General features: G+C 38.2%; 46 protein-coding genes. 9 read left to right on the top strand and 37 right to left on the bottom strand.

Going from position 1 to position 48,982, the window contains the following annotated elements; all coding sequences use genetic code 11:
• From ACO6FI_RS07350 to tkt, 4 genes are all read right to left on the bottom strand, one after another.
• On the bottom strand, nucleotides 1-881 hold an 881-nt coding region (locus ACO6FI_RS07350; RefSeq protein WP_485456779.1), incomplete at its 3' end, for a class I tRNA ligase family protein.
• 65 nt (nucleotides 882-946) lie between these two features.
• Nucleotides 947-1,405 carry a MarR family winged helix-turn-helix transcriptional regulator gene (locus tag ACO6FI_RS07345; RefSeq protein ID WP_485456778.1) on the bottom strand — a complete coding sequence of 153 codons (459 nt, stop codon included), beginning with the start codon at nucleotides 1,403-1,405 and terminating at the stop codon, nucleotides 947-949.
• 88 nt (nucleotides 1,406-1,493) lie between these two features.
• A complete protein-coding gene (locus ACO6FI_RS07340; protein WP_485456777.1) occupies nucleotides 1,494-2,900 on the bottom strand; it encodes an amidophosphoribosyltransferase in 1,407 nt (468 codons plus the stop codon).
• Nucleotides 2,901-2,957: 57 nt separating this feature from the next.
• On the bottom strand, nucleotides 2,958-4,949 hold the full coding sequence (tkt, locus tag ACO6FI_RS07335; protein ID WP_485456776.1) for a transketolase: 1,992 nt from the start codon (nucleotides 4,947-4,949) through the stop codon (nucleotides 2,958-2,960).
• Nucleotides 4,950-5,189: 240 nt separating this feature from the next.
• On the opposite strand from tkt, the gene rpmB reads away from it, so the two are divergent.
• Nucleotides 5,190-5,375: a 50S ribosomal protein L28 gene (rpmB, locus tag ACO6FI_RS07330; RefSeq protein WP_007592637.1), complete on the top strand. Its 186-nt coding sequence runs from the start codon at nucleotides 5,190-5,192 to the stop codon at nucleotides 5,373-5,375.
• Between the two features lie 64 nt (nucleotides 5,376-5,439).
• On the opposite strand, the gene fsa is transcribed toward rpmB, so the two are convergent.
• From fsa to ACO6FI_RS07285, 9 genes are all read right to left on the bottom strand, one after another.
• Entirely contained in the window at nucleotides 5,440-6,090 is a 651-nt protein-coding gene (gene fsa, locus ACO6FI_RS07325) for a fructose-6-phosphate aldolase (RefSeq protein ID WP_314767127.1), read from the bottom strand.
• A 117-nt stretch (nucleotides 6,091-6,207) separates the two neighbouring features.
• Nucleotides 6,208-6,750 carry an HdeD family acid-resistance protein gene (locus ACO6FI_RS07320; RefSeq protein WP_485456775.1) on the bottom strand — a complete coding sequence of 181 codons (543 nt, stop codon included), beginning with the start codon at nucleotides 6,748-6,750 and terminating at the stop codon, nucleotides 6,208-6,210.
• Nucleotides 6,750-8,096: a tetratricopeptide repeat protein gene (locus ACO6FI_RS07315; RefSeq protein ID WP_485456774.1), complete on the bottom strand. Its 1,347-nt coding sequence runs from the start codon at nucleotides 8,094-8,096 to the stop codon at nucleotides 6,750-6,752. The genes ACO6FI_RS07320 and ACO6FI_RS07315 overlap by 1 nt, the downstream gene beginning before the upstream one ends.
• A 2-nt stretch (nucleotides 8,097-8,098) precedes the next feature.
• Nucleotides 8,099-8,239 (bottom strand): hypothetical protein, encoded by a 141-nt coding sequence (locus ACO6FI_RS07310; RefSeq protein ID WP_009445583.1) that lies wholly within the window; start codon nucleotides 8,237-8,239, stop codon nucleotides 8,099-8,101.
• Nucleotides 8,226-9,431: a bifunctional folylpolyglutamate synthase/dihydrofolate synthase gene (locus ACO6FI_RS07305; protein ID WP_485456783.1), complete on the bottom strand. Its 1,206-nt coding sequence runs from the start codon at nucleotides 9,429-9,431 to the stop codon at nucleotides 8,226-8,228. The genes ACO6FI_RS07310 and ACO6FI_RS07305 overlap by 14 nt, the downstream gene beginning before the upstream one ends.
• 1 nt (nucleotide 9,432) lies before the next feature.
• Nucleotides 9,433-12,075, bottom strand: coding sequence for a valine--tRNA ligase (locus tag ACO6FI_RS07300; protein WP_485456773.1), 2,643 nt, complete (start codon nucleotides 12,073-12,075; stop codon nucleotides 9,433-9,435).
• A gap of 9 nt (nucleotides 12,076-12,084) precedes the next feature.
• Nucleotides 12,085-12,903, bottom strand: coding sequence for a tetratricopeptide repeat protein (locus tag ACO6FI_RS07295; RefSeq protein WP_485456772.1), 819 nt, complete (start codon nucleotides 12,901-12,903; stop codon nucleotides 12,085-12,087).
• A complete protein-coding gene (locus ACO6FI_RS07290; RefSeq protein WP_314610031.1) occupies nucleotides 12,894-14,123 on the bottom strand; it encodes a DUF5716 family protein in 1,230 nt (409 codons plus the stop codon). The genes ACO6FI_RS07295 and ACO6FI_RS07290 overlap by 10 nt, the downstream gene beginning before the upstream one ends.
• 56 nt (nucleotides 14,124-14,179) lie before the next feature.
• On the bottom strand, nucleotides 14,180-17,737 hold the full coding sequence (locus ACO6FI_RS07285) for a DUF5717 family protein (protein WP_485456771.1): 3,558 nt from the start codon (nucleotides 17,735-17,737) through the stop codon (nucleotides 14,180-14,182).
• A 142-nt stretch (nucleotides 17,738-17,879) separates the two neighbouring features.
• On the opposite strand from ACO6FI_RS07285, the gene ACO6FI_RS07280 reads away from it, so the two are divergent.
• A complete protein-coding gene (locus ACO6FI_RS07280; protein ID WP_485456782.1) occupies nucleotides 17,880-18,407 on the top strand; it encodes a DUF4364 family protein in 528 nt (175 codons plus the stop codon).
• 26 nt (nucleotides 18,408-18,433) lie between these two features.
• On the opposite strand, the gene ACO6FI_RS07275 is transcribed toward ACO6FI_RS07280, so the two are convergent.
• The 14 genes from ACO6FI_RS07275 to ruvA form a co-directional block, all read right to left on the bottom strand.
• Nucleotides 18,434-19,144: an ABC transporter ATP-binding protein gene (locus ACO6FI_RS07275; RefSeq protein WP_485456770.1), complete on the bottom strand. Its 711-nt coding sequence runs from the start codon at nucleotides 19,142-19,144 to the stop codon at nucleotides 18,434-18,436.
• Between the two features lie 8 nt (nucleotides 19,145-19,152).
• Nucleotides 19,153-19,905, bottom strand: coding sequence for an ABC transporter ATP-binding protein (locus ACO6FI_RS07270; protein WP_485456769.1), 753 nt, complete (start codon nucleotides 19,903-19,905; stop codon nucleotides 19,153-19,155).
• Nucleotides 19,905-20,864 carry a branched-chain amino acid ABC transporter permease gene (locus tag ACO6FI_RS07265; RefSeq protein WP_485456768.1) on the bottom strand — a complete coding sequence of 320 codons (960 nt, stop codon included), beginning with the start codon at nucleotides 20,862-20,864 and terminating at the stop codon, nucleotides 19,905-19,907. The genes ACO6FI_RS07270 and ACO6FI_RS07265 overlap by 1 nt, the downstream gene beginning before the upstream one ends.
• 7 nt (nucleotides 20,865-20,871) lie before the next feature.
• Nucleotides 20,872-21,753 carry a branched-chain amino acid ABC transporter permease gene (locus ACO6FI_RS07260; RefSeq protein ID WP_485456767.1) on the bottom strand — a complete coding sequence of 294 codons (882 nt, stop codon included), beginning with the start codon at nucleotides 21,751-21,753 and terminating at the stop codon, nucleotides 20,872-20,874.
• A 112-nt stretch (nucleotides 21,754-21,865) separates the two neighbouring features.
• Nucleotides 21,866-23,050 (bottom strand): ABC transporter substrate-binding protein, encoded by a 1,185-nt coding sequence (locus tag ACO6FI_RS07255; RefSeq protein ID WP_485456766.1) that lies wholly within the window; start codon nucleotides 23,048-23,050, stop codon nucleotides 21,866-21,868.
• Between the two features lie 202 nt (nucleotides 23,051-23,252).
• A complete protein-coding gene (gene gltA / locus ACO6FI_RS07250) occupies nucleotides 23,253-24,644 on the bottom strand; it encodes an NADPH-dependent glutamate synthase (RefSeq protein WP_485456765.1) in 1,392 nt (463 codons plus the stop codon).
• Entirely contained in the window at nucleotides 24,644-25,537 is an 894-nt protein-coding gene (locus ACO6FI_RS07245; RefSeq protein ID WP_485456764.1) for a sulfide/dihydroorotate dehydrogenase-like FAD/NAD-binding protein, read from the bottom strand. The genes gltA and ACO6FI_RS07245 overlap by 1 nt, the downstream gene beginning before the upstream one ends.
• A 139-nt stretch (nucleotides 25,538-25,676) precedes the next feature.
• Nucleotides 25,677-26,702, bottom strand: coding sequence for a sugar kinase (locus ACO6FI_RS07240; protein ID WP_485456763.1), 1,026 nt, complete (start codon nucleotides 26,700-26,702; stop codon nucleotides 25,677-25,679).
• Nucleotides 26,703-26,759: 57 nt separating this feature from the next.
• Entirely contained in the window at nucleotides 26,760-27,254 is a 495-nt protein-coding gene (locus ACO6FI_RS07235) for a dihydrofolate reductase (protein WP_485456762.1), read from the bottom strand.
• A gap of 1 nt (nucleotide 27,255) precedes the next feature.
• Nucleotides 27,256-27,879 carry a hypothetical protein gene (locus tag ACO6FI_RS07230; protein WP_485456761.1) on the bottom strand — a complete coding sequence of 208 codons (624 nt, stop codon included), beginning with the start codon at nucleotides 27,877-27,879 and terminating at the stop codon, nucleotides 27,256-27,258.
• A complete protein-coding gene (locus tag ACO6FI_RS07225; RefSeq protein ID WP_009445605.1) occupies nucleotides 27,866-28,312 on the bottom strand; it encodes an NUDIX hydrolase in 447 nt (148 codons plus the stop codon). Before ACO6FI_RS07225 ends, ACO6FI_RS07230 begins: the two co-directional genes overlap by 14 nt.
• 68 nt (nucleotides 28,313-28,380) lie before the next feature.
• The gene (locus tag ACO6FI_RS07220; RefSeq protein ID WP_485456781.1) at nucleotides 28,381-30,627 is read right to left on the bottom strand and encodes a peptidase U32 family protein; all 2,247 of its coding nucleotides are present in this window, start codon (nucleotides 30,625-30,627) and stop codon (nucleotides 28,381-28,383) included.
• 2 nt (nucleotides 30,628-30,629) lie between these two features.
• Entirely contained in the window at nucleotides 30,630-31,628 is a 999-nt protein-coding gene (gene ruvB, locus ACO6FI_RS07215) for a Holliday junction branch migration DNA helicase RuvB (protein WP_485456760.1), read from the bottom strand.
• A gap of 17 nt (nucleotides 31,629-31,645) precedes the next feature.
• Complete coding sequence (gene ruvA / locus ACO6FI_RS07210; protein WP_485456759.1) at nucleotides 31,646-32,236, bottom strand: Holliday junction branch migration protein RuvA; 591 nt, start codon at nucleotides 32,234-32,236, stop codon at nucleotides 31,646-31,648.
• Between the two features lie 131 nt (nucleotides 32,237-32,367).
• Here ruvA and ACO6FI_RS07205 point away from each other — a divergent pair, with 131 nt between their 5' ends.
• Nucleotides 32,368-33,444: a ribonuclease H-like domain-containing protein gene (locus ACO6FI_RS07205; RefSeq protein WP_485456758.1), complete on the top strand. Its 1,077-nt coding sequence runs from the start codon at nucleotides 32,368-32,370 to the stop codon at nucleotides 33,442-33,444.
• 141 nt (nucleotides 33,445-33,585) lie between these two features.
• Here ACO6FI_RS07205 and ACO6FI_RS07200 read toward each other — a convergent pair whose 3' ends face one another.
• Nucleotides 33,586-34,134: a DUF5662 family protein gene (locus ACO6FI_RS07200; RefSeq protein WP_485456757.1), complete on the bottom strand. Its 549-nt coding sequence runs from the start codon at nucleotides 34,132-34,134 to the stop codon at nucleotides 33,586-33,588.
• Between the two features lie 226 nt (nucleotides 34,135-34,360).
• On the opposite strand from ACO6FI_RS07200, the gene ACO6FI_RS07195 reads away from it, so the two are divergent.
• Nucleotides 34,361-34,564, top strand: coding sequence for a cold-shock protein (locus ACO6FI_RS07195; RefSeq protein ID WP_008751743.1), 204 nt, complete (start codon nucleotides 34,361-34,363; stop codon nucleotides 34,562-34,564).
• A gap of 60 nt (nucleotides 34,565-34,624) precedes the next feature.
• On the opposite strand, the gene hslO is transcribed toward ACO6FI_RS07195, so the two are convergent.
• The 3 genes from hslO to ACO6FI_RS07180 are packed head-to-tail and all read right to left on the bottom strand — an operon-like array spanning nucleotide 34,625 to nucleotide 36,824.
• Complete coding sequence (hslO, locus tag ACO6FI_RS07190; RefSeq protein WP_485456756.1) at nucleotides 34,625-35,509, bottom strand: Hsp33 family molecular chaperone HslO; 885 nt, start codon at nucleotides 35,507-35,509, stop codon at nucleotides 34,625-34,627.
• Nucleotides 35,510-36,262, bottom strand: a complete 753-nt coding sequence (locus ACO6FI_RS07185; protein WP_485456755.1) for a class I SAM-dependent DNA methyltransferase — start codon at nucleotides 36,260-36,262, stop codon at nucleotides 35,510-35,512.
• A 58-nt stretch (nucleotides 36,263-36,320) separates the two neighbouring features.
• Nucleotides 36,321-36,824, bottom strand: coding sequence for an SEC-C metal-binding domain-containing protein (locus tag ACO6FI_RS07180; protein ID WP_485456754.1), 504 nt, complete (start codon nucleotides 36,822-36,824; stop codon nucleotides 36,321-36,323).
• Between the two features lie 240 nt (nucleotides 36,825-37,064).
• Here ACO6FI_RS07180 and ACO6FI_RS07175 point away from each other — a divergent pair, with 240 nt between their 5' ends.
• Nucleotides 37,065-37,232 (top strand): DUF362 domain-containing protein, encoded by a 168-nt coding sequence (locus ACO6FI_RS07175; protein WP_009444459.1) that lies wholly within the window; start codon nucleotides 37,065-37,067, stop codon nucleotides 37,230-37,232.
• 98 nt (nucleotides 37,233-37,330) lie between these two features.
• Here the strand turns inward: ACO6FI_RS07175 and dnaB are convergent, their stop codons facing one another.
• The 6 genes from dnaB to ACO6FI_RS07145 form a co-directional block, all read right to left on the bottom strand.
• Nucleotides 37,331-38,662: a replicative DNA helicase gene (dnaB, locus tag ACO6FI_RS07170; RefSeq protein WP_485456753.1), complete on the bottom strand. Its 1,332-nt coding sequence runs from the start codon at nucleotides 38,660-38,662 to the stop codon at nucleotides 37,331-37,333.
• The gene (rplI, locus tag ACO6FI_RS07165; protein ID WP_485456752.1) at nucleotides 38,662-39,108 is read right to left on the bottom strand and encodes a 50S ribosomal protein L9; all 447 of its coding nucleotides are present in this window, start codon (nucleotides 39,106-39,108) and stop codon (nucleotides 38,662-38,664) included. Before rplI ends, dnaB begins: the two co-directional genes overlap by 1 nt.
• Nucleotides 39,108-41,102, bottom strand: a complete 1,995-nt coding sequence (locus ACO6FI_RS07160) for a DHH family phosphoesterase (protein ID WP_485456751.1) — start codon at nucleotides 41,100-41,102, stop codon at nucleotides 39,108-39,110. Before ACO6FI_RS07160 ends, rplI begins: the two co-directional genes overlap by 1 nt.
• A gap of 194 nt (nucleotides 41,103-41,296) precedes the next feature.
• Entirely contained in the window at nucleotides 41,297-41,578 is a 282-nt protein-coding gene (gene spoVG / locus ACO6FI_RS07155; protein ID WP_008751752.1) for a septation regulator SpoVG, read from the bottom strand.
• Nucleotides 41,579-41,602: 24 nt separating this feature from the next.
• Nucleotides 41,603-42,724 (bottom strand): glucose-1-phosphate adenylyltransferase subunit GlgD, encoded by a 1,122-nt coding sequence (glgD, locus tag ACO6FI_RS07150; protein ID WP_485456750.1) that lies wholly within the window; start codon nucleotides 42,722-42,724, stop codon nucleotides 41,603-41,605.
• On the bottom strand, nucleotides 42,721-43,995 hold the full coding sequence (locus tag ACO6FI_RS07145; RefSeq protein WP_485456749.1) for a glucose-1-phosphate adenylyltransferase: 1,275 nt from the start codon (nucleotides 43,993-43,995) through the stop codon (nucleotides 42,721-42,723). The genes glgD and ACO6FI_RS07145 overlap by 4 nt, the downstream gene beginning before the upstream one ends.
• 344 nt (nucleotides 43,996-44,339) lie before the next feature.
• Between ACO6FI_RS07145 and asnS the strand changes: the two genes are divergently transcribed.
• The 4 genes from asnS to ACO6FI_RS07125 all read left to right on the top strand — a co-directional run.
• Nucleotides 44,340-45,731: an asparagine--tRNA ligase gene (gene asnS / locus ACO6FI_RS07140; RefSeq protein ID WP_485456748.1), complete on the top strand. Its 1,392-nt coding sequence runs from the start codon at nucleotides 44,340-44,342 to the stop codon at nucleotides 45,729-45,731.
• Nucleotides 45,732-45,753: 22 nt separating this feature from the next.
• Entirely contained in the window at nucleotides 45,754-46,830 is a 1,077-nt protein-coding gene (locus ACO6FI_RS07135) for a metallophosphoesterase family protein (RefSeq protein ID WP_485456747.1), read from the top strand.
• Entirely contained in the window at nucleotides 46,827-48,692 is a 1,866-nt protein-coding gene (locus ACO6FI_RS07130; protein WP_485456746.1) for an ATP-binding protein, read from the top strand. Before ACO6FI_RS07135 ends, ACO6FI_RS07130 begins: the two co-directional genes overlap by 4 nt.
• Nucleotides 48,693-48,700: 8 nt before the next feature.
• The coding region (locus ACO6FI_RS07125; RefSeq protein WP_485456745.1) for a CidA/LrgA family protein at nucleotides 48,701-48,982 on the top strand (282 nt) is incomplete at its 3' end.

The raw sequence follows: 48,982 nt of genomic DNA, 5'->3' as shown, positions 1-48,982 counted from the left end.
AGCCAAGGATGTCCGAATACCTGCTTTGGCAGCGGCAAATCAAGTGCCATAAGGAATATCGGCCAGTAGATTGTATGGAATCTTATGATATCCTTTCCTATAAGGTGAAGATCGGCAGGCCAGAACTTTTTGAATCTCTCACTGCTGTCTCCGTCCACATCGTATCCTATACCTGTAATATAGTTTGAAAGTGCGTCAAGCCAAACATATGTTACATGCTTAGGGTCAAACTCCACCGGAATACCCCATGTAAAGCTTGTTCTGCTTACACAAAGGTCTTGAAGTCCCGGCAAGAGGAAGTTGTTCATCATCTCATTCTTTCTTGATACAGGCTGAATAAACTCAGGATGCTCATTGATATACTTAATAAGTCTGTCGGCATATTTGCTCATCTTAAAGAAGTATGCTTCTTCCTTTGCAGGGTATACCTCGCCTCCGCAGTCCGGACATTTGCCGTCTACAAGCTGTGAATCGGTAAAGAAGGATTCACAGGCCGTACAGTACATTCCCTCATAGCATCCCTTATATATATCGCCTTGATCATAGAATTTTTTAAAAATCTTTTGAACCTGCTTTTTGTGGTCCTCATCTGTAGTTCTGATAAACTTGTCATATGATGTGTTCATCAAATCCCAGATCTTTCTTATCTGTCCGGCAGCATTGTCCACATACTCCTTTGGAGTAATTCCGGCATCTTTTGCCTTATTCTCAATCTTTTGTCCATGTTCGTCGGTTCCGGTCTGGAAGAACACTTCCAATCCTTCTTCTCTTCGAAACCTTGCAATCGCGTCTGCGAGTACTATCTCGTAAGTATTACCTATATGCGGCTTTCCTGAAGCATAGGCAATGGCAGTTGTTATATAATATGGTTTCTTGCTCATCTGTTATTCCACCTTTTTATGTATTTATGGTGCTTAGTCTATGCTAAAACACCTTGATATTGATTTCACTTGTCTTTAGTTTTTTCCAGTCTAATCCAAGAATTTATTTTTTGCAAAGCACTCATCAGTGTATCACTCTCTATATCATCTAAGTTTTCAATCATTGACCTGACCATCTCATCATGGAACTCCTCATACTTAAGGAATGCATTCTTTCCTCTTTCGGAAAGCCTCACAAGGACCACTCTTTTATCCTTTTCGGACCTTTCTTTTATTACATACCCCTTTCTTACAAGGCTGTTTATAGAAATGGTCAATGTTCCTATAGTGACTGCAAGTTCTTTTGCAATCATAGACATGTTCTTCTTGCGATTCATTCCTATCGCACTTATTACATGTATATCATTATTGGTCAAATCCTTAAATTCAGAGGTACAAAGAGCACTCTCCTGATATTCAAGTATATCATTAAATAACTTTACAAGGATTACTTTAAATTCACTTGAACTTTTCAAAATACTCATCCTTTTTTGCATTGGACATAAAAATCCCATGCTTAATTTATCAAGCAAGTATTATACTAAATTTAGTGAATAATATCAAGCACACTAATTATTCCCTGCCGTTCCAGCAGTAGGTACAAAGCTTACAAGGCGAAATGCCGATTGATTCTATAAGGTCGTCAAGTCTGTGGAATCTAAGACTTGAGAAGTTTTGTATCTTTCTTATCTCCTCCACCATCTCGTTATAGTTTTTACTGTCAGGGTCCGCATAGTCAAAAAGCACTTCTTTACTTACATTCTCGCCCTCTCTCTCTCTTATAATTCTTCTGGTAATCAGATCGTAATCCGACTTTGACCTTGAAAAATTGAGATATTTGCATCCGAAAAGCAGTGGCGGACAGGCAGGTCTTACATGAACCTTTTTTGCACCCGAGTTATATAAAAATTCGGTGGTCTCTCTTAACTGTGTACCTCTTACTATGGAATCATCTATAAGCAGTATATCGTTGCCGCTTATAAGCTCCTGTACAGGGATAAGTTTCATCTTCGCTATCAGATTTCTTTGGCTCTGCTTGGTCGGCATAAATGACCTCGGCCATGTAGGAGTATACTTTATAAAAGGTCTTGCAAAAGGTATCCTCGATTCGTTCGCATATCCTATTGCATGTGCCGTACCCGAATCAGGAACACCCGCTACGATATCGGCATCTATATCATCCCTCCTTGCAAGAAGTTTTCCGCAGTTGTATCTCATGGTCTCTACATTCACGCCTTCGTAAGATGCCGTAGGATAGCCGTAGTAAACCCACAAAAACGAGCATATCTTCATCTCTTCTTTGGCAGGTGACACTTCTTTTACTTCATCCGCAGTAATAAATACAATCTCCGAAGGCCCCAGTTCCTTATAAAAGCTGTAACCCAGATTCAAATACGCGTGATTTTCAAATGTAATACAGAAGGTATCTTTCTTATGCCCTATTACAAGAGGGGTTCTTCCAAGTCTGTCTCTGGCGGCATATATTCCCTCCTTTGTCAAAAGTACCACACTTATAGAACCTTTTACAGTATCCTGTACATACTCAAGTCCTTCCTTAAATGACTGCTTTGAGGATATCAATGTGGCAATCAGCTCATTGTCATTGATGCGACCGCCGCTCTGCTCCTGAAAATGTACTCTTCCCTCGGTATAAAGCCTATTGACTATATCGTCATGATTGTCCACCTTACCTACAGTAGTGATTGCATAACTTCCAAGGCTTGACTGTATAAGTAAAGGCTGAGGGTCCTCATCCGAAATACAGCCTATTCCGATAGGTCCGTGCAAATCGTCAACATCTCTTTCAAACTTTGTTCTGAAAGGTGAGTTCTCAATATTGTGGATCACTCTGTTGAAATACTCACCGTCAAATACCGCCATTCCTCCTCGTCTTGTGCCCAGATGTGAATGATAGTCCACTCCGAAAAACAAATCCATTACACAGTCGTTTTTACCTACTACACCGAAAATACCGCCCATTTTTATCTCCTTATAACTACAAAAAGCAGATATAGAAATTCTATATCTGCCGGAATTTTATTGATTCAATACTTTCTTAGCTGCCGCTACTACATTTTCCTTTGTGAATCCGAACTTTTTGAAAAGCAAATCCTGTGGCGCACTTGCCCCGAAAGAATTCATAGATATAACTCTTCCGTCAAGTCCTGTATATTTATCCCATCCGAAGCCTGAAAGTGCCTCTATTGCAACTCTGTTTCTTACAGTCTTAGGTAAAACCTCTTCCTTGTATTCCTTGCTCTGGTTTTCAAATACATCCATACAAGGCATACTTACAACTCTTGTGGCAATACCTTCGCTTTCAAGCTCTGTTGCCGCATCTATTGCAAGTGAAACCTCCGAACCAGAAGCTATCAAAATCATATCAGGAACCGCCTTTGATGCCTCCTTTATGACATATCCGCCCTTAAGCGCCTTCTTTCCGCTTCCGTCAAGCTGAGGCAAATTCTGTCTTGTAAGCACAATTGCGGTAGGAGTTTTCTTTGATACAAGAGCCGCATACCAAGCCGCAATAGTCTCTCTTGCATCCGCCGGTCTGAATGTGTTGAAGTTCGGCAATGATCTGAGCATTGCAAGTTGCTCTATAGGCTCATGTGTAGGTCCGTCCTCACCTACTCCTATAGAGTCATGTGTAAATACAAATATTGTAGGAATATTCATAAGTGCTGACAGTCTTGCCATAGGCTTTGTATAGTCACTGAATACAAAGAATGTGGCACAGTATGCTCTAAGTCCGCCGTGAAGAAGTATACCGTTTGTAATTGCGGTCATTGCAAGCTCTCTTACACCGAAATGTATATTTCTGCCTGAGTAATCTCCCTTTGCAATATATCCCTCATTATTCATTACTGTCTTGTTGGATGGAGATAGGTCAGCCGAACCGCCTATAATATTCGGGTATATGTCCTTTAATCTGTTGATTATACCTCCCGATATATTTCTGGTAGCGGCAGACGCTTCATCCCAGCTCCAGAACTCGTCGGTATCTATCAAAGACTCATCTATATCATTGTAGTATTTTCCCCAAAGCTTTGCTTTATCACGATACTTGGCTGCATACTCTTTAAAGAGCTTATTCCACTCATCCTCCGCCTTTGCATTCTTCTCATTTACAGACTTGAAGTTTGCATAAACATCGTCATCCACCTTAAAGCTCTCATCAGGATTGAATCCGAAACCTGACTTAAGTGCTGCAAGTGCCTCACTTCCAAGCGGCTCACCGTGTGATGACGCGCTTCCGGCCTTCTTTCCCGCACCGTAGCCTATTATGGTATTAACCTTTATAAATGACGGTCTTTCTTTGTCCGCCTTAGCCTCTTCTATCGCTTTTCCTATAGCTTCAATATCATTTCCGTCTTCCACCTCTATAGTTTGGAATCCGAATGCTTTCATTCTCTCAACTACATTCTCTGTAAATGCAATATCTGTACTTCCTTCTATAGAGATGCCGTTTGAATCATAGAATACAATAAGTTTTGACAGTCCGAGTGTGCCTGCAAGTGAAAACGCCTCAGATGAAATACCCTCCATCATACATCCGTCTCCACCTAAAACATAGGTGTAGTGATCCACTATATCAAATCCGTCTTCATTGAACACACTTGCCATATGTGCCTCTGCCATAGCCATTCCTACAGCCATGCCCATTCCGGCTCCCAGAGGTCCTGTAGTTGCCTCAACTCCTACGGTATGTCCGTACTCAGGATGTCCCGGAGTCTTTGAATCAAGCTGTCTGAACTGTTTCAAATCCTCTAAGCTAAGGTCGCCATACTCAAAGAGATGGAATAATGAATACAAAAGCATGGAACCGTGTCCTGCAGATAAGATAAATCTGTCTCTGTTTGCCCAAGTCGGGTTCTTCGGATTGTGCTTCATATGATGTGCAAAAAGCTCATATGCAATCGGAGCCGACCCTAACGGTAACCCCGGATGGCCTGATTTTGCTTTTTCAATACCGTCTGCACTCAATACTCTTATGGTATTTATGGACTTAATGTCAATATTACTCATTTAAATACTCCTTTTATATATGTATCTTGGCATAAAGATTACATTATTCAGAACTTAGCCTGAACTCTAATCCGTTATATTGTACCACAATATAATAAATTATAAAATGTCTTGCAAATAGTATTTTTCTTTGGTAAAATATAGCCGTTATGGATTTTGCACGGGTTTTTCCCGATTGTGATGAAGTCCAATCCAAAATAATTATAAATATTTATAATTAATGTCAAAGGAGGTGTAACCGTGGCAAAATGTTCAATATGCGAAAAAGCTGCTCATTTTGGTAATGCAGTAAGCCATTCTCATAGAAGATCCAACAAAATATGGAAGGCTAATGTTAAGTCCGTTAAGGTCAAGACTGAAGGTGGATCTAAGAAGATGTATGTATGTACTTCATGCCTTCGCTCAGGTTTTGTAGAGCGCGCTTAATTATATCTGAGAATGCGTATTTAAACACAATAAAAGAGCCGTTTATCGGCTCTTTTTTGTTTGATTATTTTATTGATTTTTCGTAATCTGCTACGAACTTTTTGATACCTGCATCTGTCAGCGGATGGCTAAGCATAGACTTGAATACCGAATACGGTACTGTAGCGATATCGGCTCCGGCCTTTGCACACTCAAGCACATGCATATTGTTGCGCACCGAAGCGGCTATTATCTGTGTACCGATACCGTGTATATCAAAGATCTCCACAATATCTTCTATCAAAGATACTCCTCTGGTTCCCACATCATCAAGTCTTCCAAGGAAAGGTGATACATAGGTAGCACCTGCTCTTGCAGCCAAGAGTGCCTGCAAAGGTGTAAAAATCAGCGTACAGTTGGTAGCAATGCCCTCTTTGCTGAGTGCGGCAATTGCCTTAAGTCCTTCATCAGTCATAGGAATCTTAACGACCATATTCTTATGAATCTTTGCAATCTCTTTGCCTTCAGCTATCATATCCTCAGCCTTTGTAGTGGTTGCCTTCACTTCACCGCTTATAGCACCGTCTACAATATCCGTAATCTCTTTGATAACATCCTCAAATTTCTTTCCCGACTTTGCTACCAATGAAGGATTGGTGGTCACACCTGAGAGCACTCCCCATGATGCGACCTCTCTGATTTCATCCACGTTCGCAGTATCAATAAAAAATTTCATACGCCCACCTCACATATACTTTTTATTCTATTTTACCACTTTTGTATGTTATTTCAACAACAACACTATTGATAATATATTTTTACACAGTATATTGTAAGGTCTTTATATGCGATATTATTTCATCTTTCTTTGCATTCTGTTCAATCTGAAGAATCTGAAGATATCTACAATTGCCTGTATTATAAGAGCAATTGCAATCAGATATGCTATATAATTTGATATCACCACAGGCCTTGCTACAGCTATTATTCCGAATATTATCTCTACAATACCTACAACAATAAGTCTCTGACCGATATTTCTTTCAAATTCCATAACTCTTCTTGCCATCATAAGTCTGCTTATACCGATAATAATAAGCCATATGCCTATAACCGTTATAAATGCAAGAGGCAGTCCGATTGAATCACCTATCAAAAAGTATATTCCTATAGCTATGGAAATAATACCCTCTATCAGTCTCCATATACTTCTGCTCTCATGTTTTTCATAAAAATATGCGCTAAGCTGTGAAACTCCCTCTATAATAAGCAATATACAGAATATTATATTCATTGTATATGCTATAAATAAGGGATTGTATATCATATAAATTCCGGCTATAAGAAATAATAACCCGGAAAAAAGTGAAATATACTTTGCCTTTGATATATTCATCAGTACCCTCTCTCTCTTTGTGCTTCTTTGGCAAATTTATCCTCAGGTGCTGCCGTGATAATCTCTGTAAAGAGATTGTTTGCAGTCTCCACATCTCCTGAAGTCTTATATGCCAATGCCTTCTTATACTTTGCTTCAAGATAGTCCGGTGCTATCCTAAGTGCCGCATCATAGTAACCTATAGCACCTGCATAGTCTCCCGATTTTACAAGTCCGTCAGCTACCGCAGTTAAAAGCTTCGGACCGTCAGCCCTCATCTTAGGTGCAATCTCTCCGAATGTACCTGTTATTGAAATGCCCGGACCGTTGTCCACATCGGTAAGCTGATTTGTGTCAATATTTGAAAAAATCTCCGCCGCCTTGGTATAATTTTTTGCATTGTACTCTTTCACAACGCCTACAAGATAAACATACTGCAAAAGCTTATAGTTCATATTCTCGGTGGATGTATTATTCACCTCATTGAGCTTATTTACCTGATCGTTTAAGGACTCGTTTTCACTCTTTAACGATTCCATGGAAAGGTTTGCATCGTTTAACTTCTGTGAAATCTCGACCATCTCTTTATTGTGTGCATTATTAAGTGATACTTTCATAGTAGGCATATATAAAAATACCATGGCACAGGCACCTACAATAAGTCCGATACCTACATTGATGGCTGTAAACATTCCCGAATAATTCTTATATATCTCGGTTACAGGCATATTTGTGCTTGTATTTTCCACAGGCTTTTCTTTTTTTACAGGACTTCCTATGACGGACAGCCTTCCATTTCTTGGCTTTTTTTCAACCATAGGCTTCATCTCATCCAGATAGGTGATAGCCTTTGTATTGAATCTGTCGATTGAAAGCACTGAATCCAAAAGCTTTTTTGCCTCACCTGCCTTGCCTTCTTTTATATCCAAAAGTGCAAGTGCAAGCATTGCCTTTATAAAGTGCGGCCTTATATCCACTGCCTGCTTCAGATTCATCCTTGCCATATCGTAGTTTACGGTTCTTATCTGTGAGATTGCCTTATTATATTTTGAAATAGCATCCTGTGACTTTTCAAGATATGCGGACTTGTTTCTGATTTTCTGCAGATAGTTCTGTGCCGGATTCCCTATTTGGCTGATATTTATACTGATCACCCAAGAAATAAGTGCTTTCGTCTCTTCTCCCATCTCAAAACAGATAAGTCCGTAGAGATTTCTTGCATCCGTATTTTTCTTATTCAGTCCCAAAGCTATACTCAGTGCATTAAGTGACGAAGATAAATTTCTTTCCTTTGCTAAAGACAGACCCAAATTGTAGTAACCGTTTGACATCTGCTCCAGTTTTCTTCTTCTGTTTATACCGGTCATTTTCAGCCCTTTACCTGTTCTTTCAACAGTTCCATCAAGATATCGTTCAAATCCGAAATATCACTCTTTGCAATGATATCCTCCACTGACGAAATATCCGGTGACGGCTTAAACTTACTTAATTCTTCTTCAAAATCTATCATCTTTTAATATCTCTCCCATCAGGTACAATGAGCCTACGCAAAATAAAATCTCATCGTCCCTTTTCTCAAACTCAGCCTCAGATAAAGCTTCCTTCGTATTATTATAGCAGGCAACCTCTGCGACTTTTTTATTTTTTTCTAAAAGTATATTTAAGCTGTTATAAAGCTTTTTTATATCATTGCTTCTGTATGAATCAAGTGAAGTCAAATAATACTTTTTTACATCCAAACCTGATGTAATTATATCAAACATCTCTTCAATTTCTTTATCCTTTACTATTGATATCAAAAGCTTTATATTTTTGTTTCTGTTTTTTGAAACGGCAAGAGCATTATCTACAAACTCTTTAATTGCAGGTACATTATGGGCACCGTCTATAATAATATCTCTTCCAACCTCTTCCATTCTGCCGTGCCAAACGGTAGATTTTATACTTTTCGTATCTATATCCGATCTGTTAAGAATCACTCCTGCCGCCAATACGGCAAGTGCCGCAGCCTTTTTTTTGTAGTTTACATATGTAAAGTCAAAGCTCTCATAGTCTATACTTGAGAGTGCAAAAGTCTTTGCATTTTTTATCTTTGCTGTCTCTTTTATAACCTCATTTGACTCTTCATCACAGTCATCAAAGATTATAACAGAATCATTTTTTATAATACCGGCTTTCTCAAACGCGATCTCTTTTACAGTATTTCCAAGATACATCATGTGATCCATACCTATACTTGTAATAATACCAATAGTTTCATCAAATATATTAGTCACATCAAGTCTGCCGCCCATACCGGTTTCAAGTATGACAATATCAAGATTTGACCTTGAAAAACAGACCGCCGCCATATAGAAAAGATATTCAAAGTATGTGGGATGATTCAATGCGCCCTTAAGCTTTTCTCTTACATACTTTGAAATATCCTCCAACTCATAATCAGATATAGGTTTCATATCAAGCAATATTCTCTCATTAACCTCTATCAAATGCGGCGAAATGAAGGTTCCCACCTTCATTCCCGCATCAATCAGGATATTGCCAAGATATGCACATACAGAGCCTTTCCCGTTGGTACCTGCTACATGAACAATCTTCGGAAGCTTAACCCCTAAAGTTTCTATATTTTTCTTTACTTCCGAAAGTGAGTTCTTTTTCTTTGCCCACATGGGTATACTCTCTATATATTCTTTTTCATTCATATCAATCGGATAATCTTGCAAGCTGCTCTCTTACCTGTGAAAGTATCTGCTCGTAGTTTTCAAGCTTTTTCTTTTCTTCATCTATCTTAGCCTGTGGCGCCTTACTTACAAACTTCTCGTTTGAAAGCATTCCGGTTGATCTTGCCACCTCACCGATAAGCTTTTTCTCTTCTTTTTTCAGTCTTTCAACTTCTTTTTCAATATCTACAAGCTCTCTGAGAGGTAAATAAACAGATGCATTCGGAATTGCAACTCTTACAGAGTCTTTTTCCACTGTAGAATCATCGGAGTCTATGATGAGCTTGTCCATTCCGGCCAGCTGCTTAAAGAAATCTCCGGCACTCTCAAATGTATCTCTGATTTTCTCATCCTCACTGACTACTATACCCTTTGCCTTATGTGAAGGCGGTACATTCATAGAAGATCTTACATTTCTGACAGCTCTTACGGCCTCCTTTATAAGCTCCGCCTTATTCTCATCCTCTGTAAAATTATAATCGGTATTTTCTACAGGCCAAGGCTCAATCATTATAGTCTTTACACCTTCATTGACAGTGCAATATATTTCCTCTGTAATAAAAGGCATGAAAGGATGCAAAAGCTTAAGTATGTTGTTAAGAACATATATAAGTACCGCAAGTGCTGTATCCCCGGTTTCGTCTTCCTTATTCCAGAGTCTTACCTTTACCATCTCTATATACCAGTCACAGAACTCTTCCCATGCAAAGTCATATATCTTTGAAAGTGCGATACCAAGCTCATACTTGTCAAGGTTTGCAGTTACCTCATTTATAAGCTTATTTGTCTTTGAAAGAATCCACTTGTCAGAGAGCATAAGCTTTGACTTATCTATGTCACCTACTTTTTCATCTCCGACATTCATCATTATAAGTCTGGCGGCATTCCAAATCTTGTTGGCGAAGTTTCTGGCACTTTCCACTCTCTCATAGTAGAATCGCATATCATTTCCCGGTGCATTTCCGGTGATAAGCATCATTCTTAGTGCGTCGGCACCGTACTTATCTATTACTTCAAGCGGATCTATACCGTTTCCGAGGGATTTGCTCATCTTTCTTCCCTCTGAATCTCTTACAAGTCCGTGTATAAGTACCGTATGGAAAGGTGATTTACCGGTCTGTTCATATCCTGAGAATACCATTCTTACTACCCAGAAGAATATAATGTCATATCCCGTTACAAGTACATCTGTAGGATAAAAATATTCCATCTCAGGTGTATCGTCAGGCCATCCCAGTGTTGAGAAAGGCCAAAGTGCAGATGAGAACCATGTATCAAGTGTATCCTCATCCTGTACAAGCTCATGACATCCGCATTTCGGACAGGCATCCGGTTTCTCCTTTGCAACTGTTATCTCACCGCATTTACTGCAGGTATATGCCGGTATCTGATGTCCCCACCAAAGCTGTCTTGATATACACCAGTCTTTGATATTTTCAAGCCAATGCAAGTATGTCTTTGAGTAACTCTCAGGTACAAACTTAAGCTCACCTGTCTCTATCGCCTTTATAGCAGGTTTTGCCAGTTCGCTCATAGATACAAACCACTGAGGCTTGATAAGAGGCTCCACTACAGTCTTACATCTGTCATGTCTTCCTACATTGTGACTGTGCGGTACAACCTTTACCAAAAGTCCCTCATTCTTAAGGTCTTCTACTATAAGTTTTCTTGCCTCATATCTGTCAAGTCCGTCATACTTACTTCCCGGACAGTCGATTGTGGCATCGTCATGCATTATATTGATTTCAGGCAGATTATGTCTTTTACCTACCTCAAAATCGTTAGGGTCATGTGCAGGTGTTATCTTAACACAACCTGTACCGAACTCCTTATCTACATATTCATCCGCTACTACAGGAATCTCTCTGCCTACAAGCGGAAGTATAAGCTTCTTTCCTACTATATCCTTATATCTCTCGTCCAAAGGATTTACAGCTACGGCGCTGTCACCTAAAAGTGTCTCAGGTCTTGTGGTCGCAATCTCCACAAACTTGCCCTCTTCACCTTTTATAGGATACTTGATATGCCAGAAGTTGCCCTCCATCTCGATATGCTCAACTTCCGCATCCGAAATGGATGTCTTACATTCAGGGCACCAGTTTATAATTCTGTTGCCTTTGTAGATATAACCCTTTTCATAAAGCTTTAAAAATACTTCCTTTACAGCCTTTTGACCATGCTCATCCATGGTAAATCTTTCTCTGTCCCAGTCTGCAGACGATCCGAGTCTTTGGAGCTGATTGATTATTCTTGTGCCGTAGTCATTTCTCCATGCCCACGCCTCTTCAAGGAATTTTTCTCTGCCAAGCTCATATTTGTTCTTGCCCTCGGCCTTTAACTTATCAATGACCTTTACCTCTGTAGCTATGGCCGCATGGTCTGTTCCCGGCTGCCAAAGTGCCTCATATCCGGCCATTCTCTTATATCTGATAAGTATGTCCTGCATTGTGTTGTCAAGTGCATGTCCCATATGCAGCTGTCCTGTAATATTTGGCGGCGGCATGATGATGGTAAAAGGCTTCTTATCCTTATTTACCTCTGCATGAAAATATTTTCCTTCCAACCACTTTCTGTATATCCTGCCCTCTATCTTTTCTGGGCTGTATGTTTTTTCCAATTCTTTCATAAATACCTCTTACTTCATGTTTCTGTAATCTGATTTGAGTCTTTTGATATACTCAGTTATCATTTTTTTCTTTTCTTCTTTATCTTCCATATTGAAAATATACTCTATATATTTTAATCTGTCACCTTCTTTGATGCCGCTTACCGCTATATCAAAAGCTTTTTTTGCCTCTTCCATCAAGTCCGCTTTAAACGCATCATTTATTTCGGCACTCTTTTTCTTCTTTCCCTCTGAGTCAAATATCCTCTTTAAAAAGTATATTTCCATCAAAATGACTTCATCATTTGTAAGCTCATAAGATTTTTTGAAAGCATCATAGGCCTCTTCATATAGGAAAAGATTCGCATAGGTCACACCGAGATTGTGATAGATGCTTCCGATAAAGTTGTTGTCGGCCTTTTTTTCCATATCAAGTATCTCAAGGTAATATTTCTTTGCGACACCGTATCTTCCTATATAGAACATATAGTCGGCTCTTTGCTTTCCGACTTCCCATGCGCTCATCTTTTTTATCTTTGCAACGGCATTTCGAAACAGAATGGATTCAGCGTTATTATATAAATCACATGAATCAATGATATAGACCAAGATATCAGTATCATCCACTCCGTTTGACCTTTTTCTTTTGATGCTCTCAGCCAAAGTAGTAATACCCAACTCATTTTCAATAAAGTCTACAAGTTCATCACTGACAATACCCTCAGTCACCAGAATCGGGTTTTCGTATATTATATAGCAAAGCTCCTCAAAGCTGTATACATTAAGTGACAACACCTCTATACGGAAAGGATTTTTTGTTCTCAAATTCTCACATAAAATCAATCCCATATACTCACCTCAATATTTCTCTTTGCATCTGTCGCAGGATACATATCTCCAAAGCCTGCATCCGCTATCTCCAGATTCATTATCTTGTTGTTTAAAAAGCTTGATTTGAAAAATATTCTTCTGGTCTTTATAGGTCTCTTAGGTAAGAAATCAAGCAATATAGGTATATTTTTCTTATCTTTTCCGTCTACACTTACCACATTTATATCAATAATCTCACTGTTGTCAGGCACAAGCAAAAGCTCTGTAGTAGGCTCGTTCCAAAAATCTCCGGCCTTGCCGAGATATATCTTCGCTTCCTTGCCTCCGCTTACAACATCAATATATATATCGGATTTCAGTCTTCCCTCACAGGTTGCTACAATATTGTAGATGGAGTTTTCACTTGCAAGGTCCACTCCCTTAAAAGCCGCACCTTTTGCAAAGATATTTGTATCCAGATATACTCTTCCTCTTGAACATAGAAAACTTATAAAATTCTCAGCCCAGTCATGCTCTGAAAATACCTGCCCTGTCAAAAATATAGCTGAAAACTGCTTTTTATCCATCACCTTTTCAGCTACTGAGGTCAAAATCTTATCGGCAAGCTTCGCACCTGAAGGGTTGCTCAGTATCTGAAGATTGAATGCCTCATCCATATTTTCAGATTCCGCGCTTACGAAGAGCTTTCTTGCGTTTCTGTTTGCAAGCATCTCATAGTAGGTAAGACTTACATCCGATAAGTCAAACATCCCCACTCGATTGTTCCATATATCTTTTTTCAGTGAAAGCACAAAGTATATAAAGCTTTCTTCCTTACTTATAATATGTATATGATTCGGTTGATACCCAAGTCCCACAAAGGCTTCTCTGATATCCCTCATAATATTTTGGTCAAGACCTGCCAAAGCTATTACAACTTCTTCAGGCTTTTCCTTATAAAGCTTCTCCATACCTACCTGTATTATCTCTTTGAAGAAAAGCTTCAGTATATCTCTACCCTTATATCTCGTACCGTCAATGGTTGCAATACCGTTTTTTCTGGTCAACTTTAATAATTTATCAGTTATTATACCTTTTCCATCCAGCGCCAGAGCATAGGCCTCTTCTCCTACCACCCAGGCATCTTCATTCTTTTTCTTACTTATAACAGTAGGAAATGTCAATGCTTCATCATCAGGATAAAATATAAGACCGGTACTTATATCCGATAAAGCGATTCCAAGTACCTTTGGATTCATTGTTTCTCCCATCCTAGATAAATTCTAAATGCAAATATTCGCATTCCTTTCTTTTTTTATATCAACGCAAACAAGTTGTCCACCAACTCATCCTTATATATAAATTCCGTCAGCTTCTCCTTCATTTCCTCGTCTTTTCCCTCAGGCAAATCCTCAATATCGTTTATAAGGATAAACCTGCTCTCTTTTGCGTCCTCATCCTTGTTGAATTGAACACAATCATTTGCCAATACCTTAATATTACCTTCTGTATTCTTCACAACCTGATACTCCCAAATTTCATCCGCAAAGATTTTCTTGTACTTTACAAAAATATTTTTGTAAACATTAGGAAATTCCTCTTCAAAGAAGTCATCACTTATCGGGAAAATCTTTGACTTAAGTATAATATTTTCCTTTTCTCCCTTATACTCTACAAAAGTTGACTCCAAAATATCTCTGTCAACATAAACAAACTTTGCAAGTGCCTTAAAATATGAGAAAACCATACCTTCATCACAGAGATTTTTTACAATCATCTCACAAAGCCTTGTCTGCTTGAAGTTAAGTTTTTCCTTACTTGAATAATATTTTGAAAGTGCAAGCATATAGATGTTCGGAAACTCTTTTATATCGTCCACATCATTGAGCCCGTCTTCAAGATACTCAAATACCGCATCCTTTGTCTCTTCATCATTCATAAAGAACGCATCGCTCTTTACCGTAAAATATGCCCTGATAATGGTATCCGTAACTCTCTTTCTGTCAGCATATATGCCGAAAGCCTCATCAAGCTTTGATGTCTGATTTGAAAACAGCATCTGTATCAGGATTCTCTCTTCAAAATCATAGGTCTCAACATTTTGTTCGACACAAACCTTCAAACAGTCAAACATATCCATTGTCCTGCCGTCATACGCTCTTGCAATAAATTCAAGAGTCTTATCGCAAAATACACCTTCTTTATAAAGTGTAAAAGCTATGGCAACCAATATTTTGCTTTGCTCAAAGACATCATCCTCTATCGCCTTTGTAACCAAAGTCAATAAGTCTTCCTTCTTTATATGCTCTATACCGAATGATTTTATGATTTCTATAGATTCAAGCTTATTGCCTATATTCATGAGCGTATCACAGTACATGAATATATTCTCCTCATTAAGGCTCATTGTACCTGTTTTATTGAGGAGGTCGAAATCTATATCATCAACTTCTTTGAACGACTTCCAGAAGTACTCTATAAGTCTTGACATCAGCTTGTTTCTGAATCTTTGGTCAATATCTATCTCTTCAACGGCACTCTCAATCAGTGACACATCCTCAAGGTCTATTCCGACTCCGTCAGCTATCTTGTCAAGCTTTTCAAGCCTGTGCATATCATGGCTTTTGTCTATCTCATATGCCTTGTCAATAAGGTTTTGCATATAGAAAATCTTATCTACAACCATATCCTTTGAGTAATATCTGTTGCCGAACTCATCTTCAATCAAAATAACGGCATTCTCCGAATAAAGTGCCACATAAGCTCTTTTATTCTTTAATTCGTATATCTTTTCGCCGTTAAGCTCAGGATATACCACTATAATAGCCTTTGCTCCGTCTTCCGGAACATATATATCATATGAATTCATCAAGAAAGGAATTATCTTTGCAAGCCTCTCATCTATATCGTCCTCTTCAAGTATTCCCGAATAGATATTGGTGAGATGTGAATCCATCTTAAGCTTCATCGCATTGTCAATTGTAAATATCTTTATTCTCTTTATATATGCTCTGTATATCTCACTGTTGTGCGGATAATACTCCACAACATTTTCAAATATCCTGAGCTTAAAGTCCTCGGCCATTGAGTTGATTCTCTCAAAGTACTTAAGTACCTCCTCAGGCATAGGTGCATCGTATCTTTCAGGCAGTGAATAGATAAAATACTCATATATTTTGTCTACTTCAAGTCTTTTTTCAATGCATTTTTCATACCATTTATTGACATAGCTCTTTCTTACATTTCCGTTTATAAATATCTCACAGATATCCTGTAGCAGTTCATTGCTTGGAAGTGCATTATATATTGAAATCAAAATATTTAATATCGCACCGTTTACCTTCTTTGTATCTCTTACAACTTCCAAAATCTTTTCGGAAAGACTTATGGATATCAAATTGTTTCTGATACCGAAGCTTAACGCCAAAACCTCCAAAGTTCCGCAACTGCTTAAAAGATGCGGATTCTTGCACAGCAATCTTGCATACTCCATCATCAAAATACATGACCTGTCACCAAGTTCAAAAGCTCTCTTTAAAAACTTCTGCTTTTCTGAAGGATTGTCGGCAAGTGTAGGATCCAGATTAAGTATAAGTATAAGCTCTATTATTGAGTGGTCCTTTTTATATAAATCCTTTACAAGCTTGCAAAGGTCTCTTATCTTTTCGGCATCCGGATACATATATGTGTCCAAATACTCCAAAATCAAATACTCGTCTCTAAGCTCATGCTTGTTTTCTTTTATTCTTGAGTCGATACTGTTTATAGTGGACTTTGCTCCCGCCTTATCACCTTGCATAAGAAATATTTCAGCCTTTAAGAGTTTGACCAAAAGACTCTTATATGTGCTTACAAGCAATCTGTCAAGTACTGCAAGCATCTTAAAGAGTATCTCATTTTTTTTGAGTTTTTCATTGCTGAGCTCAAATTCCATTCTGAGCTTAAAGTAGTTTATCCACTGTTTTCTTTCAAACAGTCTGGCCTCTCTTTGATATTCCTTTTCAAGATTTTTATTAATTACTATCTCAAGTTTCTTCTCGTTCAGCCCGTTTTTAAAGTTTATATTTGCGATATTTTTCTTATCGTCCAAGAGATTAGGATCTATGGTGAATTCCAGTTCGTATATATTGTCTACAAAGTCTTCATTCTTTATTTTATCCTTACCAAGCTTTATAAAGCCTGCATTGGTGGAAACATCTATGTCAAGGAGTCCCCAATTTTCCTTGTAGACTTTTATGGAAGATGTCTTTTGTTCTTCCACACTTGCAAAATCAAGCTGACTGTTCTCAAGTTGAAAACTTACAGCATCCTTATTACCTGCAGCCTGTAAGAAGTTTTCCAGATTTGATCTGAAATCATCGCCCCTGCTTAGGGTTTCATATAATTTTTGCAGTTTTATATCTCTCATAAAACTTGAGCTGCAAAAATCTTTGTACATAAAAATAGCCAGTGCAATACTCATATCTTCTTTTGCAATGACCATAAAATCGTCTACAGTCTTTAATGAATTAAGTACCAGCACTGTATCTGTATTTTTTATATAGAAAATATAGGGTATCTCTCTTTCACCTGCATTTGTAACCAAGGTGATGCTGCCCTCTATCTTTTCATCACTGTTCAGATTTTTAGAATTGATCTCAAGTACAAGTACATTTTTTATCCCGCCGAAGGTCGCATCTACCACTTTCACTCTTATATTGTCAGAGTAGGCTACTCCCTTTAAAGGTATCTTATTGTCACTTCTTACTTCTATTTCAAAGCGAACTGCTTCATCCACCTTTATAGGCAGGTCTATATTACTCGGCTCACAGACCAATATCGGTAATTCTTCTTCTATAATACCCTTTGCCAAACGATTGATTCGCTCTCTCATCTATACACCTCTTCTATAAACCATAAGTCACATTTTAACATAAAAATATCCTAATTACTATATCAATTATATAAGTCGGCATTGTGCTTTACAGACCTATGTATTTGTTGTAAAATCTTTATAATACACAGGAGGTCACATGATGCTCTCAGAACCTATGACATTATACAAATTGATGATACTATATATGTTAAAGCAAGTGAAATTCCCGCTTACCAACTCAAATATATCAGACTTTTTTGTCAGCAAGGAATATACCACATATTTTATTGTTCAGCAGGCTCTTACAGAGCTGCTTGAAGCGAACCTTATAATTGTGGAAAATATCAACAATACATCAAGATATGAGATGACAAAGGAGGGTGAGGAAGCTCTTTCATTCTTCGGAAATCAAATTTCACCTGCCATTATTACCGATATAAACGAATTTATACAGGAAAACAAGTTTCGTATGCGAAACGAAGTTTCCACCACGGCCGAATATTATAAGCTTCCGGGCAATGACCTCATAGTACACTGTGAAGTGCTTGAAGGCAAAACCCCGCTTATCAATATCGAAATCAACTCACCTGACGAAGAACAGGCCACCATTATGACCAATAACTGGCGTTCATGCAGTCAGGACATCTATCAGTATATTATGAAAAAACTTCTCGGAGGTATAGAATAAAAAAGGACACAGATGTGTCCTCTTTTTTATTCTCCGAGATATGCCTTTTTTACACTGTCGTCATTCATCAATGTCTTGGCATCTCCGTCCAATACTATATTTCCGGTCTCAAGTACATAGGCTCTGTCCGCAATACCGAGTGCCTTTTTTGCATTCTGCTCCACCAAAAGTACCGTGGTTCCGCTCTTATGTATTTCTTCTATAATATCAAATATCTCATTTACATACAGCGGAGAAAGTCCCATTGAAGGCTCATCCATTACTATTACCTTAGGATTGCTCATAAGCGCTCTGCCCATTGCAAGCATCTGCTGCTCACCCCCTGAGAGTGTACCTGCAAGCTGAGATTTTCTCTCCGCAAGTCTCGGGAATCTCTTATATATCTTTTCAAGACTCTCTTCTACGGCAGCCTTATCATTTCTTATATATGCTCCGAGTTTCAGATTTTCAAGTACAGTCAAATCTCCGAAGACTCTTCTGCCTTCCGGAACATGTGCCATACCGAGCTTAACAATATCATGTGCCTTGGTTTTTGTGATATCCTTACCTTCAAACTCTATGTTTCCTTCTTTTGCACTCAAAAGTCCTGTAATCGTATGCAATATGGAAGTCTTTCCGGCACCGTTGGCACCTATAAGCGCCACTATCTCACCCTGCTTTACAAAAAAACTTGCACCCTTTACAGCCTTTATCATTCCATAGTTTACGACCAGGTTATTTACTTTTAATATTTCCATAGTCCCTCCTATTCTCCCAAATATGCTGTGATAACTTCAGGGTTGTTAAGTACCTCACTCGGCGTACCGCTTGCAAGCTCCGTACCGAAGTTAAGCACGGAGAGTTTCTCACAGATACCTGCAACAAGCTTCATATCATGTTCTATCAAAAGTATTGTAAGATTATATCTGTCTCTTATCAGTCTGATAGTCTCCATAAGTTCTTCAGTCTCATTCGGATTCATACCTGCCGCCGGCTCATCAAGCAGTAAAAGTGAAGGACTTGTAGCAAGTGCTCTTGCAATCTCAAGTTTTCTTTGCTCACCGTAAGGCAGATTGCCTGATAAAGTGTCACTCTTATCATCAAGTGAAAACACTTTAAGTATATCCGTTGCAAGCTCATCCATTTCTTTTTCCTTTTTATTAAAGCCGAACATATGAGTCATGGATGTAAGAAGCGGATACTTCACCTTCTCATGCAGTGCCACCTTAACATTATCAAGTACAGACATATTTGAAAAAAGCCTTATATTTTGAAATGTTCTGGCAATGCCCATATTGTTGATTTGAGTAGGCGTCTTTCCGTTTATCAATTTTCCGTCAAGTCTTATAGTTCCGGTTGTAGGCTTATACACTCCTGTAAGAAGGTTAAACACTGTAGTCTTACCTGCACCGTTCGGTCCTATAAGTCCGTACAACATTCCTTTTTCTATATTTAGATTAAAACTGTCAACAGCTTTTAATCCTCCGAACTGTATTCCGAGATTTTTACACTCCAGCACTATTCCTCCTTTCCAAGCTTTCTGAAGGTCTTATTAAGAGATAAGCTTGATTTAAATTTACTGTTGTTGAATATCATCATTACAATAAGTACTATTGCATAGAGTAACATTCTCAGATTGTCGGCACCTCTTAAAAACTCAGGCAGCAATGTAAGTATTATTGCGGAAATTATAGAACCCGGAATATTGCCCATACCTCCAAGTACCACAAATACAAGTATCTCTATAGACTTGTTGTAGTCAAATATACTCGGCTTTATAATACCTACATTGTGAGCATACAGTGCGCCTGCAATTCCTGCAAACCCGGCGGCAATAACAAATGCACTGACCTTATACTTACTTATGTTTATACCTATAGACTCCGCCGCAATATCATTGTCACGAATGGACTTTATCGCTCTTCCGTCTCTTGAATCTATCAGGTTTGAAATCAAAACTATGGTTATAACCGTTATAATAAATACTACGGTAAAGTTTCTGTAATCCGAATAAAGCGGTATCTTACTTAACCCCTTTGAACCGCCTGTAAACTTAAGGTAGTTGATAATCGACTTTATTATCTCACCGAAAGCAAGAGTCACTATAGCCAAATAGTCTCCTCTGAGTCTAAGTACAGGCACACCGATTATAAATCCGAAAAATGCAGCCAATATTCCGCCGCAAATCAATGCTGTTAAAAAAGCAAGTGCAGGCGGTAATGTATTGCTTAATGCAATAGAAATAAGAGCACTTGAATATGCGCCTATCGACATAAAGCCTGCATGACCAAGTGAAAGCTCTCCCAAAAATCCTGTTACCAGGTTAAGTGACACCGCCAACATTATATTTACACATATCGGAACTATAAGCGACTTATACTGTCTGCTTAATACACCTGAATTTATCAACACAAATACCAATGCATAGGCCAGCAACATTATTACTATATTTATTATAGTTTTTTTATTTACCTTCATATATCACCTATACCTTTACAACCTTTTTCTTACCCAAAAGTCCTGACGGTCTGAACAGTAACACTACAATCAAAACTCCGAAAACAATGGCATCTGCAAGCTCGGTTGAGATATATGCCTTTGAAACACTCTCAATAAGTCCAAGCAATATTCCTCCAAGCATCGCACCCGGTATGCTTCCTATACCTCCAAGTACAGCCGCTACGAACGCCTTGATTCCCGGAAGTGCTCCAAGTGTAGGCTTCATAGACTGATACTGACATATATACAGTACACCTGCAACTGCAGCAAGTGCCGAACCTATAGCAAATGTAAGTGAAATTGTACTGTTTACATCGATTCCCATAAGTTCTGCAGCACCCTTGTCCTCAGATACCGCTCTCATTGCCGAGCCCATCTTTGTCTTATTCACAAACAACGTAAGCAGTATCATAGCTATGGCCGTTACTATCAAAGTAACCACCGTTATACTTGAAATAACCACAGTTCCTACATTTATATTCACATTCGGAATTACAGACTGAAAAGGAATCGGTGTCGATCCGAATATAAGAAGTGAAGCACTCTGTAAAAAGAAGCTCATACCGATAGCGGTAATCAAAACCGCAAGCGGAGGTGCACTTCTAAGCGGCTTATATGCCACCTTTTCTATTACCACTCCGAGTACCGCACACACAATAACAGTTATTACAAGTGCTACAGGCACAGGAAGTCCCAAAACGGATATACTAAAGTAAAGTGCGTAAGCACCTACCATTATTATATCTCCATGGGCAAAATTTATCATTTTGGCTATACCGTATACCATTGTGTAGCCGATAGCAATCAACGCATAAATGCTTCCGGTCCTCAAACCGTTTATTAACTGCTCAATAAAGTTAATTAACATTTCATTACCCCTCTTTACCTAAACTACGGAAAACCTCCGGCTGCTGCCGGAAGCTTTCCGAGGTCTATGTTAAAAAAGAGGATGGGACATATATCCCGTCCTCTCGGTTTTTTTAGTTATTATCAAAAAGCTGATACTCACTGTTTGTTATAGTAACAAATTTAGGCTCTTTGTTCGGCTCACCGTCAGCAGAGAATGATACTTTTCCTGTGATACCGTCAACCTCGATCTCTGTCATAGCCTTGATAAGGTCATCACTCTCAATACTTCCGGCTTTCTCCATATCTGCCTTGATTACATATACTGAATCATATCCGTCAGCTGCGAACTGATCAGGAGTTGCATTGTATGCCTTCTTATAAGCATCTGTAAACTTAGCTGCAGAAGGATCTGAAGCCAAGAACGGACTTAAGAATACTGCGCCTTCAGCCTGTGTCTTATCTGTAAGCTGAGCGAGGATACCGTCCCAACCGTCTGAACCTACAAAAGCCGCATCAATACCCTGCTGCTTTGCCTGCTGTACGATATGTGCAGCCGCCTCATAGTATGCAGGTACGAAAATAATCTTTGCACCTGAAGCCTTGATCTGTGTAAGCTGTGTTGTAAAGTCCACATCATCATTTGTAAATGACTGCTCATTTACTATAAGAGCCGACTGACCCTTTGTATTAAGCTCATCTTTGAAAGCCTCGTAAACACCGGTCGAGTACTCATCCGAGTTGTTATATAAAACTGCTACGCTCTCATATCCTTGATCAAGTACAAAGTCCGCAATCATCTTTCCCTGAAGAGGATCTGTAAAGCAAAGTCTGAATGCGTTAGGATTCTTTGTGATATCCCTAGCGGAACCTGAAGGTGTAAGCTGTAAGATATTGTCCTTTGCTGTCAAATCTGTAAGTGCAAGTGAAGAACCGCTTGTTACGGCACCCATATATACATTTATACCGCTGTCCATAAGCTTGTTATATGCGTTAACAGCCTTGTCTTCCTTTGCCTCATCATCCTGGAAATTAAGAGCAAGCTTATATGTCTTGTCTCCAACCTTTACACCGCCTGCAGCATTGATCTCGTCAATAGCTACAGTAGCACCGTTCTTTACAGAGTTACCGTAAGATGCCGCAGCTCCTGTAAGAGGACCTGTAGAACCTATAGTAAATACATCTCCGTCCGCCTTTGTCGCTTCCGTCTCGCTCTTTGAACCTGTATCTGCCGCCTTATCAGAACCTGAGTTTCCGCAGGCTGTAAGTGCCAATCCAAAAGTTAATGCCAATGCTGACAATAATACTCTCTTCTTCATAATACCTCCATAAAATCTAAAAATTTAGTAAAACTCATCTCATTATATTTATTTCATATAAGTCTGTCAATAAACGCATTTGAAATACCTATATTATTTTTTTATAGTAGCTATAACAAATAGAAATACTAAAGCCTTTATCACAGTCATTTTTATAAAACACTATGATAAAGGCTCAAAATTTGTATTATTTATTTATATATTATTTTCCTGAAAGGTACTCGTCTATTCCCTTTGCACCGGCTCTGCCCGCCTCCATGGCAAGTATAACGGTTGCGGCACCTGTAACGGCATCACCGCCTGCAAATACGCCCTTTCTGGATGTTTGTCCTGTCTTTTCATCAGCTTCAATACATTTCCACTTGTTGATATCAAGACCGTCTGTAGTCTTTGCGATAAGCGGATTCGGTGAAGTACCAAGTGACATGATTACGGTATCACAGTCAATAACGAACTCACTGCCCTTTACAGCAACCGGTCTTCTTCTTCCGCTTGCGTCAGGCTCACCAAGTTCCATCTTGACAACCTTCATTCCCTTTACCCAACCCTTTTCATCTTCAATAATCTCTACAGGGTTTGTAAGTAAGTCAAAGATAATACCTTCCTGCTTTGCATGGTGTACTTCCTCTGCTCTTGCAGGCAACTCGGCCTCACTTCTTCTATATACGATATGTACTTCAGCTCCTAGTCTTAGGGCTGTTCTTGCAGCATCCATAGCCACATTTCCGCCGCCGACAACGCATACTTTCTTACTCTTGATGATAGGTGTATGATAGTCGTCTCTGTATGCCTTCATAAGGTTGTTTCTTGTAAGGTACTCGTTTGCCGAGAACACACCGTTTGCATTCTCTCCAGGAATACCCATAAACATAGGAAGTCCGGCACCTGAACCGATAAATACCGCATCAAAGCCCTCTTCGTCAAGAAGTTCATCTATAGTAACGGTCTTACCGATAATAACATCAGTCTCAATCTTTACACCAAGGTCGATAACGTTTTGTATTTCAGGAAGCACTACTGCGTCCTTAGGCAATCTGAACTCAGGGATACCGTAGATCAAAACGCCGCCCGGCTCATGTAATGCTTCAAATATGGTAACTTCATATCCGAGCTTTGCAAGGTCTCCGGCACAGCTGAGTCCTGCAGGACCTGAACCTATTACAGCTACTCTCTTACCGTTCTTATTCGGATTTGCCTTAGGCTTGATACCCATCTTTCTTGCAGTGTCCGCCACATATCTCTCAAGCTTACCTATAGAAACGGCCTCACCTCTGTTTCCTCTGATACATACGCCCTCACACTGTGTTTCCTGCGGACAAACTCTACCGCATACTGCAGGCAGTGAACTTGACTGTGCTATAACATCTGAAGCACCTTCAATATTATCCTTTAATATCTCCTGAATGAATCCGGGGATGTTTATTGATACGGGACAACCCTGTATACACTTTGCATTCTTACAGTTAAAGCATCTTGCAGCTTCTTCCATAGCTTCCTCTTTGGAGTATCCAAGACATACCTCATCAAAATTCTTAGCTCTTACCTCAGGCTCCTGTTCAGCAACAGCAACTTTCTTCCACATATCCTGTGCCATTATTTGTCACCTCCACATACGCCACATCCACCGTGATGTGTTTCACCTTCTATAACCTTCAAAAGTTCCTTGCCTTCTTCCGTCTTATATATTTGCAATCTTTGAAGTGCCTCATTGAAATTAATCTTATGAGCATCAAACTCAGGACCGTCAACACATGCAAATTTGATTTCATCACCGACAGAAAGTCTGCAGGCACCGCACATACCTGTACCGTCTACCATAATGGTATTCATACTGGCAATTGTAGGTATACCAAGTTCCTTTGTGAGAAGTGATACGAACTTCATCATAATCATCGGTCCGATAACAACACAATGATCATATTTCTTCCCTTCATTTTGCACAAGATCTTTTATCTTGTCTGTTACAAGACCTTTAAAGCCGTAAGAACCGTCATCTGTACATACATATAGATTGTCCGATACGGACTTAAGCTCATCCTCAAGTATTACAAAGTCCTTACTCTTTGCACCCTGTACAACATCAGCCTTAATGCCTCTTTCATGTAACCACTTAACCTGCGGATATACAGGAGCTGTTCCAAGACCGCCGGCTACAAAAAGAATCTTCTTTTTCTTAAGTTCTTCTATGTCCTCCGATATAAGATCACTTGCATTTCCAAGCGGTCCTACAAAGTCCATGAACTCATCACCTTCCTTTAAGTCGTCTGCTATCAGTCTGGTTGAGCCGCCAATAACCTGAATAACGATTGTAACAGTTCCGGCTTCTCTGTCATAGTCACAGACAGTCAAAGGGATTCTCTCACCCTGCTCATCCTGTTTTACAATAACGAATTCGCCGGGAAGACATTTTGATGCCACTCTCTTAGCCAAAACATCAAAAAGATAAATATTTTCAGCTAATTGTCTTTTTTTAACAATAGGAAACATATTGCTTATTCCTCCAAATAGATAAAATCTCATGTCTATAGTAACATAAAAAAAAGAAAAAACCAACCCTATTCAGAGCAATATATCAGAATACTTCGTTAATTTTTTGTTTATTTTGAAAAACAATCGTCTTTATCCGCTATCTGTTCATTTCAGATCTATAGCCGTCTGTCATATTGTGGTCCGCAATAATATTATCTATATCGTTAAGATTTGAGGAAGGAACATCACCCGGTATTGTATTTTTTACTGCGGAATATGCATTTCCATATACTATAGCCTTCTTACAATCCAGTCTGTAATGTAAAAGTCCGTAAAGCGCACCTGCAATATATGCGTCGCCGCTTCCTATTCTGTCCACAACATCAATTGACTTATACGGTTCTTCGGTATAGAACTCATCCTGATATGCATTGTATATTACAGACCCGAAATCATGTACCTTAGGAGAATGTACCACCCTCTGTGTGGATGCCACTATTGATATAGGATATTCTTCCGTAAATGATTTCATAATATCTTTCAGATCTCCGCTTTTATCAAATGTAAGTCTGGCGGTATCCTCCGAGCAAAAGAAAATATCTACAAAAGGAAGTATCCTCTCTATAGTCTGTCTTGCTTCATCTCCTGTCCAAAGATTTGCTCTGAAGTTTACGTCAAATGATATAATGGATCCGTTTTCTTTGAATTTTTTTATCATTTCTATGGCTGTTTCTCTTGAATTTTTACAAAGTGCCAATGTGATACCTGTGGTATGAAAACAGGTTGTAGACTTATACATATCATCCTTAAACTCATTTATATTTATATTTTCAAAACATGAGTTCTTTCTGTCATAGATAACATTAGGTTTTCTTGGATACGCTCCGTGCTCATAAAAATATATTCCGACTCTTGCATCTTTACCGTTATCATAGATTATATAGTCGTCGCTTATACCGTAGGATCTGATTGTATTCTTTATATAAGCTCCCATCTCATGTGAAGGTAACTTCGTTATCACACCTGTCTTAAGTCCTAAGAGCGAAGCTCCCACTGCAACATTAAGTTCCGCTCCGCCTACCTGTCTTATAAGAGTTTCTCCTCTTACCAGTCTGTCATCTCTTACCGGTGAAAGCCTTAAAAGCGCCTGACCGAAAGTCAACAAATCAAATTTCTTATCCATCTTTTTTGCCTCTCAAAAATATTTATTGTATTAGACCCTTGTGTAGCTAAAGCCTATTTACTTTCTCTTATATAATCTGAATGTATACGGTATATCAAAATATGTCTCTTCTTCAGTCTCAAGAACAAGACTCCACTCATTACTCATATCCAAATTTAAAAAATGCCTGTCAGCCTCATATTCATAGTCGATGTATGTAATATGAGCAATGTCACAATAGGGCAAGAAATCATTATAAACGCTTTCTCCGCCTATCACAAAAACATCACCGTCTTTTATATTGTTTTTCTTTAAGTAATCCATGCAGGCATCTACACTGTTTAAAACAGTAGCACCTTTTATAGAAAGAGACTTATCTCTTGACAGTACTATATTCTCTCTTCCTACAAGCGGCTGTGCGCCGGGAAGTGATAACAATGTACTATGTCCCATTATTATCACCTTTCCTGTGGTCTCTTCTCTGAAAAGTTTTTTATCTCTGGGTATTGATACCAAAAGTTTTCCCTTGTTACCGATACTCCATTTTTTATCTACCGCAACTATTATATTCATCTCAATCCTCAGCTATAATGATTTCATTTGCATACGGTAATGTCTTTATCCAATCACAAAAGCTCCTCCACTCGTCAAGCTTGTGATTTTTTCTTGACCTGTATATATTCACCAAGGTCTCATAGTTAAGTGTACAGGTTCTCATCTGATTATAACTTGAAGGAAGCAGCTGTATCAGCTCATACCAAAGTGCCTTATCCTTAGTCTCCACATATGAAAGTCTTATCTTCTCAAGTTCATCTATAAGTTTTTTCAAAATATTAAGACTGTTTGTGCCAAGATGATCATATGAAAAATCATTAAGTTCAAAAGGTTTCGAATGAATCTTATGCATTGTGGAAGTGGAGTTTGCTACCGTTGCAACCTTATAGGTGTCATATTCTTTCCACCAATACATAGGAGCCGTAATATCTATAGAGACCATTATCTGCCTTAAATACTTTCTGTGGTCGCTTGTTCCGGCATTCCTAAGCCTTTTTGCAAGAGAAAGATCGTTCTCTCCCAGAACATAATTACCGTTTTCATCATAGTGACTGTCGGATCTTTCCCATGAGTTCATAGGATTTCTCGCTCCCCTCATGGCGTTTTCAAAATTCATCACATAACACTCTTTAAAATCTATCATTCCATCTCCCAATTCTCTTTAATTCGGTATAAATATTGTAACCTCGCTCAAGCATCATCCTCTCATTTGAAAACTTTAAAAGATGAAAGGACTCATGGTATTTATAATAACCCGAATCCACAAAATACTCTTCTCTTTGCGGCCTTGAAAAATAGCTGTCCGCCTTCATCAAAAACCAGTGTACTCTTTTATCAATCAAATCCGTACTCGTATTGAATGTATAATGGCTTGTTCCTATGAATTGTACTATTCGGGCCTTCGCTCCGGTCTCTTCATATACTTCTCTTAGTGCAGTCTGTTCAAATGTCTCACCATGCTCTACAGTCCCCTTTGGCAAAACCCATCCCTCATACTTATTTTTATAATTTTTAAATAAGGTCAATATCTTTCCATGATATATAACTACACCACCGCAGCTAGTTGCTTCTATCATTGCACACCTCCACTTTAGTGATAACTAAAAGAAGTATAAACCAATGATGCATTATAGTAAAGGACATATCACTCTATGCCCCTTTTGAGATGTCCTCTTGTAAAGTCATCTATATTTAAAACACTGACATTATTACAAAAAACATCTATATATTTTCTCAGTACATTCTTTGTTTCACCTGTATTTTCAGTAGTGAACCAAAGTCTTAGAATACTTGGCGATATCTTTTTTACTTCCTTTTCCATGCCTAGGACTGATAAAGGCTTTGAGTTTAAAATAGTGTTGTAGCAAAAATCACAGTGAGTTTTCACCTGCATCTCACTGTTTTTTCTGTCCTTTAAAACAAGTATCTCTTTTTTATGGTCACAGCCTTTTGTCGTCTTCTTTAAGCACTGTGCGGATACCATCATAGGTATCTTTCCGTATGCAATCATCTCATTGCCGGGGTTATCAAGCCGTCTTATCTCCGACAGATTGAGTTCAAGCGGATATGTAAGCCTTTTTATGTTAAAATTGTCATTATAAAAGTCTATTGTATTCTTATTATATGCATAAATACTGTAATCGAGTATAATATTCGCATTATTATCTATATTGTCGTTAATATAAAAGATTTCTTCCAAGCTTCTGACTATAAAATTATCAAACTTAAGCTCTTTTATCCTTTGTAAGTGCTTGTTAAAAAATATCTTGGCCTCATCTCTGAAAATATGCGGCATATAAAGATTAAGCGCGGCACAACACTCTCTTATAGGCTTTATCTTATCATATAGTAAAGGCTCAGATATCAGCTCGCTTTCTATACTTATTTCATCAAAGACGATCCCCTCACTCTTTGCAAAGTCGACTGCGGCATCTATTTGCTCCACGGTTTCACAAAGTATATTAAACTTTATTCCCGCCTTATTTTCATCTTTTGGTCCGGAATGCGGATATATAAACCCTGTATACTTAAGCACATCACTGTCATCTCTTCTGTATCTGTCCAATATCTTTTGATATAGCCTATCAAGCGCTTCTCTCCTTAATTCATTTAAAGTCTTTACAGGGATAAATAAGCCCTCATCCATATCAATATAAAGGCTTTCAAATGCAAATAGAGTATTACCTGTCTTTTTAAGCTGTTTTTCAACATCACCGACAGTACTTGCTCTGGTCTTTGCAAGCTGAGGTACCTCACCCGACACTTCTATGGATATACTCTTTAGCTGCTCCTGCCTGCCGTAAGCATCTCTTAGATTGTTCACACTTACTTCAAAGCTTATAGGCATATCTTTTTTAATCTTTACCGTTCCCAAAACAGGCAGCACTTTCTTGCCCTCTACAAATGTCTTATCAAGGTATTCAAAGTAATCCGCGTTCACCTCTTTGTTTACAGGTTTTTCATGTACGGCAATCATATCCCTGCCGTTATGTTCCTTATAATAGCCTTCAGTCTGTCCGCCTCTGTCAAAAAGGTCAAGCAAAAGTTTTCTGTCTTTATTATCTACCTTATATCCGACTCTTTTCTTTGAATTATACAAATCAAGATACTTTCTCCATATACTTACAACTCCTGCTGTATACCTTGGAGCCTTCATTCTGCCCTCTATCTTCAGCGAGTCAATCCCTGACTCTATCAAATCCGGCAAAATATCAAGGCTGCATAAATCTTTGCAGCTTAAAAGATTCCTCTCATCAGACTTGTTTAACTTCTTACCGTTTTCATACAGGTCATAAGGCAGTCTGCAAGTCTGTGCACATCTGCCTCTGTTGCCGCTTCTTCCTCCTATTATGGAGCTCATAAGACATTGACCCGAGTATGAGTAACAGAGCGCTCCATGTACGAAGCACTCTATCTCTATATCACATTTACTGTCGATATCCTTTATCTCTGCAAGTGATATCTCTCTGGCAGGAACTATTCTGCTCGCACCGATGTTTTTCAAAAATATTGCACCGTAGCTTCCTGTAATTGTCATCTGTGTGCTGGCATGTATGGGTAGCTTTTTAAAATGCTTTCTGATAAACTCAAATACTCCCAAATCCTGTACAATTACGGCATCAATACCCGCATTGTAGTAGGTCTTTATGTAGTCGAAAAGTTCATCCATCTCACTTTCTTTAAAAAGTGTATTGATTGTCATATATACACTTACACCGAAAGTATGTGCATATTCAATACCCTTTATAAGTACATCCTCATCAGGATTGTTTGCATACGCTCTTGCAGAAAACTTCTTTCCTCCGATATATATCGCATCCGCTCCCGCATTGACCGCCGCCACTAAGCTCTCATATGAGCCGGCAGGTGCCAAAAGCTCTGTTATCTTCATCATCAACCTTTCATTTCAATACCCAAGTGGATATATGCATTCTCAGTCGCAATCCTTCCTCCGGGCGTTCTGTTTATAAGTCCGTTCATCAGCAAATACGGCTCATATACCTCCTCAAGTGTGCCTGCATCCTCTCCTATAGCTGCACTTAAGGTATTAAGTCCTACAGGACCTCCGCCAAATTTTTCTATTATTGTAAGCAAAATCATTCTATCGTTGTTATCAAGTCCAAGCTTGTCCACATCCAAAGTATCAAGTGCAAAATCAGCCACACTCTTATCAATTACTCCGTTGTATTTTACCTGTGCAAAATCTCTGACTCGCTTTAGGAGCCTATTTGCAAGTCTCGGGGTGCCGCGGCTTCTTCTTGCAATCTCTATGGCACCGCTCTCATCTATCTCCACGCCAAGCACCGTTGCGGAGCGTCTCACTATCTCCTTAAGCTCGTCGGTATTATAAAATTCAAGCTTTTGTACCACACCGAATCTGTCACGCAGCGGTGCCGTAAGCAGACCCGCTCTTGTGGTAGCTCCCACTAAAGTAAACTTCGGCAAATCAAGTCTGATGCTTCTGGCTCCGGCATCCTTACCTATCACAATATCTATCACAAAATCTTCCATCGCAGGATACAATACCTCTTCCACCTGCCTGTTGAGCCTGTGTATCTCATCTACAAAAAGCACATCCCCCTCATTCAGATTGTTCAATATAGCGGCCATATCACCGGGTTTTTCAATAGCGGGTCCTGACGTCACCTTAAGATTTGTACCCATCTCGTTTGCTATTATATTACAAAGTGTAGTCTTTCCAAGTCCCGGAGGACCGTAAAACAACACATGGTCAAGACTCTCTTTTCTAAGCTTGGCAGCATCTATATATACTTTAAGATTTTTTCTGATTTTCTCCTGACCGATATATTCACTTAAAAACTGCGGTCTAAGACTCTTTTCTATCTGCTTATCTTCTTTTGTTATTTCAGTTGAAATTATCCTTTTTTCCATCTTCACACTCACTTCACTTAGAATATTGCCATCTTCTTTAACGCAAGCTTCAATACATCCTCAGTCGTATCTCCATCCTTAATCTCAATATCTTTTACAGCCTTATAAGCTTCACTGCTTGAATAGCCGAGTGATACAAGTGCTTCAACCGCCTCTGTGGCAACCGAGCTTCCTTCCATATTATTTACTTTTGTGGAAGCGATGCCGTCTATATCCACCTTTTCCTTAAGTTCAAGGATTATCTTTTTTGCAATCTTTACTCCCACACCTACAGCCGCACTGATAGCCTTGTGATCTTCAGACACTATAGCCATCTTAAGGTCAAAACCGCTTAATGTGGACATAATGCTTAAAGCCGCCTTCGGTCCCACTCCGTTTACACCGATAAGCTTTTTAAACATATCAATATCATCCTTATTCAAAAAGCCGTAAAGCGTATGTGCATCCTCCGAAATCCTCAAATATGTATGTATAAGCACCTCGCTGCCCTTTGAAAGCTTATCAATATCTCTGCCTGTAGCAAAAATATCATATCCTATTCCGCTACATTCCACCACTACGGTATTTATATTCTTTTCAGTTACAATTCCTCTTATATATGCAATCATAGCTCTTCCTAAAATCTGTTACATTTATTTTGTACTTTATCATAACATACTACAGGATTATAAATCAATTAGAATCGAACATACTTTCGCAATTTCTTGATTTACCTGTAAATAACTATTATAATACAGATATGAAAGAGATAACAAAGAAATTTAAAAATAATATAAAATACGATTTATCAAAAATCGGTGATATCAAAAGGCTGCTGTTTTTTGATATAGAAACTACCGGACTCAGTCCCAAAAACTCAAACCTGTATCTTATAGGCAGCATCAATGTCGATAATGATACTATTATATTCAAACAGTGGTTTTGTGAGAGTCTCTCTGATGAAACCGCCGTTTTACAGGCTTTTTTTGAATATGCCGCAGATTTTGATACACTGATAAATTTTAACGGTGACGGCTTTGATTTACCTTATATCAGAGAATGTTCAAAGCAGTACTACCTTTTTAACCCGCTTGAAAGTTACAAAAGCCTTGATATCTACAAAAGTATTAGATATTTAAAAAAACCTCTGGGGCTTGATAGGATGAATCAAAAGTCATTGGAAGAGTTTCAGGGTCTTTACAGAGAAGATAAGTATGACGGCGGTACGCTTATAAAATTTTACTTCGACTATATAAACAGCCGTGACGAAAAACTCCTGCATCTTTTACTCTTACACAATGAAGAAGATTTGCTCGGTATGCTTAAGGTCGTTGAGATGCTCTCCTTTGTAGATTTTTTCAATTCAAACTTTACACTCTCGGATTTAAAAAAGAATGAGGACTTTCTCACGCTTTATTATACCTGCAATGAGTACCTTGATTATAAATTGAGTATTGAAGATGAAATATTTTTAAATGCTTCAGAGAATAAACTTATATTTGATATTCCTATACTTAAGTGTGAGCTGAAATTTTTCTTTGAGAACTACAAAGACTACTATTATCTGACAATTGAAGACTATGCCATACATAAAAGTATAGGTGAATTTGTAGATAAAAGCGTAAAAAAGAAAGCTACAAGGCAAACCGCCTATATAAAGCAATTTGCCGAGTATATTCCATGTTTTAATACAGATTCAGTTGGTGAAATCTTTAAAAAAGAATATAAATCTAAAGAAAAATACATAAATTTAGCAAAGCTTGATTTTTCAGACAAGGTCTTTTTCAGAGAGTATGCCATCGAAATGCTCAAACAATTTAAACTTTTAAAACAATGATTGGATTATTCAGAAAATTGATATAAAATTATATAAATAAGCTCTATAATTTATAAAACCCTTATAAAACATGATTATAAGGGTTTTGTATTACTTTTAATTGTATATCTCAAATAAATTTTTATATGGTATAAATATTTTTTAGTATAAATATGGGTGTTTCAACATCCATCTCATATAAGCCAAAGCCCTCTTTTCTCCTTCATTCTTATTTATAAGAAGAATCTTTTCAAGTAAAGCTCTTGTATCCTTGTGGATATCCATATAGTCCTTTCTTTTGCTGTAATAGTTCCATGGAACGTCTGTTGTATATTCACTTCCGGAATACACTCTTGATGCGGCTATTCTGTCACAACACATCTCAAGCACATATTTTAAAGGCATTTTCATACCTTGTAGGCCGTCTTTCATGTCTTTTCCGTAGTCAATCCAGTACTCGAAGTGGTGTTTATTTCTGCCTTTATGATGCAGCCAGGAGCTTGAATAGCCCTTTTCAAGCTTCTCCGCCGAGTTTGGACTCTTGTCACCTTGGTAATATTTGATACCGATTAAGAACTCTTCAGGCGAATATTTGCTTAAATCGTGTAGTAAACCTTGCTTAATTAAGCCAATTTTAAAACAAAGGTCCATTACAAGAGCCTTATGTTTATTTATAGTCTTCAAATGATTAAATACACTGTTATTATGCATAAATATCTATCTCCTCTAATTAAAATATTTGACAATCCATACATTCTATGGTAACATAATATTGCAGATAAAAATTACCACTAGAATGCTTGATGATAGAAAGTTTTACTTTCATCAAAACAAAGAACGACTTATAATTATCCCTAAAGTGGGTTATTGAGCCTGTAGTCTTGCAAGCTATTTAACTTTTTTCTGTGGTTACACTTATTTATTTGGAGGCATTATTATGAACAGAGGTACAGTTAAGTGGTTTAATAACCAGAAAGGTTACGGTTTCATCTCAGATGAAGGTGGAAATGATGTATTTGTACATTTTTCTGATTTAAACATGGACGGATTTAAGACTCTTGATGAAGGCAACTCAGTTGAATATGATTTGACAGAGGGTGCCAAGGGTCCGCAGGCTGTAAATGTTACAGTCGTTAGGTAATCATATATGTTTAAAGAGCTCTTTACAGAGCTCTTTTTTATTTCCGTAACCACATTTTAACTACTTTGATGTAGCTTTCTTTAACATATCCTCAAGCTCATTTACCTTAAACTCATATGCCTTATTACAGAAATGACACTTCACCTTTATAGGTTTACCCTCGTCTATCATTTCTTTCAGTTCTTTCTCTCCCACACTTATAAGCGCTTTTTCTATTCTGTCTTTGTTACAGTTACACTTAAATGAAAGATCAAGACTTTCAGTAAATTCAAGGTCCATATCACCCAAGATATGCTTTAATATATCATTTGGCGACATTCCTTCACTGAGCATTGTTGTAACCGGACTTAAGCTGTTTATCTTTTCTTCAAGTTTATCTATTACCTCGTCAGGACATCCCGGCATAAGCTGTATTATAAATCCGCCTGAAGCTTTTATAGTATTGTCCTTATTTAAAAGCACTCCAAGACCTACGCTTGACGGAGTCTGCTCACTTGTAGCGTAGTAGTATGTCAAATCCTCAGCTATCTCACCTGAGAGCAGCGCCACCTGACCTACATAAGGTTCTTTCATACCTGTATCCATTATTACGCTCATAAGTCCGACACCGATTGCCTCGGCCACATCAAGCTTTCCCTTGGCATTGGCAGGTATAAGTACTGTAGGCTTGAAAGGATATCCCTTCACCTCTCCGTGATTGTTCGCGGTGGCAATCACTCCTCCAAGCGGACCGTCGCCTTCTATCTTTAATGTAAGAAGGTCCTTTTCTCCCTTCATCATACTTCCCATCATTGCGGCGGCTGTAAGCATTCTTCCAAGCGCCGCAGTGGCTACAGGTGATGTATTGTGGTCATTTTTTGCCTCTTCAACCAAATCCTTTGTTGTAGCTGCAAACGCTCTTATATAACCGTTTGCCGCCGTGGCTTTCACCATATAATCTTTCATTTATTTACCCTTCTCTCTAACTACAAAAAGTATCCTCTCCGTACTCTCACTTACCAACTTTTGATTGTCGGCATCAACATATCTCTCAAGCACCATCTTGCTTGATTCTATGGCGGATACTATCTCTTCAAATGTGAATGCTTTTTGTACATGTCTCTCTTCAAACCTTTTGTATGTATCGCCTTCAAGCTTTATAAACAGATTCAAATCATATTCATTTATCCTGTTTTCACTGTCATATGAATTTTCCCATATAAATCCGGCCATATCTCTTACTTCCGCAAAAGTATTGTCGCTTAATATATTTTGATACTTATATACAGTATTCATATCAAAGATAAACAGCCCGTTCGGATCAAGATAATTGTTCACAAGCGCAAACACTTTTTTCAAATCCTTCAGGCTTTGTATATAGTTTAAACTGTCACATCTTGAGACTACAGCCCTTACCGTACCGTAAAGTTCAAATTCTCTCATATCCTGACACAAATACAATATATCATTCCCCGATTCGATTTTTTTCTCCATTGCAACATCAAGCATATCGTATGAATTGTCTATACCGATCATATCATAGCCGCTGTTTGCAAGACCCTCGGTTATGGCTCCTGTTCCGCAGCCCAGATCACATATAAGTCCGTCATATATATTTTCAGCCTGTAATATATCTTTTATCTGCTTTATCCATTTTTCGTAGGGTACATTATCCATGAATAAGTCATATACTTTTGCAAAGTTTGTATACTGTTCCATTATTTATCCTTAAAATTTTAGGTGACAGTCAAACCGCCACCTAAAATGCTACCTCTATTTAGTTTTTGCCGCAGCAGAACTTGTACTTCTTGCCGCTTCCACAAGGACAAGGATCGTTTCTGCCGACTTTCTTTTCTTTTACTACAGTTCCGCTCTTCTTTTGAGTCTTATAAAGTTCTTTTCTCTTTTCTTCACTCAAAAGGCTGTCCCACTGCGGTAAGTTATAAAGCCAATCCGCCTTAGCTTCCACCATATTGTAGTAGAGCTTTTCAAGGTCGATATCAAGACTGATTGTAGTATCCTCTTTCATCTCTTCAATAGGATTAGGCTTACTTAGTGAATCGTTTATTCCGTCTAAGAAACCTGTGACAGTCTCTATATCTGTGTCAAATCTTGCCGCCAACTCAGCTACGGTACAAGTGACAACATCCTTAGGGTTGCTAAGAATCTTTTCATAGATTCCTTTTTCAACCAAAAAGTAATTCTTCCAAATCTCTTCTTTTTGCTTATTATCTGTTGCATCTCCGTAAGCTTTATTTCTCCAATTTTCCAATAAGGTCATTGTTATTTCCCCTTTTTCTTAAACTTGATTAGTTATTATATACTAAAAACCTCTTAAAAGCAAGCCAACGGATTTTGGTTGAAAACAATCATATAATCATTGTATAATTTGTATAGTTAGTAGTACCTTACTAACTTGTATTTTATTCAATACATCAAAAATACCTCTTGCCATTTTCTAAGATATATATTAGAATGGCATCAAGTAAGAGAAACATATAAATTTTAGGAGGAAAATTCAATGGCATATACAATTACAGATAAGTGCGTTAGTTGCGGAACTTGTGAGGGTGAGTGTCCTGTAGGTGCTATCTCACAGGGAGATACACAGTACAACATCGATGCTGATGCCTGCATCGACTGCGGAACTTGTGCTTCAGTTTGCCCAACAGAGGCTATTATAGCTTAATTATTACTTGCTCAGGTAATAATTGCTTATCACGGACCTGCTTCGCAGGTCCTTTTTTATTGTAAAAATATTTTTGAGTACAAAAAAAGCGAGACATTTTATCTCGCCATATTTACAAACTTTGTTATATCCGGCTTCCATACAAGATTTATAGTACCTATTGCACCGTTTCTTTGCTTTGCAATAATTACTTCAGCCTCATTGGGATGTTCAGTATCTTTATTGTAGTAGTCATCTCTGTATAAGAACATAACAACATCGGCATCCTGCTCTATAGCGCCCGACTCTCTAAGGTCTGAAAGCATAGGTCTGTGATCAGGCCTTGTCTCACAGGCTCTTGAAAGCTGTGACAATGCAATCACAGGAGCCTCCATCTCTCTTGCCAAAGCTTTAAGGCTTCTTGAAATATCCGAAATCTCCTGCTGTCTGCTTACATTTGATTTGCCGCTTCCGCTCATCAACTGCAAATAATCAATGATTATAATATCAAGCCCCTTCTCAAGCTTCATCTTCCTACATTTTGATCTTAGCTCATTTATAGAGATACCCGGAGTATCATCAATAGCAAGTGTAGAAGAACCTACATTCACAGCACCCTCTATCAGGCTGTTCCAGTCATTATCATTCAGATTACCTGTTCTAAGTTTCTGTGAATCAACATTGCTCTCCATGCTTAAAAGCCTGTTTACAAGCTGCTCCGCACTCATCTCAAGTGAAAATACCATACAGGATATCTTCTTTTTCATAGTAATATTTTGCACTATATTAAGCACAAATGCAGTCTTTCCCATAGAAGGTCTGGCAGCAACCAAAACAAGGTCTGAAGGTTGCAATCCGCTGGTCTTGCAATCCAAATCAATGAAACCTGTAGGAATACCGGTAACTGTCTCACTGTTTTTTGACGCGGCTTCAATCTTATCCAGTACATTCAGCACAACTTCGTCTATAGGTACTATATCTTTAGTCTCTTTGGTCTCCAAAAGCTTAAATATTTCATTTTCAGTCTTTGCAAACAGCTCATCGACACTCTTTTCACCTATATAGCATTCATTTACTATGTCCTGTGACACCCTTATAAGCTTCCTAAGATTTGACTTGTCCTTCACTATCTTGGAATAACTCTTTATATTTGCCGAAGTAGGCACAGAATCCATTATTCCTCTGAAAAAATCAAGGCTCGTTATATCCGGAGGTACCTGCTTTTCAAGCAATTTGTTTTGAATAAGAACCAAGTCTATCGGTTTTCCCTCATTGAAAAGTTCCACCATACATTCAAATAACAAACCGTACGCCTTACTGTAAAAATCGTTTCCCTCAAGTATCTCTATAGCGGTTGCCGTAGCTTCTCTGTCAAGTAGCATAGAGCCGAGAACAGCTTTCTCTGCATCCATACTGTTGGGCATCACCCTGTTAACCGGAACTTCTTCCATTATTCTTCTCCAACTTTTACATTCAAGCTTGCTGTAACATCCTTATGTAGCTTTACCTTTATCTCGTGATTTCCGAATGTCTTTATCGGCTCACCGATAACAAGCTTCTTCTTATCTATTTCAAGACCGAGCTGTTCCTTTATAGCCTCCTCAATCTCCTTTGAAGACACGGAACCGAAGGCTCTTCCGTCCTTTCCGCCCTTTATTGTCAAAGATATACTTGCTTCATTAAGCTTTGCAGCAAGTTCCTTTGCAGTCTCAAGTTTTTCTTTTGCTATTTTTTCCTCATTTGCCTTTTGCAGCTTGAATGTATTTAAGTTCACATTATTGGCTTCCACACCTTTTTTCTTAGGTATAATAAAGTTTCTGGCATAGCCCTCACTTACTTCTACTATTTCTCCCTTTTTTCCTAAAGATTTTACATCTTCCAATAAAACAACTTTCATTATATTTCACCTCTCTCAATCAATTCCTTTAAAACCTTCTTTACAAAGTTCTTAGCATCTTCTATACTTCCCTCTTTTATCTGTGCTCCGGCAACGGAGCGATGTCCTCCACCTCCAAGCTTTTCCATGATTGTTTGTACATTTACCTCATCCATGGATCTGGCACTGATATATATGACATCATTATATAATGTCAAAACAAAGCTTGCCTTTATTCCCTTTATATTCAAAAGGTCATTTGCAGCTTGAGCACATACCAAAGTAGGTGATGCCGTATTTGCAGAGTCACATTCACTTATAGCATAATAATTTTCATATATCTCAGCATTATGTATCGCCTCGGCCTTAGCGAGGTAATCTGTGGCATCTTCTCTGAACATCTTTCTGACTCTTGTCACATCCGCACCGCTTCTTTTCAAAAATGCGGCAGCCTCAAAGGTTCTTACACCGGTTTGAACATTAAAATTTTGTGTATCTATAACAATACCCGCATACATCGCATCGGCTTCCAAAGTCTTAAGCTTAATATCGTCAGATATATACTGTACTATCTCTGAAACCATCTCACAAGCGGATGATGCAAAAGTCTCCACATATGACAGTGTCGCATTTGTGATAATTTCGGAACTCTGCCTGTGATGGTCAAGTACCACTATATTCTTTGCTTTCTTTAAAAGCGAAGGTCCCTCTGTTATACTCGGTCTGTTAACATCCACCACCACTACCAAGGAGTCGTTTGTCAGACTGTTCAGCGCTTTTTCCTCGGATATAAACAAATCTTCAGGGTATTCAGGCGCCTTAAACTTTTCTATCATCGGCCTTACTGACGGATTTACATCACTTCTGAGTATGTATGCCTTTTTATTAAGATGTGTAGCAATTCTCCAAATACCTATTGCAGCACCGAAGGCATCCATATCAAGCATCTTATGCCCCATTATGATGACCTTATCTTTATTCTCAAGCAGCTCTTTAAATGCATGAGCCTTTACTCTGGCTTTCACTCTGGTCTGCTTTTCTACAGTCTGAGCCTTACCGCCGAAGTACCTGATATCATCCTCAGTCTTTACTACAGCCTGATCTCCACCTCTTCCAAGCGCCATATCCATAGCCATCCTTGCAAGTTCATAGTTTCTTGCAAGATTCTCACTTCCGTATCCTATACCTATACTCAAAGTGATACTCATTTCATTGCCGATATTTACAGTCTTTACATCCTCCAAGATGTCAAACCTTACACTTATTGCAGAGTCCAAGTTTTCCTTATTTATAATAAAGAAAAACTTGTCCTTTTCAAGTTTTTTTACAATACCGTTGAATCCGTTTATATACTGATTTATCTTCCTGTCAATCAGAGCCTCCAAAAGTGAGCGTCTTACCTCTTCTACGCTTTCCATAGCCTCATCATAGTTGTCCATATACATAAGTCCGACTACAAATTTTGAATTTTCCTTTTGAATCCTCAATTCCACCAAGTCGGTCTCATCAAAGAGACATACCGTATAAACAAACGATTCCTCTATATATAATCTTGTTATTCTGATCCTGTACTTCTTACCTTGATATTCACCGTGAAAATCCGCCTTATAGGCAATATCTTCTATATCCGACGCCGTGATGTTTTCAAACATTGCATGGATATCCCTTTTTGAAAGCCTGTCCTTTTGCACAAGCCAGTTAAATGCTCTGTTTCTCCACGCAATAATACCCTTTTTATCCATCAAAGCATACGGAATGTCAAGATCCTGTGAGAATATATTCTGCGTATTCTCATTTGCCATTGAATACTCCACCATATAGTTTGACATATTCTTAGATAATCTGACATACCATATGACAGTGTACACTATTGCCAACAGTGCAAGTAAAAAAATTATTGCACCACAGCCTTTACCCGGTGCAACAAGTAATATTACAAGTAAAAATACCAAGACTATAAGCGAATAACTTATATTCTTTACTAATAGTGCTTTTGTATTTTTTTTATTTTTCATAGTATCTCCATTATATCAAAATAATGTCTTAATTCATCCAAGACAAAACTCTTATACTTTCATTAAGAAAGCTCAGTTTGATTATAACAGGAAAACTCCAATCTATCAAGCTTAGTAAAATTATACAGAACGCAAACAGGGGCTGTTTACACAGCCCCCAAAAACTTCATTATATAAATTTCACACTCAACAAATTATACATTTACGTCTGCTGCCCCTTCAAGCAACATTGCTTCATACTTTCCGATGACTGTCTCCGAAATAAGTTCTCTTGTCTGAGAATTTATAGGATGTGCGATATCTCTGTACTCGCCGTCTGCCGCCATTCTGCTTGGCATAGCAATAAACAATCCTTTTTCACCTTCAATCACCTTGATATCGTGAATAACAAACTCATTATCCAAAGTGATAGAAACAACAGCCTTCATCTTACCTTCTTTATCAATTCTTCTAACTCTGACATCAGTAATCTGCATTATTTGAATCCCCCCTTAGTCTCCTTAAAGAGTGTATCTTTCGTTTTTTTCTATTACTATTCTGACCTGCTCTGCTGTCCCAATATAAGTCGAATTTGCACGTATTGTATCACGGCTCTCTACGATACAATTTTCAATAACTGTATTGTCGCCGATGTATACATCATTCAAAATAACAGAATTCCTAATTATACAACCGTTACCTACGTACGATTTATTAAAAAGAACTGAGTTCTCAACTGTACCGTTTATGATACAGCCACTTGCAATAAGTGAATTTGACACCTTAGCCCCCGGATTATACTTCGCTGGCGGCAAATCGTCAACTTTAGAATAAATGCCGGGATATTCTACAAAGAAATGATCCCTCACCTCCTTCTTAAGAAAGTCCATATTAGTCTTATAATACGATTCTACTGAAGCTATATTGCTCCAATATGTATTAAGCTTATATGCATAAATTCTCTTTAAATTCTTGTATCTGATCAAGATATCTTTTACGAAGTCATACCTGTCCTCCGCTATGCTTCTCTCGATCAATTCAATAAGCTGTCTTCTTCTGATAATGTAAATACCACAAGATATATTTACAGAATCTGTAACTATCGGTTTTTCTTCAAAACTGACTATTCTTCCGTCATCATTTATTGAAACCATACCGAATCTCGTCAAATCTTCTGTATCATTCGCTTTCTTGCATACTACAGTAATATCTGCCTTCTTTTCTATATGATACTCCAATACTTTATTATAGTCAAGTTTATATACACCATCACCTGCACATATAATAACATACGGCTCATGAGATCTTTTCAAAAAAATCAGATTTTGGTAAAGCGCATCTGCAGTACCTCTATACCAATCTGAACTCTCAGCGGTAATAGTTGGTGTAAAAACAAACAATCCACCTTGTTTTCTTCCAAAATCCCACCACTTTGATGAACTTAAATGTTCGTTTAGAGATCTTGAATTGTACTGTGTAAATACAGCCACTTTCTGTACATGTGAATTTGACATATTGCTGAGTGCAAAATCTATACTTCTATAGCTTCCGGCGATAGGCATTGCAGCAATAGCCCTCTTGTTGGACAGTTCTTTCATTCTCTTTGAGTTTCCACCCGCCAATACTATTCCTATTGCTCTCATAACCTGCCACCTACCTTTACAATGAAGTCACCACTTAAAAGTTTTTTATCCACATAATCATCTATGGTTGTATTTCCCAAAATAGCAGTATTTTTACCGATAATAACGCCATCAGGGATATTTGTTTTTTCTCCAATAACTGCCAGATCACAATTATATACTTTTTTATCGTAATTGCTTTCACAATAATCAAAAGCCCCTATCTCGCAATCTTTTCCAACTACAGAATTCTCAGCAATGATAGCTTTGTTTATCTTGGAGTTCGCTCCTATCCTGCTACCTTTCATAACTATGGAGTCATTAACTACAGCCCCCTCTTCAATAACAACTCCGGCACCGATTACCGAATTGTTGACTTCTCCATAAACCTCAACACCTTCTCCGATGATACTCTTATTTATAGTAGAAGTAGCCGCTATATACTGGGGAGTAATAATATCTCCCTTTGTATATATCTTCCAGTATTCTTCATAAAGGTTGAACTCCGGTATAATATCTACAAGCTCCATATTGGCTTCCCAATATGATTCAAGAGTACCTACATCTTTCCAATAGCCGTTATACTCATAGCTGAAAATTCTTCCGCCGTTATTAAAAACATGAGGAATAATATGTTTACCAAAATCACATCCCGGCACATTTGAAAGCTCAATCAAAGAATCTCTAAGCACCTTCCATGAGAAAATATATATACCCATAGAAGCAAGATTTGATCTTGGATGTTTAGGTTTCTCTTCAAACTCCGTCACCCTGCTATGTTCATCGGTTATCAATATTCCAAATCTTGATGCCTCCTCCATCGAAACAGGCATAGCTGCTATAGTCACGTCTGCATTATTTGCTTTATGATAATCAAGCATTACCTCATAGTCCATCTTATATATATGATCACCCGAAAGTATCAAAACATAATCCGGATTATAACTCTCCATATATTCAAGATTCTGGTAAATCGCATTGGCAGTGCCCGAATACCAGTCACTACCCGAAGCATTTTCATACGGCGGTAAAACGGTGACACCACCCATATTCCTATCCAAATCCCACGGAATACCTATTCCTATATGGGTATTCAGTCTCAGAGGCTGGTACTGAGTCAAGACTCCAACCGTATCAACGCCTGAGTTGATACAATTGCTCAATGGAAAATCTATAATCCTGTACTTACCACCAAACGAAACTGCCGGTTTTGCTACATTGTGTGTCAATACACCAAGGCGACTGCCTTGACCGCCTGCCAACAACATAGCTATCATTTCCTTTTTAATCATGTACACACCTCGTTGCCTAATGCTAATTCCTTATGTTTACATTTAGAATTATAGCACAAATTTGCACGATTGTGAATAAAAGATTTTATTTTAACACGATTTTTTCTAAGTTTTAGCGAAATTTCATATTCAATATATATACTTGACTCTCAATTATTTAATGCATAGATTCTCAATAAAAATTGCACAAAATTTTTAAGGTATTTTTGTTAGATTTTAATAAAGCATTCATATCGTATAAAATCCGAAATAATATTTGTTCTTAAGTTGTCGAAACAAAGTCTTTTATGCTATAATTAGATGTTATTAAATCTATGCCTAAGTGGTATTAAGGAGGAAATCTAATGAAGCTGACAACAGTGAGAGAAATATACAAAAACATGGATAAGTATATAGACAATGAAATCACAATCGGTGGATGGGTAAGAAGCAACAGGGATTCGAAGTCATTCGGCTTTTTGGTTATAAGTGACGGAAGTTATTTTGAACAAATACAGGTAGTATACAATGATAAACTCCCTGAATTCAATAAATTGACAAAGATAAATGTCGGTGCCGCACTCATTGTAAAGGGTATGCTTATCGCAACCCCTAATGCAAAGCAGCCTTTTGAGATACAGGCTACACATATAGATATAGAAGGTGAGTCGACTCCTGACTATCCTCTTCAAAAGAAAAGACATACGCTTGAGTATCTTAGAACTATTCCGCATCTTCGTCCGAGAACAAATACATTCCAGGCGGTATTCAGAGTAAGATCTCTTATCGCATATGCAATACATAAGTTCTTCCAGGAAAGAGACTTTGTATATGTACATACACCTATCATTACAGGAAGTGATGCGGAGGGTGCAGGTGAGATGTTTCGAGTCACAACTCTTGATCCTAAGGATGTACCTTTTAATAAAGACGGCAGTGTGGACTTTTCACAGGACTTTTTCGGTAAAGAAACTAATCTTACAGTTTCAGGACAGTTAAACGGTGAGACATTTGCTATGGCGTTCAGAGATATCTACACCTTCGGTCCTACATTCAGAGCCGAGAATTCAAACACTACAAGACATGCTGCAGAGTTTTGGATGATTGAGCCTGAGTTTGCTTTCGGAGACCTTGGTGACAATATGGATTTGGCTGAAAGTATGTTAAAATATATAATAAACTACGTTCTTGAAAATGCGGCACCTGAGATGGAGTTTTTCAATCAGTTTGTTGACAAAGGACTTTTGGAAAGATTACACCATGTTGCAGAGTCGGACTTCGGCAGAATTACATATACCGAAGCTGTTGAAATACTTGAAAAGAACAATGACAACTTTGAATACAAGATTTCATGGGGATGTGACCTTCAGACTGAGCATGAGCGTTACCTTACAGAGCAGGTATTTAAAAAACCTATCTTTGTTACAGATTATCCCAAGGCAATCAAGGCATTCTATATGAAGGAAAACGAGGACAAAAAGACTGTAGCCGCTATGGACTGTCTTGTTCCGGGAATAGGTGAGATAATGGGCGGAAGCCAAAGAGAGGATGACTATAGTAAACTTTTAGCCAGAATAGAGGAGCTCGGTATGGATAAAAAAGACTATGACTTCTATCTTGACCTCAGAAAATACGGTTCCACCAGACATTCAGGCTTCGGTCTCGGCTTTGAGCGTTGCGTTATGTATCTTACAGGAATGTCAAATATCAGAGACGTACTTCCATTCCCAAGAACAGTAGGAAATTGCGAATTATAATAGGGAGGTAAATTTTAGCCATATGAAATTTATACATACAGGTGATATTCATTATGGTATGAAACCTGATTCAAATAAACCTTGGGGCAAGGAGAGGGCGGATGCTGTCAAAGCTTCACTTCAAAAGATTATTGAAGTTGCAAAAAAGCGTGAAGTTGACCTTTTACTTATCGCCGGAGACCTCTTCCACTCTCAGCCCTTCAGTCGTGATTTAAAGGAAGTCAATTTCCTTTTTTCCACAATCCCTGATACAAAGGTGGTTATCATAGCCGGAAATCATGACTGCTTAAGAGAAAACAATAATATACTTACCTTCCCTTGGGCTCAGAATGTGGTTTATTTGTCCACTCCTACTATCAGCAGTGTATATTTTCAGGACATCAATACGGAAGTCTACGGCTTCTCATACCATGACAGGGAGGTAAAAGAAAATATCGTTTCAGGACTTTCCATTCGTGAAAACGACAGAATAAAAATTCTCCTCTTACATGGTGGAGATGCCGCACATTTGCCGTTTGATAAAAATGAACTCAATAAGATTTCTTCATCTTATATAGCTCTTGGACATATACACAAGCATGAGGTACTTTTTGACAGGCATATGGCATACTGCGGTTCACCGGAACCTCTTGATATGACTGAAACCGGTGACCACGGAATTTATTACGGTGAAATTGACAATGAAACCAAGCTTATGAAAGCATTTGAGTTTATAAAGATTTCAAATACTTCATATATATCGCTCACCATCAATGTAACTCCTGAGACTACCAACTCGGAGCTTCATACCTCTCTTACAGAGACTATAGACAAAAAAGGTAAACAAAATATATACAGATTCAAAATAAAGGGGCTTAGAGATCCTGATATCGAATTTGATTTGGAATCTTTAGCCTCTACACTGAGAATTGCCGAAATTATAGACGACTCCGAGCCGAAGTATGACTTTGCAAAGCTTTTTGCGGAACATCCGTCAGATATGATAGGATTTTTTATACGTGAGCTTGACAGACCGAATATGAGCAAACTTGATAAAAAGGCGCTATACTACGGTATCAACGCACTTCTCAGAACTACTGATGAAAGGGGGAAGACATGAGACTGCTCAGCTTACATATAGACGGCTTCGGCAAATTCAAAAATAAGGATTTGACATTCGGCGACAATATGAATATTGTCTACGGATACAACGAAGCCGGCAAATCCACTATATTTATGTTCATCAAAGCAATGCTCTACGGACTTGAAAGAGCAAAGGGCAGAGCAAGTAAAAGTGATACATGGACCAAGTTCAAACCTTGGGGTAACGGTGATATATATGGCGGAAGTCTTCGCTTCTCATACCACGACAGGGCATATCGTATAGAGAGAGATTTTACAAAGACCGCCACTACCCCCTTTGCAATCATCAACGAGACTGACGGAAAACCTGTTGAGGGCGCAGCCGAGTTTTTAAAAGAAGTGCTTTGCGGTCTTACAGAGACCGCCTACTCAAATACTGTAAGTATCTCACAGTTAAAATCCGCTACGGATGCAAAGATGGTAGTAGAGTTGAAAAACTACATTGCAAATATGAACACCACCGGAAATATGTCTTTGAATATCAACAAGGCGTCAGATTTTTTGAAAGAAAAGAAAAAGGCATTTGCCGCCACTCTAAATCCCGATGCCGCAAAGACTTATAACCAAAATTTGACTGAAATCAGGGTTTTGGAAAAGAAAATCTCCTCTCCTGAATTTTCAAGCCATCTAAAGACATTAAAAGAAGCGGATGCCATCACAGATAAGAGAATCATGGACTTAAATGCTCAAAAAGAGACTCTTATAGAGAGCATTGCCTCCAAAAGACAGCATCTTTCAGACCTGGGCTTTATGGATAAGTCCACTATAGTACAGCTTCAGGATGAACTGAACAATGGTTACAACGACTACCTTTCAGCCTATGAATCTGAAAAGAAGTCTATAAATAAGGTATATTCCGTGATTTTCCTTATTTTATCAATACTGAGTGTGATAATGTCTTTTTATATCTTTAAGACCGGTAAAACCAATATAATTACCGCATCCACAGGTATCAGCTATCCTTTTGCTATGGTTCTTTTCATTATCATATGCTTGGCATCTCTTATATTTGCCGCATACATCTATACTGTATGCAATAAAGACAACAGGCATCTGACTGAGCTTAAAGTCAATTTGATGGCTACAATGGCAAGAGTCGGTTCATTTGACTCTATCACTGAAGAAAATATACATCGTGCCAACAAAAAACTCATCTCCAAGATAAGTATTTTTGATGAGATGGCCGCCGATATCGCAAAGAGTGAGGCGCTGAATGTAGATATTGAAAATCTTCGTGCAAAGAAAGCCGCCTATGCAAGCGGTATTGATGCGAAAAAGCAGAATGAGTGGGAACTTGAAAAACTTATGGAAAAGCTTGCAAAGATGAAGGACGACAATGCGGCTCTCAAAAATATTATCGCTGAAAACGATAAAATAAGATTTGAGATAGATGCTATTGATCTTGCAATGGAAACTCTAAAGAATCTTTCCGAAACCATCAAAAACTCTTTCGGTCTGTACCTTAACAAAGATGCTTCAGAGCTTATTGAGGGTATCACGGGAGGTGTATATGACTCCATCTCCATTGACGAGAACTTTAATGTATTCCTGAATACACCTAACAGGCTGGTTCCTATCGAACAGGCAAGTTCAGGTACTATGGATCAGGTCTATCTGGCACTTAGAATTGCCGCCGGCAGACTTATGCAAAATCGTGCCAAGGAATTACCTTTTATATTTGATGACAGTTTTGTAAATTACGATTCAATCAGACTTAGAGCTGCACTACTATGGATTGCCAACAATGTTCCGGAGCAGATTATAGTATTCAGCTGCCATATGAGAGAAGCTCAGCTTATGACAGCTACAATGCAAGATTTTAATTTAATAGAATTGTAGGTAAGTTTATGCGTTTTATCAGACAATTTCTGATTATATTATTAGTAAGTTTTTTTGGGGAAGTGTTAAAAGCAATTTTACCGCTTCCCATACCGGCAAGCATCTATGGTTTGGTCATTATGCTTGCTTTACTTGTTTCAAAGAAGGTTAAATTACATCAGGTGGAAAGCGGCTCCATGTTTCTTATTGATATAATGCCGCTTATGTTCATTCCCGCTTCGGCAGGACTTATTGATGTTTGGCCAAGCTTAAAGCCTGTACTTATACCTTTGCTTATCATGACTCTTATT

Source organism: Lachnoanaerobaculum sp., assembly GCF_057250505.1.
This window is presented reverse-complemented; position numbering and strand designations above follow the sequence as displayed.

Coding starts and splice junctions, on each gene's coding strand:
- asnS (WP_485456748.1), top strand. CDS start 44,340: ATGAAGCTGACAACAGTGAGAGAAATATACAAAAACATGGATAAGTAT.
- ruvB (WP_485456760.1), bottom strand. CDS start 31,628: ATGGAAAAAAGGATAATTTCAACTGAAATAACAAAAGAAGATAAGCAG.
- ACO6FI_RS07315 (WP_485456774.1), bottom strand. CDS start 8,096: ATGACCGGTATAAACAGAAGAAGAAAACTGGAGCAGATGTCAAACGGT.
- gltA (WP_485456765.1), bottom strand. CDS start 24,644: ATGGCACAGGATATGTGGAAGAAAGTTGCTGTTGCTGAACAGGAGCCT.
- fsa (WP_314767127.1), bottom strand. CDS start 6,090: ATGAAATTTTTTATTGATACTGCGAACGTGGATGAAATCAGAGAGGTC.
- ACO6FI_RS07320 (WP_485456775.1), bottom strand. CDS start 6,750: ATGAATATATCAAAGGCAAAGTATATTTCACTTTTTTCCGGGTTATTA.
- ACO6FI_RS07275 (WP_485456770.1), bottom strand. CDS start 19,144: ATGGAAATATTAAAAGTAAATAACCTGGTCGTAAACTATGGAATGATA.
- spoVG (WP_008751752.1), bottom strand. CDS start 41,578: ATGCAGATTACTGATGTCAGAGTTAGAAGAATTGATAAAGAAGGTAAG.
- tkt (WP_485456776.1), bottom strand. CDS start 4,949: ATGAGTAATATTGACATTAAGTCCATAAATACCATAAGAGTATTGAGT.
- ACO6FI_RS07135 (WP_485456747.1), top strand. CDS start 45,754: ATGAAATTTATACATACAGGTGATATTCATTATGGTATGAAACCTGAT.
- hslO (WP_485456756.1), bottom strand. CDS start 35,509: ATGAAAGATTATATGGTGAAAGCCACGGCGGCAAACGGTTATATAAGA.
- ACO6FI_RS07290 (WP_314610031.1), bottom strand. CDS start 14,123: ATGAATCCAAAGGTACTTGGAATCGCTTTATCGGATATAAGTACCGGT.
- ACO6FI_RS07340 (WP_485456777.1), bottom strand. CDS start 2,900: ATGGGCGGTATTTTCGGTGTAGTAGGTAAAAACGACTGTGTAATGGAT.
- ACO6FI_RS07260 (WP_485456767.1), bottom strand. CDS start 21,753: ATGTTAATTAACTTTATTGAGCAGTTAATAAACGGTTTGAGGACCGGA.
- ACO6FI_RS07230 (WP_485456761.1), bottom strand. CDS start 27,879: ATGATAGATTTTAAAGAGTGTTATGTGATGAATTTTGAAAACGCCATG.
- dnaB (WP_485456753.1), bottom strand. CDS start 38,662: ATGGAAGAAGTTCCGGTTAACAGGGTGATGCCCAACAGTATGGATGCA.
- ACO6FI_RS07225 (WP_009445605.1), bottom strand. CDS start 28,312: ATGATAGAAGCAACTAGCTGCGGTGGTGTAGTTATATATCATGGAAAG.
- ACO6FI_RS07235 (WP_485456762.1), bottom strand. CDS start 27,254: ATGAATATAATAGTTGCGGTAGATAAAAAATGGAGTATCGGTAACAAG.
- ACO6FI_RS07295 (WP_485456772.1), bottom strand. CDS start 12,903: ATGGGATTGATTTTATGTGAGAATTTGAGAACAAAAAATCCTTTCCGT.
- ACO6FI_RS07145 (WP_485456749.1), bottom strand. CDS start 43,995: ATGATTAAAAAGGAAATGATAGCTATGTTGTTGGCAGGCGGTCAAGGC.
- ACO6FI_RS07160 (WP_485456751.1), bottom strand. CDS start 41,102: ATGAAAAATAAAAAAAATACAAAAGCACTATTAGTAAAGAATATAAGT.
- ACO6FI_RS07265 (WP_485456768.1), bottom strand. CDS start 20,864: ATGAAGGTAAATAAAAAAACTATAATAAATATAGTAATAATGTTGCTG.
- rplI (WP_485456752.1), bottom strand. CDS start 39,108: ATGAAAGTTGTTTTATTGGAAGATGTAAAATCTTTAGGAAAAAAGGGA.
- ruvA (WP_485456759.1), bottom strand. CDS start 32,236: ATGATTGCATATATAAGAGGAATTGTAACTGAAAAGAATATAAATACC.
- ACO6FI_RS07285 (WP_485456771.1), bottom strand. CDS start 17,737: ATGAGAGAGCGAATCAATCGTTTGGCAAAGGGTATTATAGAAGAAGAA.
- ACO6FI_RS07240 (WP_485456763.1), bottom strand. CDS start 26,702: ATGGATAAGAAATTTGATTTGTTGACTTTCGGTCAGGCGCTTTTAAGG.
- ACO6FI_RS07185 (WP_485456755.1), bottom strand. CDS start 36,262: ATGGAACAGTATACAAACTTTGCAAAAGTATATGACTTATTCATGGAT.
- ACO6FI_RS07200 (WP_485456757.1), bottom strand. CDS start 34,134: ATGCATAATAACAGTGTATTTAATCATTTGAAGACTATAAATAAACAT.
- ACO6FI_RS07280 (WP_485456782.1), top strand. CDS start 17,880: ATGCTCTCAGAACCTATGACATTATACAAATTGATGATACTATATATG.
- ACO6FI_RS07345 (WP_485456778.1), bottom strand. CDS start 1,405: ATGAGTATTTTGAAAAGTTCAAGTGAATTTAAAGTAATCCTTGTAAAG.
- ACO6FI_RS07180 (WP_485456754.1), bottom strand. CDS start 36,824: ATGACCTTATTGGAAAATTGGAGAAATAAAGCTTACGGAGATGCAACA.
- ACO6FI_RS07255 (WP_485456766.1), bottom strand. CDS start 23,050: ATGAAGAAGAGAGTATTATTGTCAGCATTGGCATTAACTTTTGGATTG.
- ACO6FI_RS07305 (WP_485456783.1), bottom strand. CDS start 9,431: ATGAATGAAAAAGAATATATAGAGAGTATACCCATGTGGGCAAAGAAA.
- ACO6FI_RS07130 (WP_485456746.1), top strand. CDS start 46,827: ATGAGACTGCTCAGCTTACATATAGACGGCTTCGGCAAATTCAAAAAT.
- ACO6FI_RS07220 (WP_485456781.1), bottom strand. CDS start 30,627: ATGAAGATAACAGAGCTTTTGGCACCTGCCGGCTCATATGAGAGCTTA.
- ACO6FI_RS07195 (WP_008751743.1), top strand. CDS start 34,361: ATGAACAGAGGTACAGTTAAGTGGTTTAATAACCAGAAAGGTTACGGT.
- ACO6FI_RS07205 (WP_485456758.1), top strand. CDS start 32,368: ATGAAAGAGATAACAAAGAAATTTAAAAATAATATAAAATACGATTTA.
- ACO6FI_RS07310 (WP_009445583.1), bottom strand. CDS start 8,239: ATGATAGATTTTGAAGAAGAATTAAGTAAGTTTAAGCCGTCACCGGAT.
- glgD (WP_485456750.1), bottom strand. CDS start 42,724: ATGAGAGCAATAGGAATAGTATTGGCGGGTGGAAACTCAAAGAGAATG.
- ACO6FI_RS07245 (WP_485456764.1), bottom strand. CDS start 25,537: ATGTTTCCTATTGTTAAAAAAAGACAATTAGCTGAAAATATTTATCTT.
- ACO6FI_RS07300 (WP_485456773.1), bottom strand. CDS start 12,075: ATGAAAGAATTGGAAAAAACATACAGCCCAGAAAAGATAGAGGGCAGG.
- ACO6FI_RS07175 (WP_009444459.1), top strand. CDS start 37,065: ATGGCATATACAATTACAGATAAGTGCGTTAGTTGCGGAACTTGTGAG.